The sequence below is a fragment of the Paenibacillus sp. IITD108 genome (genome assembly GCF_036541265.1).
Lineage (GTDB): Bacteria > Bacillota > Bacilli > Paenibacillales > Paenibacillaceae > Pristimantibacillus.
Window position 1 is genome coordinate 1 of the sequence record NZ_JAZHCT010000045.1, and the last position, 41,797, is coordinate 41,797.

General features: G+C 44.5%; 34 protein-coding genes. 27 read left to right on the forward strand and 7 right to left on the reverse strand.

Annotated elements, in window-relative coordinates:
* Nucleotides 1–279: 279 nt before the first annotated feature.
* The 3 genes from V1L65_RS25670 to mnmA all read right to left on the reverse strand — a co-directional run bounded on the left by V1L65_RS25670 (nt 280) and on the right by mnmA (nt 3,381).
* A complete protein-coding gene (locus tag V1L65_RS25670; RefSeq protein ID WP_331702142.1) occupies nt 280–1,365 on the reverse strand; it encodes a copper resistance D family protein in 1,086 nt (361 codons plus the stop codon).
* Nucleotides 1,365–1,955: a copper resistance protein CopC gene (locus V1L65_RS25675; protein WP_331702143.1), complete on the reverse strand. Its 591-nt coding sequence runs from the start codon at nt 1,953–1,955 to the stop codon at nt 1,365–1,367. Before V1L65_RS25675 ends, V1L65_RS25670 begins: the two co-directional genes overlap by 1 nt.
* A gap of 289 nt (nt 1,956–2,244) precedes the next feature.
* Nucleotides 2,245–3,381, reverse strand: a complete 1,137-nt coding sequence (gene mnmA, locus V1L65_RS25680; protein ID WP_331702144.1) for a tRNA 2-thiouridine(34) synthase MnmA — start codon at nt 3,379–3,381, stop codon at nt 2,245–2,247.
* Between the two features lie 154 nt (nt 3,382–3,535).
* On the opposite strand from mnmA, the gene cymR reads away from it, so the two are divergent.
* From cymR to V1L65_RS25705, 5 genes are all read left to right on the forward strand, one after another.
* Nucleotides 3,536–3,955: a cysteine metabolism transcriptional regulator CymR gene (gene cymR, locus V1L65_RS25685; RefSeq protein WP_331702145.1), complete on the forward strand. Its 420-nt coding sequence runs from the start codon at nt 3,536–3,538 to the stop codon at nt 3,953–3,955.
* A 24-nt stretch (nt 3,956–3,979) separates the two neighbouring features.
* Complete coding sequence (locus tag V1L65_RS25690) at nt 3,980–5,149, forward strand: cysteine desulfurase family protein (protein WP_331702146.1); 1,170 nt, start codon at nt 3,980–3,982, stop codon at nt 5,147–5,149.
* Between the two features lie 6 nt (nt 5,150–5,155).
* The gene (locus tag V1L65_RS25695) at nt 5,156–5,692 is read left to right on the forward strand and encodes a PRC-barrel domain-containing protein (RefSeq protein WP_331702147.1); all 537 of its coding nucleotides are present in this window, start codon (nt 5,156–5,158) and stop codon (nt 5,690–5,692) included.
* 13 nt (nt 5,693–5,705) lie between these two features.
* Entirely contained in the window at nt 5,706–5,897 is a 192-nt protein-coding gene (locus tag V1L65_RS25700) for a hypothetical protein (RefSeq protein ID WP_331702148.1), read from the forward strand.
* A gap of 148 nt (nt 5,898–6,045) precedes the next feature.
* Nucleotides 6,046–6,534 (forward strand): SMI1/KNR4 family protein, encoded by a 489-nt coding sequence (locus tag V1L65_RS25705; protein ID WP_331702149.1) that lies wholly within the window; start codon nt 6,046–6,048, stop codon nt 6,532–6,534.
* A gap of 140 nt (nt 6,535–6,674) precedes the next feature.
* Here the strand turns inward: V1L65_RS25705 and V1L65_RS25710 are convergent, their stop codons facing one another.
* A complete protein-coding gene (locus V1L65_RS25710; protein ID WP_331702150.1) occupies nt 6,675–8,108 on the reverse strand; it encodes an MBOAT family O-acyltransferase in 1,434 nt (477 codons plus the stop codon).
* Complete coding sequence (locus V1L65_RS25715; protein WP_331702151.1) at nt 8,098–9,207, reverse strand: hypothetical protein; 1,110 nt, start codon at nt 9,205–9,207, stop codon at nt 8,098–8,100. The genes V1L65_RS25710 and V1L65_RS25715 overlap by 11 nt, the downstream gene beginning before the upstream one ends.
* 235 nt (nt 9,208–9,442) lie before the next feature.
* Between V1L65_RS25715 and V1L65_RS25720 the strand changes: the two genes are divergently transcribed.
* From V1L65_RS25720 to V1L65_RS25775, 12 genes are all read left to right on the forward strand, one after another.
* The gene (locus V1L65_RS25720) at nt 9,443–10,513 is read left to right on the forward strand and encodes an AI-2E family transporter (protein WP_331702179.1); all 1,071 of its coding nucleotides are present in this window, start codon (nt 9,443–9,445) and stop codon (nt 10,511–10,513) included.
* 453 nt (nt 10,514–10,966) lie between these two features.
* On the forward strand, nt 10,967–13,603 hold the full coding sequence (gene alaS, locus V1L65_RS25725) for an alanine--tRNA ligase (RefSeq protein ID WP_331702152.1): 2,637 nt from the start codon (nt 10,967–10,969) through the stop codon (nt 13,601–13,603).
* A 108-nt stretch (nt 13,604–13,711) separates the two neighbouring features.
* Nucleotides 13,712–13,975: an IreB family regulatory phosphoprotein gene (locus V1L65_RS25730; RefSeq protein WP_331702153.1), complete on the forward strand. Its 264-nt coding sequence runs from the start codon at nt 13,712–13,714 to the stop codon at nt 13,973–13,975.
* 106 nt (nt 13,976–14,081) lie between these two features.
* Nucleotides 14,082–14,498 (forward strand): Holliday junction resolvase RuvX, encoded by a 417-nt coding sequence (gene ruvX, locus V1L65_RS25735; RefSeq protein WP_331702154.1) that lies wholly within the window; start codon nt 14,082–14,084, stop codon nt 14,496–14,498.
* An 8-nt stretch (nt 14,499–14,506) separates the two neighbouring features.
* The gene (locus V1L65_RS25740; RefSeq protein ID WP_331702155.1) at nt 14,507–14,803 is read left to right on the forward strand and encodes a DUF1292 domain-containing protein; all 297 of its coding nucleotides are present in this window, start codon (nt 14,507–14,509) and stop codon (nt 14,801–14,803) included.
* The gene (locus V1L65_RS25745) at nt 14,803–15,114 is read left to right on the forward strand and encodes a DUF1292 domain-containing protein (protein WP_331702156.1); all 312 of its coding nucleotides are present in this window, start codon (nt 14,803–14,805) and stop codon (nt 15,112–15,114) included. The genes V1L65_RS25740 and V1L65_RS25745 overlap by 1 nt, the downstream gene beginning before the upstream one ends.
* 230 nt (nt 15,115–15,344) lie before the next feature.
* Nucleotides 15,345–16,451 (forward strand): endolytic transglycosylase MltG, encoded by a 1,107-nt coding sequence (gene mltG / locus V1L65_RS25750; RefSeq protein WP_331702157.1) that lies wholly within the window; start codon nt 15,345–15,347, stop codon nt 16,449–16,451.
* A 108-nt stretch (nt 16,452–16,559) separates the two neighbouring features.
* A complete protein-coding gene (locus V1L65_RS25755; RefSeq protein ID WP_331702158.1) occupies nt 16,560–17,492 on the forward strand; it encodes a peptidase U32 family protein in 933 nt (310 codons plus the stop codon).
* Between the two features lie 39 nt (nt 17,493–17,531).
* Nucleotides 17,532–18,788 carry a peptidase U32 family protein gene (locus tag V1L65_RS25760; RefSeq protein ID WP_331702159.1) on the forward strand — a complete coding sequence of 419 codons (1,257 nt, stop codon included), beginning with the start codon at nt 17,532–17,534 and terminating at the stop codon, nt 18,786–18,788.
* Between the two features lie 183 nt (nt 18,789–18,971).
* Nucleotides 18,972–21,047 carry a methyl-accepting chemotaxis protein gene (locus V1L65_RS25765; RefSeq protein WP_331702160.1) on the forward strand — a complete coding sequence of 692 codons (2,076 nt, stop codon included), beginning with the start codon at nt 18,972–18,974 and terminating at the stop codon, nt 21,045–21,047.
* A gap of 54 nt (nt 21,048–21,101) precedes the next feature.
* Nucleotides 21,102–23,282, forward strand: coding sequence for a methyl-accepting chemotaxis protein (locus V1L65_RS25770; protein WP_331702161.1), 2,181 nt, complete (start codon nt 21,102–21,104; stop codon nt 23,280–23,282).
* Nucleotides 23,283–23,433: 151 nt separating this feature from the next.
* Nucleotides 23,434–25,248 carry a peptidoglycan D,D-transpeptidase FtsI family protein gene (locus V1L65_RS25775; protein WP_331702162.1) on the forward strand — a complete coding sequence of 605 codons (1,815 nt, stop codon included), beginning with the start codon at nt 23,434–23,436 and terminating at the stop codon, nt 25,246–25,248.
* 22 nt (nt 25,249–25,270) lie between these two features.
* Here V1L65_RS25775 and V1L65_RS25780 read toward each other — a convergent pair whose 3' ends face one another.
* Nucleotides 25,271–26,422 carry an AI-2E family transporter gene (locus tag V1L65_RS25780; protein ID WP_331702163.1) on the reverse strand — a complete coding sequence of 384 codons (1,152 nt, stop codon included), beginning with the start codon at nt 26,420–26,422 and terminating at the stop codon, nt 25,271–25,273.
* 311 nt (nt 26,423–26,733) lie between these two features.
* Here V1L65_RS25780 and V1L65_RS25785 point away from each other — a divergent pair, with 311 nt between their 5' ends.
* Nucleotides 26,734–28,143, forward strand: coding sequence for a polysaccharide deacetylase family protein (locus V1L65_RS25785; protein ID WP_331702164.1), 1,410 nt, complete (start codon nt 26,734–26,736; stop codon nt 28,141–28,143).
* A 170-nt stretch (nt 28,144–28,313) separates the two neighbouring features.
* Here the strand turns inward: V1L65_RS25785 and ilvD are convergent, their stop codons facing one another.
* Nucleotides 28,314–29,999, reverse strand: a complete 1,686-nt coding sequence (gene ilvD, locus V1L65_RS25790) for a dihydroxy-acid dehydratase (protein ID WP_331702166.1) — start codon at nt 29,997–29,999, stop codon at nt 28,314–28,316.
* Between the two features lie 1,051 nt (nt 30,000–31,050).
* Between ilvD and V1L65_RS25795 the strand changes: the two genes are divergently transcribed.
* The 9 genes from V1L65_RS25795 (at nt 31,051) to V1L65_RS25835 (ending at nt 41,780) form a co-directional block, all read left to right on the forward strand.
* Nucleotides 31,051–31,755, forward strand: a complete 705-nt coding sequence (locus V1L65_RS25795) for a response regulator transcription factor (protein WP_331702168.1) — start codon at nt 31,051–31,053, stop codon at nt 31,753–31,755.
* Nucleotides 31,745–32,842 carry a sensor histidine kinase gene (locus tag V1L65_RS25800; RefSeq protein ID WP_331702169.1) on the forward strand — a complete coding sequence of 366 codons (1,098 nt, stop codon included), beginning with the start codon at nt 31,745–31,747 and terminating at the stop codon, nt 32,840–32,842. The genes V1L65_RS25795 and V1L65_RS25800 overlap by 11 nt, the downstream gene beginning before the upstream one ends.
* Nucleotides 32,843–33,257: 415 nt before the next feature.
* The gene (locus V1L65_RS25805; protein WP_331702170.1) at nt 33,258–34,247 is read left to right on the forward strand and encodes a D-alanyl-D-alanine carboxypeptidase family protein; all 990 of its coding nucleotides are present in this window, start codon (nt 33,258–33,260) and stop codon (nt 34,245–34,247) included.
* Between the two features lie 308 nt (nt 34,248–34,555).
* Nucleotides 34,556–35,590 carry a BMP family lipoprotein gene (locus V1L65_RS25810; protein ID WP_331702171.1) on the forward strand — a complete coding sequence of 345 codons (1,035 nt, stop codon included), beginning with the start codon at nt 34,556–34,558 and terminating at the stop codon, nt 35,588–35,590.
* A 170-nt stretch (nt 35,591–35,760) separates the two neighbouring features.
* Nucleotides 35,761–37,260, forward strand: coding sequence for an ABC transporter ATP-binding protein (locus V1L65_RS25815; RefSeq protein ID WP_331702172.1), 1,500 nt, complete (start codon nt 35,761–35,763; stop codon nt 37,258–37,260).
* On the forward strand, nt 37,253–38,320 hold the full coding sequence (locus V1L65_RS25820) for an ABC transporter permease (protein ID WP_331702174.1): 1,068 nt from the start codon (nt 37,253–37,255) through the stop codon (nt 38,318–38,320). Before V1L65_RS25815 ends, V1L65_RS25820 begins: the two co-directional genes overlap by 8 nt.
* Nucleotides 38,304–39,227, forward strand: coding sequence for an ABC transporter permease (locus V1L65_RS25825; RefSeq protein ID WP_331702175.1), 924 nt, complete (start codon nt 38,304–38,306; stop codon nt 39,225–39,227). Before V1L65_RS25820 ends, V1L65_RS25825 begins: the two co-directional genes overlap by 17 nt.
* A 317-nt stretch (nt 39,228–39,544) precedes the next feature.
* A complete protein-coding gene (locus tag V1L65_RS25830) occupies nt 39,545–40,273 on the forward strand; it encodes a nucleoside phosphorylase (RefSeq protein WP_331702176.1) in 729 nt (242 codons plus the stop codon).
* Nucleotides 40,230–41,780 carry an MFS transporter gene (locus V1L65_RS25835; RefSeq protein WP_331702177.1) on the forward strand — a complete coding sequence of 517 codons (1,551 nt, stop codon included), beginning with the start codon at nt 40,230–40,232 and terminating at the stop codon, nt 41,778–41,780. The genes V1L65_RS25830 and V1L65_RS25835 overlap by 44 nt, the downstream gene beginning before the upstream one ends.
* Nucleotides 41,781–41,797: the final 17 nt, after the last annotated feature.

The window sequence follows — 41,797 nt, forward strand, 5'->3', positions numbered from 1 at the left end:
GGGTAAAATGTAATTGGGTCACTATACTTCCTCCACATGTTAATCGTCGTTGATAACATTGTACTATGAGGGACATGTAGTGACCTCTTTCTTTTTACACAATTATACGGACATAACTTAGTCCTCTGATAAGCGCTATTTCAATGAAAACAGCTCATCTTAACTTGTAACGAATTGTAGCCGCTCTATTTGTGAACAAACCACGTTTTAGGTACCATTTGCCCTCAATATGATCGTCTGGCTTAAAATCGTCTAGCCTCGTTAGATTAGTAAGCTCTCTCACGCTATAGCAAACATTAGACCAAAATAGCCGAACAAGGATGCCAGGAGTCCCATTAACACGGAAGGAATAAGGCGCTGATTGCGATACGTCCATATAACTCCTCCAGCCATTAGCAAGGCAGCAGCAAACATAAGCAAACTTTCCGTATCAAGTGTGAACTGCAGCTGCAAATCGGGGCTAAAGCTGCCCTGATAGAAGCTTTTGAACAGTGATGAAGGAGAGGTTGTCTGCAGCGTATCCTTTACATTATGCGGCGGTGCCTGCTCTCCCATAACAGCTGTTGCAAATAATACAAGAAGTGCTAGTAGAGATTCTGCACGCAGCCACCCTCTCGGCTGGAAGTTTTCGTGCTTCTTTATTACTGAGCGATAGATAAAGCCGTTGCTGAAGGCGAACAGCAGCAGTGGCAGTAAAAGCAAATGCTTGATAAGCATCATTTGCCCATAAGGAAGCATCCAAGAATTCAAATATTGCTCTGTGGTGAAGCACATCAGTAAAAAGCCTGCTGTCAAAGCTATGATTACACAAACGATAGCAACAGGCGAGAACCAGCGCAGAAAGGACTCCCAGTTATTTTGATCGCGGGAAAACCAGCTGATGACGAACAAAATGCCAATCCAGACGGAGACAGACATAAAGTGCAGGGAATGAACGACCAAGCCTTTGAATGTATAAAGGGATGAGGCGTGGCTGCCGAAACCAACCCATACAAATAGCAAGAAAGTGATAAAAAGGGCTATGTACGGCATATGTTTGTCATTTCTGAAAGCTTTCAGCTGCAAAATTAAAAATAACCCGCAGCAGCCTACAGCAGTCCAAAGCCATGCTTTACCTAAATTAAATTCCAAAATAATGACCTTTGCCATTTCGCCATACGACATTTCTATATCTTTTATTAATGAAACCGTCAGCTGGTGAATTGGCGCAAAGGATAGTATCGGTATCGCTGCGACGATAACAAGCAAAAGAGGATGCGGAACAACGACAGAAGGCCTTCTGTCCTCCGGCACAAGCCGGAGCAGTAAGGCCCCTGTCAATATAGCAAAGCAGATATATAGCAAACCTTCGCTTGCATAAAGCATTATTTTTTCCTCCGGGCTGCCAGTACAATCAGTCCAATGACGATAATTGCTGCAGCGATAACAATATAAATTGTGCTTTTGGACGATGAATCCTTGTCAGCGCTGCTGTCGTCTGGAGCAGCTGAGGGCTGTACGGAAGCAGTAGGCTCTGCTGAAGGCTCAGTTGTAGGCTCGACTGTCGGCTCGGGCGAAGCTTCTGTACCCGGCGTTGCTTCCGGTTCGTTTGAAGGCTCGCTTGCAGCTGTTTTAACTTCAAATGTGTATTGTCCGTCAACCGCATGCCCGTCAGCGCCGATAATCGTCCATTTTACGGTATATTCATCGTTGGCAAGCGTGTCTGGAACCGTTCCTGACAATACTGCGCCATCCACTTTAATATCGCTAATGTTCATTTGCTCATCGCTGGAATTGAATAGCTTGAAAGTGCTCAGCTTCTCTATTTTTGTATTGAATGTCATTTGAATCGACTGCGGAGAAGCTTCTACTACAGATTCCTTGTCGGGAATTGCGTTCTCCAGCTTGGAATGGGCAAGGGCGGTGCCAGGCAGCATTACTAATAAAGCCAGCACGAGCCATACTATTTTTTTCATTTTGTTTGACCTCCTAATGATGTTTCATTCATGCAGCTGCTTAAGCAGAACGGTTTTATTATAGCAAAGCGAGCCGGGCTTGAATGTAGCTATATGTGGTCATTTCGTAACGAACCTTTGAACGTTGTATGACAAATCCACCAACAAGGAAACTTCTAATGAGTCGACGAAACTTTGGCTAGGTACAATGTCTAGATAAAATAAAAGTACAGTATAAGGAAAAACTTCTACTGTACTTTATTTTTCGCATCGCAGACTCTTGCCGCGATTTCATATTTATAAGCAGTTATTAAACTTCGGCATGCAGCGCATCCCGGCTAATTGCGTTTACTTTATCGATTGTGCCGCCGCCAAGGCAAATTTCACCATTGTACAGCACTACAGCCTGTCCAGGCGTAATAGCTTTCTGCGGCTTGTCAAAGACAATATGCGCTGTGCCGTCTTCGCCAGGCATGACAGTTACCCCTTGATCAGGCTGGCGGTATCTGAATTTTGCAGTGCAGACGATGGGCTCCATTGACTGCAGCGGCTTGATCCAATTCATTCCGGAAGCCTCGAGGCTTTCCGAATAAAGGCTTTCATGCTGCTCGCCCTGCACAACATACAAAATGTTTTGCTCCAAATCCTTGCTGGCTACGAACCACGGCTCGCCATTGCCGCCCCCCGAGCCGCCGATGCCAAGGCCTTGCCGTTGACCTAGCGTGTAGTACATCAATCCGTCATGTCGGCCTTTTTTCTCGCCTGTGCGAATATCGATCATATCGCCTGGCTGAGCTGGCAGATAGCCGCTTAGGAAGGTTTTGAAATTGCGCTCGCCGATAAAGCAGACGCCCGTGCTGTCTTTTTTCTTAGCGGTATGAAGCCCGGCCTCCTCGGCAATGCGGCGGACTTCCGGCTTAGGCAAGTGGCCGATTGGGAACATGGCCTTAGCTAGCTGCTTTTGATTCAAAGCACATAAAAAGTACGTTTGATCCTTATTGGCATCTACACCGCGCAGCAGCGTTGCTTCTCCGTTCTCATCGCGCTCCACTCTGGCGTAGTGTCCTGTAGCCAAATAATCTGCGCCAAGCTCAGTAGCTTTTTTAAGGAAATCACCGAATTTAATTTCTCTGTTGCACATAACATCGGGGTTGGGAGTGCGTCCCTTGCGATATTCATCCAGGAAATAGGAGAACACTTTGTCATAGTATTGTATCTCAAAATTTACCGTATAATAGGGGATGCCGATTTGCTCGCACACGCGGCGAACATCTTCAGAGTCCGCTTCGGCTGTGCAATGGCCGAATTCGTCAGTATCATCCCAGTTTTTCATAAATATTCCAATCACATCGTAGCCTTGCTGTTTAAGCAGGAGGGCTGTGACTGAAGAATCAACGCCGCCGGACATGCCGACAACGACTCTTGTTGAAGCATTATCTTTATTCATCTCTTACACCACCTTGTCGATTAAAACATGTCCTATTGTATCATAATATGAAATAATTTTCATGAAGTAGTCAACCTTTTTGCACAACTTATGCTATGGATGTGTTAACATATATAAATAATGGGGATACAATGATTTAAAGAGAGGTGCTACCTTGAAAATATCAACGAAGGGCCGTTACGGCTTAACAATTATGATGGAACTGGCAGCGAAATATGGAGAAGGTCCGATTTCCTTGAAGAGCATTGCAGAAAAAAATCAATTGTCGGAGCATTATTTGGAGCAATTGGTCGCTCCGCTTAGAAATGCAGGCTTGGTAAAAAGTATTCGCGGTGCATACGGCGGCTATATTCTTGCGGCTGAACCGGCCGACATTACAGCGGGTCAAATTATCCGTATATTGGAGGGCCCGATTTCGCCGGTTGATTTCACTGAAGAGGATGATCCAGCCAAACGCCAGCTGTGGCTTCGTATTCGCGATAGTATCGCAGAGGTGCTTGACAGCACGACTTTAGAGAATATGATTACTTATCAAGATGAGGAAAAAGCTGATAATTATATGTTCTACATATAATACAGCCGCTTAGAGGATAAAGAAATGAGAAGGATTTATTTCGATCATGCTGCAACGACGCCAATGCATCCGGATGTTATAGATGCAATGGTTCGCGTCATGCAATCACAAGCAGGAAATAGCTCCAGTGTACACGCCTTCGGCCGCATGGCGAAGGCGTGTTTGAGTGATTCGCGCGATCAAGCTGCCAAGCTGCTTGGATGCAGCCCGTCAGAGCTGCTCTTTACTTCGGGCGGGACAGAAAGCGATAATACAGCGCTGATCGGCGCAGCCTTCGCACAGCGCAAGCTTGGCAAAAATCACCTGATTACGACTGAAGCTGAACATCATGCTGTTCTTCATACGATGAAATGGCTGGAGAAGGAGCATGGCTTTGCGGTGACCATATTGCCGGTCGATCAGGCCGCCCGCGTAGCTGCCGACACGGTGAAGCAAGCGCTGCGACCTGAGACAGGGCTCGTCAGCATTATGCACGGCAACAACGAAATCGGTTCGCTTCAGCCGATTAAACAGATTGGCGAAGTTGTACAGCAGGCAGGCGCGCTGTTTCATGTGGATGCCGTGCAGACGCTGAGCTCCGAGGAATATCATCTGCATGCGCTTCCTGTCGATTTAATGAGCTTTTCAGCTCATAAAATTAACGGGCCGCAAGGCGTAGGGGTTTTATATATCGCAAACGGGACTCCTTTCGAAGCGATTATTCATGGCGGGTCGCAGGAGCGCAAACGACGTGCGGGCACTGAAAATATCGCAGGTGCAGCCGGATTTGCCGCTGCGCTAAAAATTTGTGTGGAAAATAGAAAAAATAAGCAACTTTTCATGGACGAGCTGCGTAAAAGATGGATAGAGCTGCTGCGAGAGCATATTCAAATGATTCCGCTCGTCGTTCATGAAAGCAAAGGGCATCAGCTTCCGCAAATCGTTAATATTAGCTTTGTCGGAATTGATACAGAAACGATGCTGATGAATTTGGATATGGAAGGAATCGCTGCTGCAAGCGGTTCTGCCTGCACGTCAGGCTCCCTGGAAAGATCGCATGTGCTTCGCGCCATGCGTATTCCTGCAGAAGAAATGGATTCTGCTGTGAGATTTAGTTTTGGTTTGGGGAATACTTTGGAGGAGCTAGAATACGCAGCTCCAATCGTTGCCAAAATTGTGAGCCGCGTTCAAGAGATGAACTCGGGAGGACAATAATCCAAAGTGATAAAACTTCAACAACTTATCGGCTTGTCTGTTTTCGTCATGCATTCAGGCAAACGAATCGGCACAGTAAAGGATGCTTGGTTTGACGAGCATTGGCAGCTAAATGGCATTATCATAGACTTTGCGAGCTGGTTCGCTACTTCATTAAAGGTTGTGCCATGGTCTGAAGTGTTGTCTTGTGGTGAAGACGTCGTATTGATTAGCAGTGAAAAAGCGATTGTTCGCATGAAATCTAATCAAATTATGCGCGCGTTTTACACCGGCGTTACAAAATTAAAGGATTTGCCAGTCGTAACGGTGCAGGGCATGCAGCTTGGCCGAGTGTCCGATGTTTATTTTTATCCATTTCAGGGTACACAAATAGTAGGCTACGAGCTTACGGACGGTTTTGTTTCGGATTTGATGGAGGGACGCAGGTGGTTGAAGGCGCCGAGTGACAAGGAGCAAATTATGCTTGGCGAGGATGCTATTATCGTTCCTGCTGTCAGCGAAGCGGAATTGGAGCCAGTCGCAGCTTCCAATTTCACTAGGTAGGGAGAATGGTAGTATGAAATGTCCGAATTGCAATTCGAAAGATATCGGAAAAATCGGTTCTCATCAATTTTATTGCTGGGGCTGTTTTATTGAATTGACTGTTAATGGCGACAAAATGTCGGTATATCAGGTTGAAGAGGATGGGACGCTCAGCTCGCTGGACGATCTTTTCTTTGAAGATGAAATTGTGCAAGTACAACTATAAGCGGCTGGAAGCAGCTGCATAATGAAATAAGATGACAAACAGCTTCGAACGGGCAGTACAGGTGCAAAGAGCTTGAAGAACATTTCTTCAAGCTCTTTTTGAATGCTATGTTAAGCAATTATTATAGAAATTTATAAGAAGGTGAAATATGAAAAATAATATTGAAAAATTTATTAATTGGGCTAGAGAAGAAAAGTGGAATATAATCGAGCAATCTAAAACTGATTTAAATCTGGATAAAGAGATAGTGACTAGATATAAGGAATTTCCACCCGAGTACAAGCTATTTTTGAAAATGGTTAAACAATGCATAACGCCGAACGATAAAACTTGGTTTGTTTGTGAAAGCGAGTACAATAATGAGTCAGAGTTTAGATGGAATGAATTTGAATGGCTAAGTTTAGAAGCAGCAGAGAACGATGGAAATTGGAAATCGGATATTATAAAGTGGTGGGATAATTACTTGCCGATCGTAATGTCAGTAGATGGAGGATATTCCTTTTATGCAATGGATTTAACGTACGATGCAGGAGCAATTGTAAGAGGATATGAACCGGAGTTTGAAGAGGTAGAAAAAGTAGCTGACAATCTTGACGAATTTCTCCAGTTGATTATGTCTAACGCAATAATAATGTAGAACAATAAATCAATAATAGTGCCGAAAAGTGAATGGGGACAAATCCTGCTAATATACATCATTTTAATGAAAATTTGATTAGTATTTCAGCAGGAATGTCCCCATTAATAATTTTGATCGGATCATGTTCCGTCAATAAATTAGAATTGGAAGTAAATAAAGCTGCTTCCTTCGCTATGCACAAGATATGAAAGGATGACCGTAGCTAAAATCGCATACACAGCACCGCGTACAATTGCCGGGATCCTCCGCTGCCAGAAGCTTGCAACAGCACCGAAATACTTGACAGCTATCGCTTCAATAATATGAAGTGCATATAGACAAATGACTACGATGCAAAGATGTGACAGCTCCGGCGTCAGCTCTACGTGCTGAATTGTCAGCATGCGCTTAATTAACAGTAAAGCCTCGCTAAATGTGTTTGCTCTAAAAAACACCCATCCAATAACAGTCAGCTGAAAAAAAATGAAAACTGCGAATATGTGATAAATGCGGCTGCTCCAAATCGCTTCCAATTTGCATTTTTTAATAATAATTTTGTACATGCGATGTCCGGCAGACAGCACCCCGTGATAAACACCCCAAATAATAAATGTCCACGCTGCGCCGTGCCATAAGCCTGAAATTGCCATAGCGGCAATCAGATTGAAATAGATGCGCCAGTTAGCAACTCGCGAGCCGCCTAGCGGGATGAAAATGTAATCCCTGATCCACTGTGATAATGTAATATGCCATCTTCTCCAAAATTCATTGGCGTTAGCGCTCAAGTACGGCGTACGGAAGTTAAGGTCGAGCTGAAGCCCGAGCAGCAGTCCGATACCGACAGCCATCTCGCTGTAGGCAGAGAAATCAAAATAGATTTGAAAGGCGAATAAATAGGAAGCGAGCCAAGCCTCAACGCCGCTTAAGGAGCTGGCGCGGTCATAGTAGTCATTGACATACGGCGCAATGTATTCGACGATGACAAGCTTTTTGATTAGTCCTAAACAAATGTACGTGACGCCTAGCTTGAAGCGATTGCTTTCCGGTCTGATTTGTTTGATTGCTTCAAGCTGCGGCAAGAAATCATTGCCTCGCAAAATCGGTCCTGCAGCCGAGTGGGCAAACAAAGCGATAAATACCCAAAATTGCAGCAAGGAACGGCTTGGCTGCAGCTGCTTGCGGTAAACGTCGATCAAATAAGCAATAAGCTGAAAGGAATAAAAGGATATGCCGATCGGCAATAAAATGGATCGATCCGCTAAAATCGTTCCAGACAGGTCAAATTGAAAGCCAAGCAGTCTTTCCATATTTCCAATTAAAAAAATCGAATATTTAAAAAAGCTAAGATTGCCAAGTACTATCGTAAGTCCGCTTGCAAGCGCAAGCTTTCTCCATTTCGTTTGCAGGCCTTTCGAAATAAAATAGACGGATGAAACGACAATGAAAAATAATACAAAATATGAAAAGCCCGCATAAGCGTAAAATAAGGCGTTGGCGATTGCTAAAATATACATTCTTGCTTTTGGCAGGAGATAGAATAGCAGCGCTACAATAATTAGAAAAAACAAAAAAATAGGTGAATTAAAGAGCATTGCCCGTTCTCCTCTCCTGCCATAAGCCCCATACGATGTCTGCAAGCAGCTTGTTGCCGTCCTTGGTCAAATGAACATGATCCGTAAAATAATCAGATGGAATTTTATCCTGCAAATTAATAAAGTCAACGTTGTTGTCCTGCAAATATTTATTAATCGCCAGCAAATTTTGCTGATAGCCAGTAGTGCTGACTTCTTTTTTGGAAAGCTCGCTATTGCCGCCTGCTACAAATACAAGCATGTTTTTGCCTGCTTGATGCTTAATTATTTTGTTCATAAAATAAACGCCCCAGTTGCTTTCTTCCATAACAAACGGCTCCGGATTAAAAAAGCTTAAATATTCAGGCCTTTGCAATCGGTCATCCGTATATTTTTTTTCGTACCACGGCTTGGGATTGCCTAGCAGATCGCTGTCCTTTTTTTCCTGTTCCCAATAGCTCTCAATTATACCCTTGTATTTGTAGAGCGGAAAAATATTAAGCAGCTTATGCGTGTAAGTATCCTCGATATAGCTCCAGCCTGTTTTATAAACGTAATAATCTTTTATAAGCTGATCTTTGACATCAGCAAAAGACGGCGGATCAAGCTGCCGCAAGTGATCTCCGAGCCAAAAAACAGCTCTTGGCCCTTCGGAACGGTCGACAAAAGCAGAGTAAGTGAGTCCGATAATAAGATTGTCGGTTTTGATTCCCTTTTTCTCCAGCATCAACAGCAGCGTATAAATGTCGCCGGCCTGCATCGAAGGCATGGAAAGATTGAATACAACTTGCCTATGCTGCGGATTTTGCTGGCTTAAGTCATTCAAATATTTACCAAGTGAATGATCCGATCGTTCGTTGGTTCCCCAGGCCACGGAGTTGCCGGCCATAATAATGTAATCCTCCAGCTTGTCCTTTTGTATGGTATTGGCGATTTCCTCAACGACTACATCGAATGTAGTGCGATCATCAAGAAATATTGGATATTTGATACGGTAATGATAGACGGTGTCCAGATTGACATAGCCGCTAATTACACTCTGCATGCCAATAAAAAAGATAAGTGCGAAAAGTCCCGTTAAAGTGCCATTGTATTTTTTGAAAATCGTGCGAATCGACATAATGCCTCCCAATAAACTTCTAATATATATGGATACCTGCAGAACAGGGGACTATAGTTGTTAAGCAAAAAAATGGGTCAGCTTCGTATCACCTGTATGATTATATCAAAATCAGAATGAAAAGTGTTGGGGTTCAAGTATGGTATTTATAACTTGTACATATACTTAAATGCAATGCTTAATTGACACTGCTGACGCCTAAGACAATTGTGCCTTGCTGCTGGAGGTGGAAATGATGGAACGCTTTACGAATAATCGTTTGTTTCAATGGCTCATATACTTCATTTTATGCCTAATTGCCATTTACTTGCTGCTGCAGCTAAAGCCGATGCTGCTTAATATATATGTATTTCTGCGGGCTGTGCTAGGTCCTTTTATAATCGCTATGATAATCTCTTATGTGTTAAACCCGATCGTTACGATGCTGCATGAGCGCAATGTCCCCAGAACGATAGCTGTGCTGTTAATTTACGCTGTTTTTTGTGCGGCCCTGACCGTTATTCTCGTTAATGCCATACCGATGTTTATTAACCAGGTGCAGGAGCTGAACCGACATATGCCGGAGCTGTCGATGCGAGCGCAAAATTTAGTATCCGATATTAATAATACGTCGCTGCTGCCAGAAAGCTTTAGAGAGAGCTTAAATAAAATGCTTGTGCATTCGGAGAAAAAAATTAGCGAAACCTTAATGGACTTCGTCAATAATATAGGCGAGATGTTGAACGCCGTTTTTGTAGCCTTTATCATTCCGTTTCTCGCTTTCTACATATTGAAGGATTTCGATGTGTTTGAAAGGACTATTATTACCTATGTGCCGAAGTCGCATCGCAAAAATGCTGTCCGATTAATGAAGGATATCGATCATGCGCTCGGCAGCTATATTCGCGGTCAGTTTCTAGTTTGTGTAATTGTCGGCATGCTCGCTTATTTTGGCTATCTGATTATTGGCATGCCATATGCGTTGCTGCTGGCCAGTGTTGTAGCTATTACGAACATTATTCCTTACATGGGCCCGTTTTTCGGAGCTGCTCCTGCTATATTGATGGCTTCAACCGTCTCGTTCAAAATGGTCATTATGGTAGCTGTAGTGAATACCATTTGTCAAATATTAGAGGGCAATGTTATTTCTCCGCAGGTCGTGGGGCGGACGCTGCATATGCATCCTCTGTTTATTATATTCGCTTTGCTCGTCGGCGGCGAAATAGCAGGCATAGTAGGCATGATATTGGCAGTGCCGATCTTTGCCGCTTGCAAAGTTATTGTCCAGCATATGTTTGCTTATTACGTAAGGAGAAAGATCATTTGACAGCAGTAATCGCTTATGGCTATAATCTGAACAGGCATATATGAAAGCGTTGATGAAAATAAGTAAGCTACTGCCCATCAATCAGAGAGAAGGCTCCTTCGTTGTTTGTTTTGCGCGCGCAAGCAGAGCATTGTGCTAATGGCAAATAAACTGCGCTGGCTGAGAGAGCTTTAGGATGAAGAGTAGCCGAACGCTGTTTCGGAGCGTGAATAAACTTCACCGGCTGGACCCGTTATAGTCCGATAAGGCGATTGCGCTCGAGCTGCGCAATAACCAGGGTGGTACCGCGAATTCATTCGTCCCTGTCATTGACAGGGGCGTTTTTTAAAATTATAAGACTTTATAAGTTTTACTATAACTTGTGCTTATAATTCCCGAGAAACCGAGCGTTCCCAGAAAAGGGAGCAAGCGTTTCTTCTTAATTTTCAAGTTGTCAGGGAGGAAATTATTAAGATGAAAGCTAGTGAAATCCGTGCAAAATGGCTTGCTTTTTTTGAAAGTAAAAGTCATAAAATTGAACCGAGCGCTTCGCTTGTGCCTCACAATGATCCATCGCTGCTATGGATAAATGCAGGTATGGCACCGCTAAAGCCTTATTTTGACGGTCGTGTTATTCCTGAAAATCCGAGAATGACCAACTCTCAAAAATGTATCCGCACAAATGATATAGAGAATGTCGGCAAAACGCGCCGTCATCATACTTTTTTCGAAATGCTCGGCAACTTCTCAATCGGCGATTATTTTAAGAAGGAAGCGATTGAATGGGCGTGGGAATTTCTAACGGATCCGAAATGGATTGGCTTTGATCCGCAGCGCTTGTCCGTAACGGTATATGTTGAGGACGAGGAAGCTTACAACCACTGGCATAATGTAATTGGTTTGCCGGAGGAGCGTATTTATAAGTTAAAGGAAGATAATTTCTGGGATATCGGCGAGGGGCCATGCGGACCTTGTACAGAAATTTTTTATGACCGCGGCGACAAGTATGGAGATTTGGCTGATCCGGAGTGCTGGCCAGGCGGAGAAAATGAACGTTTCCTGGAAGTATGGAATTTGGTATTTTCTCAATTCAACCATAATAAGGACGGCAGCTATACGCCGCTTCCGAAAAAAAATATTGATACAGGCGCAGGCCTGGAGCGCTTCGCATCGATTTTGCAGGACGTTGATTCCAACTTTGATACCGACTTGTTCCTGCCTATTATTGAGCGTGTAGCTCATATGTCTAATGTCACTTATCGCAGCAGCGAGGAATCCGATATTGCGATGAAAGTAATTGCTGACCATATTCGCACAGTCGTATTCGCAGTAGGCGATGGCGTGATGCCATCCAACGAAGGCAGAGGCTATATTATCCGCCGCTTGCTGCGCCGTGCTGTAAGATACGGAAAAACATTAGGCTTGGATCGTCCGTTCCTGTATGAGCTGACAGCTGTTGTTGGCGATATTATGGGCGTATACTACCCGGAGGTAGTACAAAAGCGCGAGTTTATCGAGCGAGTTATCCGTACAGAGGAGGAGCGCTTCCACGAAACATTGTCCGATGGCCTTGTTCTATTATCTACGCTTGCGGAGGAAGCAAAGAAAAACGGCGCAGCTGTAATAGGCGGCGAAGATGCTTTCAGGCTGTATGATACGTACGGATTTCCGTTTGATTTAACGGAGGATTTTGCTGCTGAGCATGGTATGACTGTTGACCGTGAAGGATTTGATCTTGCGATGCAGGCACAGCGCGCCCGTGCCCGCGCAGCTCGTCAAGATACAGGAAGCATGAAGGTACAGGGCGGACCTTTATCGGATATTACGGATAAAAGTGAGTTTGTTGGCTATAATGACTTGGTAGCCAGCACTAAAGTTATTGCGATTGTTCTGGATGATGAGCTTGCTACTGAAGCGCATGAAGGCAATCAAATTGCTGTTATTCTGGACCGTACGCCTTTTTATGGCGAAAGCGGCGGACAGATTGGCGATAAAGGTACTATTACAGGCGAAGGCTTTGTATTAGAAGTGCAGGATGTCACGAAGGCTCCGCACGGTCAGCATGTGCATCACGCTGCGGTTGTAACGGGCACTGTACGTGCTGGCGATACAGCTGTAGCAGAGGTTTCCCGCGCCGTACGCGAGGATATCGTAAAGAATCATACAGCTACGCATTTGCTGCATAAGGCGCTCAAGCAAGTGCTCGGCGAACATGTGAATCAAGCCGGATCATTGGTGCAGGCTGAACGTTTGCGCTTTGACTTCTCTCATTTTGGAAGTATCACTGCAGAGGAACTGCAGCAAATTGAACGCCGTGTCAATGAGCAGATATGGCTCGGGACGAATGTTCAGATTGAAAGCAAATCGATCGATGATGCGAAGGCTATGGGCGCAATGGCGTTGTTTGGAGAAAAATATGGCGATATCGTGCGCGTCGTCCAAATTAGCGATTACAGTATTGAGCTTTGCGGCGGCTGCCATGTCGGTAATACTTCGCAGATCGGAATGTTCAAGCTGCTCGGCGAGAGCGGAATTGGCTCTGGCGTAAGAAGAATTGAAGCCGTTACTGGAAGACATGCATATAATTATTATGAAGAACAGCTAGCAGTGCTGAACCAAGCAGCAGCTCAGCTTAAATCAAGCGCAGCGGATGTGCCAAAACGCATCGATGCCATGCTTGCCGAAGTCAAAGAGCTTTCTCGCGACAATGAATCGCTGCAGGCGAAGCTAAGTCATATTGAAGCGGGCTCCCTAGAAGAAAAGGCAATACAGGCTGGCGCAGTTAAGGTGCTGTGCGCAGAAGTTAATGCCCCTACGATGGACGCGCTTAGAGGAATTGTCGATGAGCTGAAGGTCAAGCTAGAATCCAGCGTCATTGTGCTGGGCGCTGTGCAAGAGGATAAGGTTAATTTTGCTGCAGCCGTTTCGGCCGATCTCGTTAAACAAGGCTTCCATGCAGGCAAGATTATTAAAGAAGCTGCTGCGCATTGCGGCGGCGGTGGCGGCGGGCGTCCTGATATGGCACAGGCAGGCGGCAAGGATAAGTCTAAATTAAGTGAAGCATTGAAACTTGTAGAAGAACTAGTTGTTAAGCAAGCAAATGTGATATGATAGAGGTGCATATAATTCGCCGGTAAACGCTCCTGACCAAAAGACGGCGGAGCCGTTTATCCTTCTGTGATTTAAGTATGATATGCTTCGAAAAGCGAGGTGCTGTTAGTGAGTTCCATGGACCAAACCATGAAGTTTAACGTGAAGGCGGAGGGGGTGGAAGCTTCTTCGGAAGACATTCTGCTGTCTGTGTATGAGGCGCTTCTTGAGAAAGAATACAATCCAATCAACCAGATCGTAGGTTATTTGCTGTCCGGAGATCCCGCGTATATTCCGCGGCACAACAACGCCAGAAGTTTAATTCGCAAAAAAGAACGAGACGAATTAATCGAAGAGCTGGTTCGGTTTTATCTTAAATCCAAAAAGTCATAATGCCAGCATTAGACATGGTTGGGTTCAATTAACCGTGCTTCCCCGGGAGAGCAATATACAGCAGATACACAAGTGGTATTAAGGAATGCAAGGAGCCGCTCATTACATGAGAGTTATGGGAATAGATTACGGAGATCGCAATATTGGAATCGCAATTAGCGACGCCTTCCAGTGGACTGCTCAAGGACTTGAAGTCGTTGAGAAAAGAAGAGATAGCGGAGAAATTGACCGCATCGCACAGTTGGTACGAGAGCATGAAGTATCGGAGGTAGTGCTAGGACTGCCGAAGAATATGAATGGCTCAATCGGCCCGCGTGGAGAAATTTCCATCGCATTTGCTGAGCTGCTAAAGGAAAAGCTCGGCATACCCGTTCACCTTTGGGATGAACGGCTGACGACCGTAGCAGCAGAAAAACTATTGGTTGATGCTGACGTCAGTCGTAAAAAACGAAAAGCCGTCATTGATAAGATGGCAGCAACGATTATTTTGCAAAATTATCTCGATTCTAAAACGAAAAGGTGAGGGTAACGATGTCAAAGGACGACATGCAGCATGAAGAACCGGAAATCATTTATATTCCGGATGAAGAAGGCAACGAGGAAGAGTTTGAAGTCATTATGAAGTTTGAAGTGGACAACTCGGATGCAATGTATATGATGGTTGTTCCGCTAATCAGCGAGAATGAGGAAGAGGATGAAGTCTACGCTTTCCGTTATGAAGAGGATGGCGACGATCTGAAGCTGTATACGATTGAAGATGAAGAAGAATGGAATATGGTCGAAGAAACTTTCAACACGCTAATGGGTGATTGGGAGGATCAGGATTAATGTCAGATGCACAGTATGCTGCTCCGCATCTGCTTCATCGGTTGAGCGAGGCATTCGGCAAAGTTATCGAGCTTGTCGATGACAACGGCGAGGAATTTGCTTATTACATCAAGGCTGAATTTCAGCTTGGCGATGCAGTCTATGCAGCACTTCAAACAGAAGATATGCGCAAGGAAGACGAGATTGATCTGTTCCGCGTAATCGAAATCGGCGACGATCTGCAGCTTGAATCGATTGACGATGAAGATGAATGGGAGACAGCCTGCGAAGCTTATGATGATTTGCAGTTTGCAGATGAAGAAAGACCTTAAAGATTGTGATGAATTACGCTAAGGGGACTGCTCGCCTGTCCTCTTTGCACCAATAAATCATCGATAAACGCGCTTCTCCAAAGAACAGCGGAGCCGTTTATCCTTGAATAAGTGCGTATAAGTGAACCTTATAGGCCATCATAAATATACACGCGGAAAACAGCTTTTGCCCTTGTGCTCGGCGATAGCTGTTTTCGTTTGTTCATTTCCGTAAAAGAAGGTGTAAATGCTTGGAGAAGGATAGGAAAAAAAAGCGAGTTCGCAAAAGAAAACCAGGACCGAGAGTTTGGCTAATTAATTTATGGGTCGTTATCAGCCTGCTCAGCTTAATGGCGCTTACGGCAGGCGGCGCAGCATTTTATTTATGGAATAACTTGCGTCCAATGCCAGCCGGGCCTGCAACTGAAATTACAATTACAAAAGGGATGTCTGCAAAAGGCGTATCCAATGAGCTTGAGGAAAAAGGGATTATTAAAAATGCCACAATATTCAGCTATTATTTAAAATATAAAAAAGAAGGCTCACGCTTTCAGGCTGGCCAGTATGAGCTCACCCCCGGCATGGATACGACCCAAATTATAGCAAAGTTAAATTCTGGAGATACGATCAAAGCAGAGACTATACGCTTTACTATTCCGGAAGGTTATACGATTGAGCAAATCGCAGATAAGCTTTCAAATGAAAAATTGGTCGATAAAGACAAGTTTTTAAAGCTGCTTGAAGAGGACAAAACATGGGGCGAGGTAGAGTCAGTCTTGTCTTTACCAAAGAACGCCAAGCTTAAACATAAACTTGAAGGCTATTTGTTCCCGGAAACGTATGAGATGAAAATAGGCAGCACAGAAGAGGAAATCATTTTGCGCATGCTTGCCGAGATGGACCGCAAGCTGGGTACATTGCCTGATGGCTGGCAGGATACACTGGAGCAATCTGGCCTAACCTTCCATCAAATGCTCACTGTCGCTTCGCTTGTAGAGCGTGAGGTTGTTGTCGACTCGGAACGTCCGATCGTTGCGGGCGTCATTTTGAATCGCCTTGCCAAGCCGATGAGGCTGGAAATAGATGCGACGATTCAATATGCGCTGGATAAGCCTAAAGAACGCTTGCTGCATGCCGATCTGGAAATCGAAAGTCCATACAATACGTATCGCAACGACGGTTTGCCGCCAGGTCCGATCGCATCGCCAAGCCTTGCTTCTATATCGGCTGTGCTGAATCCGGAAAAAACGGATTATTTGTTCTATGTTACTAAGAAAGACGGTACCAATACGCATTATTTTGCTAAAACCTTTAGCGAACACCAAAAAAATATAGAAAAAAGCAACCAAGGCAAGTAATAATGGACAAGCTCGAGTGCAATCTTCAGATGATTGCAGCTCGAGTATTTTCTAAATATAGGAAAGTATAGGTTCTCACCTTATACTTGTTTAGATAGGAGGCTCAACATGACCTATAAACCAGAATTATTATGTACCGCAGCATCGCTTGATGAAATGAAAGTCCTAATAGAAGCTGGTGCGGATGCGTTTGTTGTAGGAGAAGCACGCTTCGGGATGAGACTGGCAGGCGAATTTTCAATCGGGCAAATGCAAGAGGCAGCTGAGCTGGCCAAGAAGCATCGTGTAAAAATATACGCCGCTTTGAATAATGTGATAGACAATGCAGCGCTTCCGCTGCTTGACGACTATATTCTAGCGCTGCAGCGTATGCAGATTGACGGCGTCGTATTCGGCGATCCAGCAGTGTTGATGGCTGTCCGCCGCATGGCTCCGGATCTTAAGCTGCACTGGAACGCAGAGATGACTTCTACGAATTATTCCACTGCTAATTATTGGGGAAAACGCGGCGCTTCAAGATTTGTACTGGCTAGAGAGCTGAATATGGAACAAATTGTAGAAATGAAGGATCATACGGATCTGGAAATTCAAGTACAAGTCCACGGCATGACTAATATTTATCATTCCAAGCGTCAGCTTGTGCAAAGCTATCTCGATCATCACAATAATTCAGACCGCCTGCCTAGCAAGGCAATGGAGCAGGGGCTGTATTTGACAGAATCCGAGCGTCCCGGGGAAACATACCCTATTTATGAGGATATAAACGGTACTCATATTATGAGCTCCGATGATATTTGCATGCTTGAAAATTTACATGAGCTGCTTGACGCAAAGATTGATAGTTTCAAAGTAGAAGGTATAATGAAATCTACAGCATATAATGAAGCGGTTGTGAAAGCATATCGTCAAGTAATCGATTTATATATTGCATCGCCGGAGGCGTACAAATTTCAAGAGGAATGGCTGGAGCCGATTAAAGCGCTGCAGGATGAGAAGCGTGAGCTAAGTTTTGGCTTTTTCTTCAAGGAACAGGTTTATTAAAAGCGTTTGATATAAGGCTAAGCAAAGGTGTGATCAATAATGGGTATTGCTACTACACAAACTACAAAATATTCAGGCAAGCGCAATCGCTTGGAGCGGCCAGAGCTGCTAGCGCCGGCAGGCAACCTGGAAAAGCTGAAATTTGCGGTTCACTATGGCGCTGATGCCGTCTATATCGGCGGTCAAAAATACGGTCTCCGCTCCAATGCAGACAATTTTAGTTTTGAGGAAATGAAGGAAGGCGTTGAATTCGCTGCGCGCTACGGTGCAAAAGTATTCGTTGCGACCAATATTTATGCGCATAATGAAGATATTGAAGGACTTGAGCAATATTTGCGCAGCTTGCAGGAAGCAGGAATTGCAGCAATTATCGCAGCTGATCCAACGATCATCGAAACCGCGCAGCGTGTTGCGCCTAAGCTTGAGGTGCATTTAAGCACACAGCAGTCGACAATGAACTGGCAAACTGTCCAGTTTTGGAAGGATGAAGGGCTGCCCCGCGTCGTGCTGGCTCGCGAAACCAGCTTTGAAGAGATCGAACAGATCAAGCAGCATGTTGATGTTGAGATTGAAGCTTTTATTCATGGAGCAATGTGCTCCTCCTATTCAGGCCGCTGCGTATTATCTAACCATTTTACAGACCGGGATTCGAACCGCGGCGGCTGCTGCCAGTCCTGCCGTTGGAAGTATGATTTGCATGATGAAGACGAAGCGTTATATGAAGAAGACAGCGAATTGTTTACGATGGGCTCCAAAGATTTATGCATGATTGAATATATTCCAGAGCTGATTGATGTCGGTATCGACAGCTTCAAAATTGAAGGGCGCATGAAGAGCATTCACTATGTAGCGACAGTTGTGAATGTATACCGGCAGGCGATTGACGCATACTTTGCAGATCCGCAAGGGTATGAAGTGAAGCAGGAATGGCTGGATGAAATTAATAAAGCTGCCAATCGGCCGCTAAATACAGGATTTTTCCTTGATACACCGGGCGCTGAGGATCATATTTATGATGCTGAAGAAAAAGCGGCCCCATATGATTTCGCCGGCATTGTATATGATTTTGATGAGCGGACAAGCTTTGCAACCTTGCAGCAGCGCAATCATTTCAAGCTTGGGCAAGAGGTGGAATTTGTAGGCCCGGGCGGCAGATTTTTTAAACAAACGATTACGGAAATGACGGACATGGACGGCAATCCGCTTGAGGTTGCCCGCCACCCACTGCAATACATTCGGGTTAGAACGCTTAAGCCGGTCGAGCCGATGGACATGATGCGTAAAAAGATGAAATAAGTCAAATGCTTCACAACACAAGAACCTCTGAGACTAAAGTCGGGGTTCTTTTTGTTTTAGGTATTACAAAAGTCGGAAGAGAATCCGATAAATATTATAGTTCATACATAATTTACTTAATTTTCGAAGGCGAGGTCTGTTAATGTGAGTGATGAACAAGTATTAAAGAAGGGGAAATTAAAGATGAATCGTTCATCAAGCGAAGGCGAGTCAGCTGGAAGCCTCATTTATTCAGTAGGAACGAGATTATTTATTATTATTTTTATAAGTATTGTCGTTTGCGTATTGATGGTTGGAATGCTGGCTTATTCCGAGGCCAAAGGCTTGGTAGAGCGCAAAGTGTCAGAATCGAGCATGCAGACGATCAAGCAAGTTGCCAGCAATATGGACGTTATTTTTAAAACATACGAAGATATAACACTTTCTATGTTTACAGATAAAGAGTTCCAAAAGCTGACGGAAAATATTATGAATCAAACGAATGACTACGAACGATTTACAACGGAAAATCAGCTGTCCAGCAAGCTGCAAAGCTTTATGATGACAGACTCGAGCATCCGCGGTATGATGCTAATTCCGCTGCATGAGAAGCTGCCAGTACTGATAGCCGGCAATTCGACTGTGCTGAAGGTTGATGAAATTAAAGCAGCTGAGTGGTACAATCAGATACTTGAATATAGTGGAAAAACGTTTTGGATTCCTACCCAGCTGGAAGGCTTGACGACTCAGCAAAAATCGCCTTCAATCGGGCTAGGGCGCGTGTTACGAAATACTGGATCCAACAATTCAACATTTGTAGTCATTATAGATTTATCCGTGGAGTCTGTAAGCAAGCGCTTCAGCGATGTGTACTTAGGTGAAAACAGTGAACTAATCGTAATGGATGAGCAAAACAATTACATAATTTCTAATAATGAAGAATTAATTAATCAACCAGCTCCAGTGACGCTGCCGACAGATGGCGATGAAGCGGAATATGGCTCTAAGAAGCTGCTCACGGCTTCAGATGAAGAGGTATTGACGGTTTATCAGAAGTTCAAAGCGATGGACTGGAAACTGACAGGAATCATTCCTGTTGAAGAGTTGGTTAAAGATGCGCAAATTATTAATCGAGTGACATGGATTACAATCGCTGTGGCGGCGTTAATCGCAATCACGGTTGGCATATTTGTTGTATTCACGATAGCACGGCCGCTCAATAAGCTTACCTCCCAGATGGCAAAGGGGGCCAAGGGAAATCTGACGGTCCGCTATGAAGAGAAAAAACGGAGGGACGAAATTGGTCAGCTGGGCGGCAGCTTTAATGAAATGATGACGCAAATAGCTGGACTTGCCAAGCAAACTACGCAATCTGCCGTTGAAGTGCTGGCAACTGCAGAGCAGCTGTCGGATGTATCCAAAAAAACAGCCTTGGCTGCACAGGAAATTGCAGTAGCGACAGAAGAAATTGCCAAAGGGGCAACGAGCCTCGCTCATGAAGCAGAACGCGGCAGTGACTTGACCGTTAATATTACAGACCAGATGAAAGCTGTAATATATGCAAATGAGCAAATGGTGCAATCAGCTGCAGAAGTGGAGCAGGCAAGTGAAAAAGGAACCTCCTATATGAGCACGCTCATTGAGAAGACAGGCCAGACCGAAGAAATGACTCGCTCTATGGTGGAAAAGGTTGAAACCTTGAAGGATAGCACAGGCTCTATCGTTGAAATACTTGAGCTGCTCAACAATATTACGAAGCAAACGAATATTTTGTCGCTGAATGCAACGATCGAGGCGGCGCGCGCCGGTAGTGCGGGCAAAGGCTTTATGGTAGTTGCAGATGAAATACGCAAGCTGGCGGATCAATCCCGTCATTCCATCGATGTTGTAGGGCAAATGATCGCCAAAATCGAGACAGAAATGGATGAAACCGTAGAAGTGCTAGTAACCGCCCATCCATTGTTCCAGGAGCAAATTGCCTCTGTAAAGGAAGCGAATCAAATATTCCTTGCCGTACGAGGTCAGATGAGTGAATTTGCACAAAGTTTAGATGTTGTTTCATCGTCGGTTATAGATCTTAACCAGTCGCAGGCTATAGTAGCGGAGGCTATGACGAACGTAAGCGCAGTGGCTGAGGAATCATCAGCTACCTCGGAGGAAGTCGCGTCGCTAAGCAGCGAGCAAATGAATATAAGCACAGGTCTCGTTCAGCTTTCGGAACAGCTTGATTCTGTTTCGCAAGGGCTTAAAGAAACTCTCTCCAAATTTAAAATACAATAACGGCGCTGAATATTATTTTTTACAAGATAACAATAAGAAAGCGGGGCTGTTTGAATGCCAGGCAATTCAAAACCTATAAAGCAAGCTGTGAAGGAAAAGAAGGAAACGATTAAAGAAAAGAAGCAAGAAATGAAGCAAAAGCATGAGGACAAAAAAAATATTTGGAAGCAGATTCAGCAGAGCAATCTGCTCAGCTTTAGAAAGTCAATTGGAACGAAACTGTTCGCATTATTTTTTGTTAGTATTGTCGCCTGTGTACTTACGGTAGGATTGATGGCATATTCAAAAGCTAAAAATGCTATAGAAACAAATGTTTCCGATGCAAGCCTGCAGACGGTTACCCAAGTAGCAAACAATATGGATGTTGTATTCCAGACCTTCAATGATCTTTCATTGCAGCTGATTTTGGATAAGGAAATTAATTCGCTATTGGATACGATTGGCTCAACGACAGATGATTTTGAAAGATTGCAATCGAATCGGACATTGTCAGAGAAGCTGAACGCCTATATTATGAGTAATCGTTCTATTCTGGGCGCAGCGCTGATTCCTGAAAAAAGCGGAACGGTTATTATTGCCGGCAACGGTTCTACAACATTGGCGGATCAAGCCAAAGAAAAAGCATGGTTTAAGCACACTGTTGAGGAAGCGGGCCGTGTTAACTGGATCGCATCGGATTCAGACGGCATTATCGCATCGAATGGCGAGCCCGCCATAGCACTAACCAGACTTGTGAAGGGGATTAATGGAACTGGGAATAAACAATATGTGCTTGTAATAGAAATTCCGGTAAAATTCATCATTGAGCATTATGAGGAAGTAAATCTAGGCGAACATAGCAAGCTAGCTATTGTCAATAGCGATGGTGTTTATATTACTAACTATGATTACAATATGATAGGCTTGCCGACGGATGTTACATTGCCGCTAATCGCTGAAGAAGATGTAAGGGACAGCGTTAAGCTGAATGATTCGGCTGGCGCGGAGCTGCTAACTATTTACAAATCGTTTGAAACGATCCCAAAATGGAAGCTGGTTGGAACTATCCCTGTTGAGAATCTGATTAAGGATGCGAATCAGATTCGCGATCTTACTTTGATTACAGTTTTAGTTGCTGCTGTATTAGCTATTCTGATCGGAGCTCTAGTTATTCGTATCATTGCAGTTCCTCTTATTCAATTATGCCAGTTGATGCAAAAAGGCTCCGATGGCGATTTGACTGTAAGAGCGTCGCAAAAGAAACGCGCGGATGAGATTGGCCAGCTGAGCAGCAGCTTCAATGTGATGATGAGTCAAATCGGTGCGCTTGCGGTTCAGACGACGCGCTCTGCGGAAGAGGTGCTGACTACTGCAGGGCAGCTTTCAGACTCTTCCAGAAAAACGGCAATCGCAGCTCAAGAAATTGCTGTTGCGACTGAAGAAATTGCTAATGGCGCTACCAGCCTTGCTGTAGAGGCTGAAAAAGGAAGCGATATGACTAGCAATATTAATGAGCAAATGCAGAATGTTATGAATGCGAATCAGGAAATGGTGCAGTCAGCTGTTGAAGTGGAGCAAGCGAGCGAGCAAGGCACCAGCTACATGAATACGTTAATTGAAAAGACTGGCATGACAGAAGAGATGACGCGTTCCATGGTTGAAAAGGTCGATTCGCTAAAAGAAAGTACAGGCTCTATCGTTCAAATACTGGATGTGCTTACTAGCATTATGCAGCAGACCAATATTCTATCGCTTAATGCGGCAATAGAGGCAGCGAGAGCAGGTACGGCTGGTCGTGGATTTATGGTTGTAGCGGATGAAATTCGCAAGTTGGCTGAACAATCACGGCAATCGATTGAAGTTGTTGGCCAAATTACAGAATCTATTCAAACGGAAATTGGCGAGACGGTAGAAGTGTTATCGAATGCTTATCCAATATTCCAGGAGCAGATCAGCTCAGTGAAGGAAGCCAATCAAATCTTCTTAACAGTACGAGGCCAGATGGGGCAGTTTGTTCAAAAGCTAGAAAATGTAACAAGCTCGATAGGCGAGCTGGATAACTCGCAAACGATACTTGCGGATGCGATGACAAGCGTAAGCGCGGTTGCTGAGCAATCCTCTGCAACGTCGGAGGAAGTAGCATCGCTTAGCAATGAGCAGCTTGGCATCAGTGACAATTTGGTAGCTTTGTCAGAAAAGCTTGATGCTGTATCGCGCGGGCTGAAAGAAACGCTAACTAAGTTTAAGATCGAATAGATTGCAAGAGTGATTATGCTCGGTAGAGAGCCATAATCACTCTTTTTCTTTATTACCGATCTAAACGATTGCGCCATGCCGTATGAAGGTCTGCACGGTAAGGGAATAATAATGCTATGACAACAACCGACAGGAAGGTAAAGACATTGTTATGAGCAAAAGACTGTGGAAAATCGGAATGGCTATAACTGTTTTGCTGGCTTTGTTTACAATTCGATTGGCCTGGCTGCAGCTAATCCCGTCGAGCTGGACGACGCTTGCGACGACCGCAGGCACGCCTGAGAAGCTGGCGAAGTGGAAGCGGACCTCCATTCATCAAAGGCAGCAAAGCATCGTTGTGAATAGTGGAAGAGGCAATTTTTATGACCGCTACGGAAATCCGATAACAGGGGAAAGCTATATGTCCCTGGCGCTGTTTCCTGCTGTTTTTCGACATTGGGAAGAGCAGCAGGAAACAAAATTGAACGAGCTGGCTACACTTCTGTCCATCAGCCGCTCAGATTTGCTGGAGTATTTAAAGAAGCAGCAGGATCCGGCTTATTGGCAGGACAGAAATGGAAGGCCAATAAAATTATCTGACAGAGAAGCAGAACGGATCGAACAGCTGCATATAGATGGAATAAGAGTATTGCCCTATCAAAATAGATATATTGCAGCTTTTGAAAATAAACATATTATCGGATTTACAAGCCAGCATCCAGAATGGCTGCTGCGCAATGAACAAAAAGCGGTCATGTCCGGCAAGCGCAGCTTGACCGACCAGGTAGGCGGCAGCGGCCTGGAGCGCTCCCTTGAGCCGCTTATTCATAGTGTTGGAGCGACGTATGCCTCCTATTATTTTGATGGGCGCAACTATCCGCTCCATGGGCTCGATTTGCGCATTAAACAGCCGCGCAATAGCTATTATCCGCTTGAAGTAATAACCACGATAGATTTGGGACTGCAAAACAAATTGGAAGAGTATGCGGATCAGATCGGGCTAGTTGAAGGCGCGATAGTTGTGCTTGATGCAAACAATGCGGATATTGCAGCGATGGTATCCAGACCGAAGCTGCCGCAACGATTTACAGCATCGGATGGCTCTCAGTGGACGAACTATGCGTTAAAGGCAGTTGCACCAGGATCGATCTACAAGCTTGTAACGGCTGCTGCAGCGCTTGAAGCGGGCATGGCGGATAAAGATGAGCTCTTTTATTGCAACGGTTCCTACGGCAAATATAAGCTTAGCTGCTGGAAGCGGGACGGACATGGCGCAATTACGTGGGAGGAAGGTCTCGCCCAATCCTGCAATATTGTATTTGCGACGCTTGCTGAGCGAGCGGGAAGCGAGCGGCTTGAACGTACGGCGAGTGCGCTGGGCATGCTTGGACAGGCTGGCTGGCAGAGCAAGCAGACGAAAGCGCTGCTGCCTGCAAAGCTGCGGCTGCTGCAGGAAGAGGAGCCGGGAAGAATATTTTTGCCAGAGGCGGCGCCTGTTGATGGCGGTGTGACTGCCCAAAGCGGAATCGGTCAGCGCGATGTGGCGATATCCCCGCTTCAAGCTGCCAATCTTGTCGTTACCTTGCTTCATAGCGGTACTGTGCTCGAGCCGCGGAGTGTAAAAGAGATACGCTATGCCAATCATCAGACGATGGTCAGGCTGCCTGTGCAGACTGCCTCCAGCACCTCCCGCATACGCCAAAGCACGTCAGCGGCTATTCTTAAAGGGATGGAGGCGGTAGTGGAGAGAGGGACGGGAAAAGCAATTCGCCCCGGTATATGGAGGCTGGCCGGCAAAACCGGTACCGCACAGGTAGAGAAGAAAGGTCAGGAGCGGGTACATCAATGGTTTATCGGTTATGGCCCGGTACAAAAGCCAAAATACGCTGCAGCTGTGCTATCCGCTAACCGCTCGACTGTCAGCTCCAATCAAGCAGCTGTTATATTTCGAGGCGTTATGGATATTGCTGCACAGCTGCAGCGTTGACAGATACCAACGGTATTACTTTCTAAACTTGGTCTTTTGGCAAGCCGGCTTGAACATCGTCCGCGGCCGGCTTGTTTTCATCATCGTCAAATTCATCAATAGGCGTTCGAATCCATTGATGCAGATAGCCTTGATCGTATAGTGATTTCAACAAAATAACTAGAACAGGCGATAGAATAACGCCGGCAACGCCGAACAAGGATAGCGAAATAATCATAAAGGCTAACATCGTAAAGGCGGATACACCTAAAGAATCGCCGGTAATTTTGGGTTCCAGCACTTGGCGGGTCAGGATAACGACCAGCAGCAGCACAGTAAGCCAAATGGCTAAAGAGGTTTGACCGACGATAAACAAATAGGTAATCCACGGAATAAACAGCGTGCTGACGCCAAGCAACGGCAAAATATCGAATATAGCCGCTACAAACGCCACTGTAAAGGCGTTTTTGACATTCAATATAATTAGTGCGATCAGAATGACCACAAATGTGACTGTAATCATTTTAAGCTGGGCTTTTATGTAGGAAGCGATGCCTTTGAATACATTTTCTTTAAGGAATGAAAATGCTGCTTTAAACGTTTTTGGCGTCTTTTCTTTAGCGATCCGGTTCCAGTCTTTAATTTCAATGCTAAGGAAATAGGCTAAAATGATACCCACAATAAGATTGAACAAAAAGGCAGTGAAGGATGAAAAATAGCCTAACAGCGCGAGTAATCCTGTTTTTAGCCATTTGATTATATTTTCGGACATGCCTTGCAGAAGCTCACTCGATTTTTTTACAACATCCACATCTTCAGGCAGCTTGCCGATTTGAATTTGCAGCTCTTCAGCAATAATAGCAATATTAGTTGCTAATATATCCTGATATTCAGGAAATTTATTGACCAGCTCCGTGCCTTGCTTTGTTATCATATAAGCGATGCCGGAGAAGGCTGCCAGAATGAGAAGGGTAAAGATGACGATAGAAATGCCTGTCGCAATAGATTTTTTTATTCCCCATTTATTAAGTAATTTTGCCAAAGGTTCAATAACGAGAAAAATAACGAAAGCGAAAAATATTGGGGTGGCTATGTGGTATACATAACTGAAAGCAAACATAATTAAATAGACGGTTAGTGCAATTAAAGCGATATCAAAAGCGGTTCTCCAATATTTTTTATAAAAAGGAAGCATTCATTACTCTCTCCTTTAGAATCATATAATAGCTAGTACGGACAAAAGTGCAATTAGATTCATTAAGTTTGTACTATAAAAAATTAAGTTTAGTACCTATTTATTGACTGAATATGCTACAATTAAAGTTATCGCTGTTAAATTATTTGGATGAACTGATTCGTGTTTTGTTGCTAATCCATTGAACAAGAGGGATTTATAAACAGTACGATGGATCCTGCATTCGTACATGTTCAGATGAAGCTTGGCAGTTTTTGGATTGCTTTGCTTGTTATCATGTACAATATCATAAACGGTGGGGAAAATAAACTATGGAAAATTTGCTGTTGTGGGGATTCTATGTGATGACCTTCTACGCTTTTCTTCCGGGGCTTGTCAGTCGTACATTCGGATTTCGCGTTTTTAAAAAAGGAGATGCCCATAAAGAAATTGCGCTGACCTTTGATGACGGGCCTGACCCGGTTTATACAAAAAAGTTGTTGGACTTATTAGCGCGCTATGATGCGAAGGCAACTTTTTTTGTAGTAGGTGCTCACGCTGAAAAAGAACCAGAGCTGCTTAAGCGTATGGTTGAAGAGGGCCATGTGATCGGTGTCCACAATTATGTGCACAAATCCAACTGGCTTATGCGTCCCAAAACGGTGAAGCGCCAAATTGATCGTACAAACGATGTCATTGAGGCTGCCACTGGCAAAAGATCAATTTACTACCGTCCGCCTTGGGGCATTGTAAACTTGTTCGATTATTCCAATCTGGGACATATGCAAATTATTTTGTGGTCGGCGTTATTCGGCGATTGGCGTATACGCGTGGGAGCAAAAGGCATGGAGAAGCGGCTTATGAAAAAGCTCCGTCCCGGTGAAGTGCTGCTGCTCCATGATTGCGGACGGACGCTTGGCGCAGATATCGATGCTCCGGCTAATATGCTTGCTGCGCTTGAAGTTTATTTGGAGGCAGCCAAGCAAAAAGGCTATTCCTTTGTCGGCATTGATCAAATGATCAAATTGACTGACGCTAATCGTTTGCTTAGGCTTTCTCCGATCAAGCGTCTGCTAATTTCATTGTGGCTCGGTTGGGAAAAGCTGTTCCACGCGATGTTCCGCTTAAAGCAAGTCGGCGATCGCGAGACCCCGACTTTTTACTACCGCATTACTCCTTATACCGGTCAAAAGGTCGAGCTGGCCGAAGGTGGTCAGGTAGAGAAAGGCGATCAGATCGCTGAGCTTCATTTTGACAATAAGATGCTGTCCAGTATTGCCGTTACCTCCAAAACACCACTTGCGGCAGGACTGCGAATGCTTCGAGAAATCGAATATGCCTTGCCGCAGCTGGCTGATCAACTGGCTGCCGATCCGGAAGCCAAAAATATTAAAGCGGTATATGGCGTTACGATGATACACCGAGGGGCAGACCGGCTAGGATTTCAGGTTATACCGATGCCTGATGGGATGTTTGCACGAGCGTCCAGCATTTATTTGAATTTATTAATGAAGGTGCTAACCAATCCCAAGCTGCAAAATAAACGGAAATCATCGAATTTGACCAATAAGAAGCTTACGCCGCGTATATTGCTAATGCCGACGCAAGTCGTTAAAAAATATGCGACATCCAGTCTGAATCGAGTGCAAGAGGAAGCAGAGCGGATAGGCGGTGCTGTTGAGCGGAGCTTTCAGCAGGCAGCTGACGAAACAGCTGCTTTAGGTACGAAAACCGTTATGTAATGTTCTTATACTTATTAAGCCATAAAAAACCAGCAACGCATTTGACTGAAGCAGTCAGCGTATTGCTGGTTTTTTGCTGTAATAAAAACGGTTGTTATACGCTCAGCGCATGTTAAAAGAAAACCTGTACGCCCTAATTAAAGGACGTACAGGTTTAGAAAAAGTAAATACTACATTTTCATTACGCCGCCTGTGCTGGCAGATGTAACAAGATGAGCATAACGGGCCAAGTAGCCGCGTTTGATTTTGAGTTCGAAGCCAGGCCATGCAGCGCGGCGTTTCTCAAATTCTTCATCGCTTATCAGCAAATCCATCGTACGGTTGTTCATATCAATTTCGACGATATCGCCATCTTGAACGAAAGCGATCGGGCCGCCTTCAGCAGCTTCAGGCGAAACGTGACCGATACTAATGCCGCGGGATGCGCCGGAGAAGCGGCCATCTGTAATAAGTGCTACTTTGGCGCCAAGTCCCATACCAACAATTTGTGAGGTTGGAGCGAGCATCTCAGGCATGCCTGGGCCGCCGCGCGGTCCTTCATAGCGAATAATAACAACATGTCCTTCTTTAATTTTGCCATTAGCGATGCCTGCCAGGCAGTCATCTTGTGAATCGAAGCAAATCGCAGGACCTTTATGGTAGCCGCCTACCGATTTGTCAACGGCGCCAGTTTTAATAATTGCTCCGTTTGGTGCAAGGTTGCCGAACAGAACAGCTAGTCCGCCGCGCTCTGTATGCGGGTTATTAATTGTATGAATAACGTCCGTATCTTGGATCTCACAGCCAGCTGCATTCTCGCGCAGCGTTTTGCCGGTTACAGTAATACAGTCGCCATGCAGCGCGCCTTCTTTTTTGAACAATTCATTCAAAATCGCGCTAACGCCGCCTGCATTATGAACGTCTTCGATATGGTAGTCGGATGCAGGAGCGATTTTAGCCAGATGCGGTACGCGTTCAGCAACTTCATTAATACGCTCGATCGGATAATCAATACCAGCTTCATGAGCAATAGCGAGCGTATGAAGAACGGTATTTGTTGAACCGCCCATAGCCATATCCAATGCAAAAGCGTTGTCGATTGCTTCTTTAGTAACGATATCGCGAGGCTTGATATCAAGCTTAATAATTTCCATCAGCTGGCGAGCAGCCTGCTTAACGAATTCTTTACGCTCTGGCGATACAGCAAGAATTGTACCGTTGCCCGGAAGCGCAAGTCCTAGTCCTTCTGCCAAACAGTTCATGGAGTTGGCTGTAAACATGCCTGAGCAGGAGCCGCAAGTAGGGCAGCCATATTGCTCCAGCTCCATTAGCTGACTATCATCGATTTTGCCGGCCTGGTGAGCGCCGACGCCTTCGAATACACTGGATAGAGAAATGGAACGGCCATCGGAAGTTTTTCCGGCTTTCATCGGGCCGCCGCTGACAAGCATAGTTGGAATGTTAACGCGCAAAGCGCCAAGAATCATACCTGGCGTAATTTTGTCACAGTTAGGGATACATACCATGCCATCAAACCAGTGAGCATTAACTACTGTCTCGACAGAGTCGGCGATAATTTCGCGGCTTGCAAGGGAATAGCGCATGCCGATATGTCCCATCGCAATGCCATCGTCAACGCCAATTGTGTTGAATTCAAACGGCACGCCGCCTGCTTCGCGAATCGCTTCTTTTACAAGCTTTCCGAATTCCTGAAGATGAACGTGGCCAGGAATAATGTCAATATAGGAGTTACAAACCGCGATAAACGGCTTGTCAAAATCTTCTTCCTTGACGCCGGCAGCACGCAGCAAGCTGCGGTGAGGCGCGCGGTCGAAGCCTTTTTTAATCATGTCAGAGCGCATTCTTTTTGATGCCATCGGTAGAACCTCCTCATTATAAAGAACAACGAAATAAATTTCGCGATTCCGTGTCTATAAAAAATTATCAATACAGTCCAGTTTATCATATTGGCCAAGTATTGGCTACACTTTGAGCTTGGGGGAGGAGGCGTGGCGAAGGCAGCTATTTATGCACAAAAGCGTTTAATTTGCTCGAGAACAAAAATTGCTTATCATATGGCTCGGGGCATATCCTATTTTAGAATGGAGAAATGGCCAAGCGCTGGTGGAAGCTAAATACAATTTGTGCTTCTAGATTCGTCTTTGTTATCAAATAAACGATTCTACATGTACAACATCAGACTGTGTAAAACCTTTTGCATCGTGAAATGTATATGAAATATCATATACAATTAACCGTTTTGAGGTGGCACCGACCGATTCTGTATGAATTTTCATATACAATTGTGTTATTTGGGGCATTTCAGCGAAATGTATATGAAATATCATATACAATTAGCCGTTTTGAGGTGACATTGACCGATTCTGTATGATTTTTCATATACAATTGTGTTATTTGGGGCATTTCAGCGAAATGTATATGAAATATCATATACAATTAACCGTTTTGAGGTGGCACCGACCGATTCTGTATGAATTTTCATATACAATTAGCCATTTTGAGGTGGCACCGTCGCGCATAGTGTTGATGAGTTTCGTACAATAGAAAAATTTCTGTTTTCGTTGAAAATAGCGCCTTTTCAGATTCGTTAGAAATATACTTTTCCAAAAGCTGATTTCATGTACCTAGTAGTGCCGTTTTCGATGTTTTTCAAAGTACACATGCAGGATTCATCCTAGCTAGCACTGGATTTTGGTCAATGACATCATAAAACAGCTGCCGAAATTAAGCTGCGAAAGTTGATATTATAAAATGTATTGTTTTAAAAAAATATTAACAAATGCTTAAATATTATAAATGTTGCTGTATTTTCATGACGTAGGGGAGGCAGTTCATGTATAGTAAGCAGAGAAGCATCAATGATAGTAAATAGTTGCTGAACATATTATAAGCGGAGGCGAGTTACGCTTGGATAGACGTATTCTAATTGTAGATGATGAAAAAGAAATCGCGGATTTAATTGAAATATATTTGCGCAATGAAGGCTTTTTAACAGAGAAGGCATATGACGGAGAGCAGGCTCTTGAATTGTTTGCAGAGCAGGACTTTCAACTGGTCATTCTTGATATTATGATGCCTAAGCTTGATGGGCTGGAGGTTTGCAGAACGTTGCGCCGTGACCAGCATGTACCCATCTTGATGCTTAGCGCCAAGACGCAGGATATGGATAAAATATTAGGATTAATGACAGGGGCCGATGATTATATGACTAAGCCCTTCAATCCGCTAGAGCTTCTGGCACGCGTTCGTTCCTTGCTCCGGCGCTCTTACCAGTACAGTGCTGTAAAGGAGTCAGGATCGCCAGAACGCAACGAGCAGGAGTTGCGGCTAGGGCAGCTGCGTATCGATAAGTTGAGCCATTCGGCGGAAGTGAACGGGGTTCCTCTGCATTTGACTTCTACCGAATTTGGCATTTTGCATCTGCTTGCCAGCCAGCCGGGCCGAGTGTTCAGTGCAGAGGATATTTTTCAGCAGGTTTGGAAAGAGAAATATTTTGATTCCAATAATACGGTAATGGTCCATATAAGCAAGCTTAGAGATAAGCTGGAGAAGGAGCTTGGAGAAAAGCTGATCGTTACAGTATGGGGAGTGGGATATAAAATTGAAGGATAATTTAATGTTCCGTTTAATTTTTCGCAGCTTGGTTAACGTAGTGATAAGCGGAGTATTGGCTTTTGCCACATTAATGTTTCTAATTTTTACGGGTGAAGTAGCAGGCCGCAATTTTCGGACGATTCGCAGTATCGGGTCCTCGCTTTTAAACATGTTCGGCGATACTGTGTTTTTTGGCTTGACTGGCATTTGCCTGTTTATTTTTTATTTCGTCGTTTTGCAGTGGTTTTTATTCAACTATTTGAATGTCGTGAATGAGACCGTCAAAAAAATTGCGAACGGACAGCTGCAGCTTAATCATCAGATTCCAATGCGGCATAACAATCCTTTCAGCAATTTGGCGCAAAATGTAAATCAGCTGTCGTCTCGTTTGGAAAATGCGCTCGAGGAGGAAAGACGGGCTGAGCAAACTAAAAATGAGCTTATTACGAACGTTTCACATGATCTGCGAACGCCACTCACATCCGTTATCGGCTATTTGGGACTTATCGAGCAAGATCGCTACCGCGATGAAATAGAGCTTCGCTATTATGTGCAAATCGCGTACGAAAAATCGCAGCGCCTGCATGTGCTCATCGATGATCTGTTTGAATACACGAGAATGAGACATGATTCCGTAACCTTGCATAAAGAACAGGTCAATATCGTTGAGCTTTTAGGCCAATTGCTGGCACAATATCATTTGTCTCTGCAGGAGGCGGGAATGAATAGCCATATGACCAGCTCCAAGCCTGTTATTATGCTGGAGGCTGATCCAGCTATGCTGGCCAGAGTGTTTGAGAATTTAATTGCCAACGCGATGCATTACGGAAAGGATGGCCGCAGGCTCGAGCTGCACACGGAGCTTGTTGGAAGAGAAGTCGCAGTTGATGTCATTAATTATGGCGAGCCGATTTCCTCATTGGATTTGCCGCATCTATTTGACCGGTTTTATCGCGTTGATAAGTCGAGAACACAGTGGAAGGGCGGTTCAGGCTTAGGCCTTGCGATATGTAAAAGCATCGTTGAAAAGCATGGCGGACGTATAGAAGTGACGAGCACAATGGAGCGGACCGTTTTTAGAATCTATTTGCCAGTGAAATATTGAAAATAGGGCTAACCAGAATCAAATGTTTGGACTGCATTAACGCTGCCATTCCGGATTTTAGATATTCCTAAAGTAGTTGATGTAAAAAAATGATGCAAAAGTTCAGAATACGTTAATCTTATAATGAGTCGTACTAAAATCCCTGAATGTTGTCCGCAACTCCATTCCAAACGAGGATTTTGGCTATGGCTCCTTTTTTGCGATCCTAGCTTTTCACAACTATGCGGACTGATCTATCATGTTCGGATGTTTTTGAATGAGTAGCGCCGGCCCGCCAATTTATGCTTTGTAAAAGTTGAAAGCACACGTTAATTATTAAGAAACGTTAAGCTTTTTTTATGATTCAGTTACAACCTCCTTAAACTTCGCTTTGTATAGTGGACTATATAAGAAGTGAAACGATGGAGGAATGAATATGTTCAAGCAGTCAGAACGTCTTTTTAATACCAACATATCTCGGGCCGGAAGTGGCAGAAAAAAGAAAAATGCTTTTCCTATTATTGCCCTAATTGCTTTTGCTGCTTTAATCTATGCATTATCCAGTTCGGTTAAAAGCGGTGCTGCCAATGGGGGCCAGCCATTATTGGGGGCTAAAGCGGCAATATTGCTTGATGCGGCTACTGGTGAAGTTCTGTATGAGGTCAATGCGGATGAGGCGATGCCGCCAGCAAGCATGTCCAAAATGATGACCGAACTTATTGTGCTGGAGCAGATTAACGGGAAGCATATTTCGTGGAAGGATAAAGTAACAATAAGCCGTTACTCAGCTGAAGTGCCCGGCTCACAAATGGGGGCGCTAGAAGGGGAAAGCTACACGGTTAGAGAGCTTTTTGATGCTGTAGTGATTCATTCTGCCAATGATGCGGCTGTCGCTCTAGCCGAGCATATTAGCGGCTCAGAGGAGAAATTTGCAGCTCTAATGAACGACAGAGCAAGCAAGCTTCAATTGTCTGCAAATACTTATTTTGCAAATGCTACAGGGTTGAACAATGCCGACTTAATCGCATTCCATGAGGCTTCCAGCAGCAGTAATACGATGATGACAGCATCCGATGCTGCGAAGCTGGCCGGTTATTTAATTAAAAAATATCCTGAGGTGCTGGAAATATCAAGCCGAAGCAGCTTGAAGCTTGAGGGGCTAAGCAAAGTATTGCCTGCTACTAATCAAATGTTGAAAGGCGGGAGCTTCTATTATCCTGGCAATGACGGCTTCAAAACAGGATACACGCCTGAAGCGGGCTATTGCTTTACGGGCACAGCTATACAGGATGGACGCAGATTGATCTCAGTAGTTATGGGGGTCGGCAGCTCTGACCAGAGATTTGAAGATACGGCTAAATTATTCAAGTTTGGTTATAATAACAAGCAAGCTGCTATCCCATTACTTACAAAATGGTTCAACTAATATAATGCAGACGCGGATGCGTTATGGATATGCGGATTCCGGTTCATTAATCTGAACATCAATAGCAGCTCAAAAGGCTGCTATTTTACTGTAAAAAAGGAAACACTGACCAAAGTAAGGGTATTCAATGTTACAAAATTGTGAATAAAGAGCTTTTTGCGCCAGATTAACTTCACCATTCATTCAATGATGGCGAAAAATGTTGTAAAATGTTGAAGGTGCTTGATATGAATAGGTTGACAAAAGCCCACAAAACAACTAGGATTAAAGGGAATTAAGTTTTTGGACAGGAACAGGGGGAGACATAATTGAAAAAACAGATCGCATTATTATTGACACTAGTATTAATGGTAGGCTTGCTTGCAGCCTGCGGCGGTTCTGACAAAGAAAAAAATAATAACGGCAACGACAAAGGTGCTGACGGCGGCTCAGACAAAAAACAGCGCATCGCACTTGTATTGCCGGAAAAAATCGGCGTTAACCCTTTCTTTGAGCTAATGGATCAAGGCTTGAAAAAAGCGGGTGAAGAGTTCGGTGTAGAAGTTAAAACAACAGAAGCATCCGACCCGGCGGCGTTTGAGCAAAATCTTCGATCTGCAGTTGCTGACAACTATGACTTGATCATTACAGCTACATTCCAAGCGGAGGATGCTCTAAACAAAGTAGCAGCCGAAAATCCAAACAGACCTTTTGCTATTGTGGATACTAAGGTTGACCTGCCTAACGTGCGCAGCGTAGCGTTCCGTGAGCATGAAGCAGCTTTCCTGCTTGGCGCTGTTGCAGGACTTGTTACTAAAACAAACAAGGTCGGCGCAGTTGTAGCGATGGATGTGCCGATTATGACTCGTTATACTAAAGGCTTTGAGCAAGGTTTGAAACAAACAAACCCTAATGCTGAATTTATTATCAACTATGTAAACAGCTTTAATGATGCAGCGAAAGGCAAAGAGCTAGCTCTTGATCAGCATGCTAAAGGCGCTGACTTTATTGCAGGCATTGCAGCAATTGGTGATTTCGGCGTTTGGGAAGCTGCTAAAGAGCAAGGCTTCTATTCTTCTGGACAAGACGTAGACCGTACAGTAGAAGATCCTGAGCATGTTATTGTGTCGCAGCTAAAAGGTGCGGATACTGTAACTTATGAGACAGTAAAATCTTTTGTAAACAATACGTTTGAATTTGGCGAAGTGGATTACGGTCTTAAAGAGGATGGCGTTGGCTTGACTTATGTAACAAGAGACAGCGTTACTCCGCTTAGCCCGGCGATCGGCCAAGAAAATATCGACAAAGTAAAAGCTCTTGCACAAGACGTTATTTCTGGTAAAATCGAAGTAATGTCGAAATAATGTCGAAATGAATACAAATTGCCTATGAGCGGTCAGCTTATAAGCGCACAGTGTTCAAGAAGAAGCTGCACACTTATTTACTTGGGATAGTTTCTTCATACTCGTTAAGTAATGATTGACGCCGGCTGCGATATTTAGCAGCCGGCTTGCTTATTGAAAGGAGCGTCTACATGCTGCTGCAGATGAATCGAATCACGAAGCTGTATGGTGCAGTTACAGCGAACAACGATGTAAACTTCTCTTTGAAAAAAGGGGAAATACATGCGCTTATCGGCGAGAACGGCGCAGGGAAGACAACTCTAATGCGCATTTTGTATGGCATGGAAACCCCGACTAGCGGTGAGATCGTAGTCAATGGAAAAGAAGTGTATTTTCATAATCCTACAGATGCAATAGCGCACAAGATAGGCATGGTGCATCAGCACTTTATGCTTTTTCCTGCTTTTACGGTTGCTGAAAATATCGTAATTGGAAAAGAGCCCAAAAACAGATTTGGCTTTGACCGCAAGGCGGCAGCCAAAGAAGTCGAAAAACTTAGCAAACAATACGGCATGCCGATCGATCCATGGAAAATAGTCGGGGAATGCTCGCTGGGCATGCAGCAGCGTGTAGAAATACTTAAGGTTTTATATCAAGGCGCCGAGACTATTATATTGGACGAGCCTACGGGCGTGCTCACTCCTATTGAAGTAAAAGAGCTGCTTGCAGCCATTCGAGAGCTCGCCAAGCAAGGCAAGAGCTTTATTCTTATTAGCCACAAGCTGCAGGAGGTAATGGGTGTAGCGGACCGCATTACTGTTATGCGCGATGGCGTTGTGACTGGAACGGTGAAGGCTTCGGAGACAAGTGAAGAGCAATTGTCAAGAATGATGGTCGGGCGCAATCTTGTGCCTCTCGTAAGGGAAGAAAAACCACAAGGAAGTGTGGTGCTTTCTGTTGATCATTTGCAGCTAAACGGTCATAAGGGAAAACCGATCTTAAGTGATATTTCCTTTCATGTAAACGAAAATGAAATTGTCGGCATCGCTGGCATATCGGGCAATGGCCAATCGGAGCTGCTGCAGGTGATAGCGGGATTAAGCAAAGCGGATAGCGGAAGTATTAAGCTGCTTGGCAAGGAGCTTTCAGGGAAGCCGGTTGCTGAAATTCGGGGGCAAGGGCTCGCTCATATACCGGAGGACCGTTATCAATGGGGCGTTTCGAAAGACGCGACTGTGCTCGAAAATGGCCTCATGGGCCACACCAAGACACATACGCGCGCAGGAATTTTGACAGGCTCGACCATAAAAGAGATGATCGGCAAGTGGGTTGACCATTTCAAAATTAAAACGGAATCGCTGTCTACAAAAGCGCAAAATTTATCCGGCGGCAATTTGCAAAAGCTCATCATTGCCAGAGAGCTTGCGCATGGCACTCCTTTTCTAATTGCAGCTGAGCCGACTAGAGGCGTCGATGTGGGGGCAATGGAAATTATTCATGGCGAGCTTCTGAAAAGACGCGGGGAGGGCGGCGCGATACTGCTCGTTTCCTCGGAATTGACAGAAATCATGAAGCTGTCTGACCGCATACTTGTTATGTTTGAAGGGGAAATTGTCGGCGAAATAGCTGCGGAAGCAGCGACGGAAGAACAAATCAGCTTATTAATGGCAGGAGGTAAAGCGGTTGGATAAGCTACGAAATTTCGGAAAATCTTTATGGCAGCCGCTGCTTGCCATTATAATAGGGCTTCTTGTCGGCGCGATCGCGATATTAGTCGTTGACGGATCGATTATAGAAACCTATGCGCAAATGTGGAAAGGTGCTTTCGGCAGCTTCTATTACTTTACGAATACATTAAGCAGGGCTACGCCAATTATTCTAATAGCGCTAGGTGTTTCACTGGCTTTTCGGGCAGGATTTTTCAACCTTGGCTCAGAAGGACAGCTTGTATTTGGAGGCTTATGCGCAGCGATAGCGGCTATTTATTTTCCAGGCCCAGGCTGGGTCAAAATTGTTATGGCTTTGCTGGCAGGTATTGTAGCGGGCGGGCTATGGTCAGCCTTTGCAGGTTTTCTGGACGCGAAGTTCCGCATGAATTTGTTAATCACGACTTTATTATTGAATTATATAGCTACTTTATTTACCCAATATATCGTCGCTTATCCACTGATGGACCGTTCCGGCTCAGCGGCAATGCATCAGACGGTAAAAATTGATTCTAGCGCGATGCTGCCTAAGCTATTCGCAGGAATGAGCGTGCATGCCGGGTTTATCATCGCGATTGCAGCTGCTATTTTGCTATTTTTGTATATGAAATACACAAGCTCAGGCTATCGTTTGAGAATGCTTGGCGGCAATCCGCTGTTTGCCGGTTATGGCGGCGTTAACCGCAACCGCTTGATGCTGCTTGGCATGTTTGCCAGCGGAGGTTTTGCAGGACTTGCAGGCGCAGTTGAGGTGCTTGGCACGCAATATCGTTATCTGGATGGCGCACTCACCTCGCCAGGCTATGCATGGTCCGGCATTATGGCGACCTTGCTGGCCAGATCGCATCCAATCGGGGCAGTGTTTGCCGCATTATTCCTTGCTGCGCTGCAAACTGGCGGAATGGGGATGGAGCGCAATACAAATGTGCCGCTCGAGGTTTCCGACATTATTCAAGCCGTATTGATCTTGTTTATATCCGCACAAATTACGCTGTCGTTTATTAAAAGAAAGAAAGCGAGGTCAGAAAATGGATCAGCTGTTTAATATCTCGCTTTTTGCTTCCATACTTCGCGTAGTTGCTCCCATTTTACTTGCCGCTTTGGGCGGTGCGATATGTGCGCGAGTTGGCTTGTTCAATGTTGGCTTGGAAGGCATGATGTTAACCGGTGCTTTTACAGCTATCGTCGGCAATTACTATACTGGCAATATTATAGTAGCGGTGCTGTGTGCTATCGTAAGCACAATGATCGTTTCGCTTTTATTCGGCTATATGAGCATTCATCTAAAAGCAAATGTTATTATAGTCGGCATTTCGATCAACTTTTTGGCCCTCGGCTTGACCACCTTTGGCCTCCGGGCAATTTTTCACACGAAAGGCGCATACTTCGATAAAAATATGGTAGGGCTGCCTAAGTGGAATATCCCTCTTATCGATCAAATTCCATGGGTTGGCAAGGTGCTGTCCGGACATTCACCGCTTGTTTATTTATCCATCGTGCTTGTTTTTGCATTGCATTGGTTTTTATTCAAAACAGTAACAGGCTTCAGGTTAATAGCGGCAGGCGAGAATGCGACCGCATCGAGAAGTCTTGGTCTTCGCGTAGCCAAGCTGCAATACTTAGCAGTTCTGATGTGCGGAGTATTGTGCGGTCTAGCAGGAGCGCAGCTGTCGCTCGGCAATGTCACGATGTTCAGCGAAGGCATGACAGAAGGGCGCGGATTTATTGCGTTAGTTGCTACAATGCTGGGACAATCCAGTCCGTTTGGCGTTGCGGGCGCCAGCCTGTTGTTCGGTTTTATGGAATCATTAAACTTCCGCCTGCAAGGCTTTTCAGTGCCTACCCAAATTTCAGCAATGCTGCCGTATGTGATGACGCTTATTGCTATGCTGGTGTTTAAAGATAAGAGCTATTTGCAGGAAGCAAGAAAATCGAATGACAGCTCAAGATAATAATTCATAATAAGTAAGTGTTCAAAAAGTCTGGTTTTCAGAATAATAGCGTATGCTTCCGATGCTGCGTTTTTTTCAAAAACGCTGTAGAAGGTTGTATGAAGCTAGAAATTGGAGGCGCGGAGCGTACTTAAAGGTACGTGGAAATTTCGGGAAATACCGGGCCCCGCGAAAGTAATCGGAATTTACATCGAAGCTTATCTTCACTTTTGTGGGTATCTTAAAGATTCGATGTCGAGATGCTTCCTGAACTACTTCGTTATCAAAATCGGACTTTTTGAACTACCTCTATAAGATGATTAAGGGAGATGAAGGATATGTTTTTATCAATACTTGAAGTTGAATCAGAATTGCTGCCGGAAATTGCGCTCGTATGCGGTGATCCTCGCCGCGCTGCTGTTATCGCGCAGAAGCTTGACAATGCCAAGGAATTAGCTTTTGCTCGCGAATATCGTACGTTCGTAGGCGAATATAATGGGGTTCAAATAGCTGTTGTCAGCCATGGCGTTGGCTCACCTGGCGCAGTCATTTGCTTTGAGGAATTGATTAAAGGCGGAGTAAAAACGATTATTCGCGTTGGAACAGCCGGTTCTTATTCCGCTGATCATCCTGCAGGGAGCCTTGTTGTAAGCACAGCAACTGTGCGTGCTGAAGGCCTAACGCATCAGCTTGTTCCAGACGGCTTCCCGGCTGTCGCTGACGGCGATGTTGTACAAGCGCTGTACGAATCAGCAACGGAGCTTGGCGGCATCGTTAAAAAAGGAATTACGATTACGCTGGATGTATTTTTTAAAGGAGTAATTGAATTCCCTCATAAGCTTTATAAGCAGGCAGGTGTCCTTGCAGTAGAAATGGAAATTGCAGCTTTATATGTAGTTGCTGTATTGCGCGGAATTCGTGCAGGTGCAATTGTGGCCATCGATGGTTATGCCGATTCCGATTTGGCAGCAGAATACAATCCCCATACTGACGTTGTCGCTCAAGCTGTGGAACGCGAAATTAATGCTGCACTTAATGCAGCAGTTAAGCTGGCTTCAACAAAATAAAAATACTAATATTGAAAAGCTTCAAGCACTGTGCAAGCAGCAGCTTGAAGTTTTTTTATTAATGGCAAAAGGCAGATTTCACATCTTATATTCTAGCAAAATTGCATATGCCAAATTGAGCAGCTTGCTGACAAAATTCACATCAAATAAAGTACAACATGTGGTACACTATATCCAATTGAATATTTTTGGACTACATAGAGACGAGAGCTTGGAGCAACGGGGGATGCTGAAGATGGGACTCGGTATAAAGCTGGCTAATCGGTGGACAACGATCAATCCTTTCAAAGGAGGCGCCGTTCCGCCAGAACGAAGACTTGGAAAGGACGCAGTTACAGCTTTAATTATCCATTGCTGCTTTCAGTTTGGAGCATCAATGTCTGGGTTGTTCTTGAACTTGTATTTATGGAGGCTAACGCAGGATTTAGTTGTAAATGGGCTGTATAATATTATTTTGTACTGTATTACGCCTTTTGCATTTGCGGCAGGAGGATATATCGCCAAAAAAACGGATCGGATGGTCACCTATCGATTAGGCATCATGATGATCGCTTTATTTTATTTGATGGTGATTATTGCTAGAGAGCAGGTAGTAAATTACTATATTTGGTTTGCTATATGCAATGGCATCGCGTCTGGTTTTTATTGGACCGGGTATTTGATCTTGCAGTACGATGTGTCTACCGATTCCAATCGGATTCGTTTTTTGGCCATCAATATGGTTGCGTTTAATTCGGCCGGACTGGTCGGGCCGGCTTTGGCTGGCTATGTCATACAGCGCAGTGCTGGCCTTGAAGGATATATTATTATTTTTACGATCGCTTTTATTATGTTTGTTTTAGCAGCAGTAATCAGCTTCCGCATACCAGCGATTATTTCTCATCATAAAGCCTATTATTTAAAATTTGTCGGCATCGTAATGCGTAAAAATCGCAGATGGGTGAAGGGCTTGTTTGGCTTTTTGGTCATCGGGTTATTTCAAGGCATTATGCTCTTTTTACCTAATATATTACTTTTCAAGGCTGTTGGCAGAGAGGACTGGGTAGGCTATCTGGGCGTGTTTTTTGCTGGAGTAACCGTAGTGACGGGCTATGTGATTTCCAAGAAAGCTTCCAAGGAGAATGTCAGCAAATATATTGTCCTATCCACTACAGGCGTTGTGCTCGGAGCCGGCTTGCTCTTATTTGAAGTGAAATTGTGGTCGGTCGTTATTTTTATGATTTTATTTTCGATTTGTAACCCGTTAATCGTGAATACTTTATCTTCTTATTATTATCGTATAATGGGCTATCTTCCGCTAAGGGGACAGCTTCGGGTAGAATCAGTTGTAATGCGCGAGGTGTTTATTAATGTCGGCAGAGTGATATCCATCTCAGCGCTGCTTATTTTTGCAGGAAATCTGGAATCCTTTTTGCTCCCGTTAATTTTGTTTTTAACCGCTGTTATGCAGTACGCGCTTCTGTTTCTAGTAACAGATTCGGAGGAGTCAGAGCCGATGCGAGGCTAAAAAGGAAGAAGCAAAAG

What these genes read in the sequence shown, in the direction of transcription:
- V1L65_RS25705 (WP_331702149.1), top strand. Translation starts at nt 6,046, where the DNA reads ATGAAAAATAATATTGAAAAATTTATTAATTGGGCTAGAGAAGAAAAG.
- alaS (WP_331702152.1), top strand. Translation starts at nt 10,967, where the DNA reads ATGAAAGCTAGTGAAATCCGTGCAAAATGGCTTGCTTTTTTTGAAAGT.
- ruvX (WP_331702154.1), top strand. Translation starts at nt 14,082, where the DNA reads ATGAGAGTTATGGGAATAGATTACGGAGATCGCAATATTGGAATCGCA.
- V1L65_RS25710 (WP_331702150.1), bottom strand. Translation starts at nt 8,108, where the DNA reads ATGCTCTTTAATTCACCTATTTTTTTGTTTTTTCTAATTATTGTAGCG.
- V1L65_RS25760 (WP_331702159.1), top strand. Translation starts at nt 17,532, where the DNA reads ATGGGTATTGCTACTACACAAACTACAAAATATTCAGGCAAGCGCAAT.
- V1L65_RS25670 (WP_331702142.1), bottom strand. Translation starts at nt 1,365, where the DNA reads ATGCTTTATGCAAGCGAAGGTTTGCTATATATCTGCTTTGCTATATTG.
- V1L65_RS25775 (WP_331702162.1), top strand. Translation starts at nt 23,434, where the DNA reads ATGAGCAAAAGACTGTGGAAAATCGGAATGGCTATAACTGTTTTGCTG.
- V1L65_RS25720 (WP_331702179.1), top strand. Translation starts at nt 9,443, where the DNA reads ATGGAACGCTTTACGAATAATCGTTTGTTTCAATGGCTCATATACTTC.
- V1L65_RS25755 (WP_331702158.1), top strand. Translation starts at nt 16,560, where the DNA reads ATGACCTATAAACCAGAATTATTATGTACCGCAGCATCGCTTGATGAA.
- V1L65_RS25700 (WP_331702148.1), top strand. Translation starts at nt 5,706, where the DNA reads ATGAAATGTCCGAATTGCAATTCGAAAGATATCGGAAAAATCGGTTCT.
- V1L65_RS25715 (WP_331702151.1), bottom strand. Translation starts at nt 9,207, where the DNA reads ATGTCGATTCGCACGATTTTCAAAAAATACAATGGCACTTTAACGGGA.
- V1L65_RS25675 (WP_331702143.1), bottom strand. Translation starts at nt 1,955, where the DNA reads ATGAAAAAAATAGTATGGCTCGTGCTGGCTTTATTAGTAATGCTGCCT.
- mnmA (WP_331702144.1), bottom strand. Translation starts at nt 3,381, where the DNA reads ATGAATAAAGATAATGCTTCAACAAGAGTCGTTGTCGGCATGTCCGGC.
- V1L65_RS25745 (WP_331702156.1), top strand. Translation starts at nt 14,803, where the DNA reads ATGTCAGATGCACAGTATGCTGCTCCGCATCTGCTTCATCGGTTGAGC.
- V1L65_RS25785 (WP_331702164.1), top strand. Translation starts at nt 26,734, where the DNA reads ATGGAAAATTTGCTGTTGTGGGGATTCTATGTGATGACCTTCTACGCT.
- V1L65_RS25765 (WP_331702160.1), top strand. Translation starts at nt 18,972, where the DNA reads ATGAATCGTTCATCAAGCGAAGGCGAGTCAGCTGGAAGCCTCATTTAT.
- V1L65_RS25770 (WP_331702161.1), top strand. Translation starts at nt 21,102, where the DNA reads ATGCCAGGCAATTCAAAACCTATAAAGCAAGCTGTGAAGGAAAAGAAG.
- V1L65_RS25740 (WP_331702155.1), top strand. Translation starts at nt 14,507, where the DNA reads ATGTCAAAGGACGACATGCAGCATGAAGAACCGGAAATCATTTATATT.
- V1L65_RS25835 (WP_331702177.1), top strand. Translation starts at nt 40,230, where the DNA reads ATGCTGCACTTAATGCAGCAGTTAAGCTGGCTTCAACAAAATAAAAAT.
- ilvD (WP_331702166.1), bottom strand. Translation starts at nt 29,999, where the DNA reads ATGGCATCAAAAAGAATGCGCTCTGACATGATTAAAAAAGGCTTCGAC.
- V1L65_RS25690 (WP_331702146.1), top strand. Translation starts at nt 3,980, where the DNA reads ATGAGAAGGATTTATTTCGATCATGCTGCAACGACGCCAATGCATCCG.
- V1L65_RS25780 (WP_331702163.1), bottom strand. Translation starts at nt 26,422, where the DNA reads ATGCTTCCTTTTTATAAAAAATATTGGAGAACCGCTTTTGATATCGCT.
- V1L65_RS25825 (WP_331702175.1), top strand. Translation starts at nt 38,304, where the DNA reads ATGGATCAGCTGTTTAATATCTCGCTTTTTGCTTCCATACTTCGCGTA.
- V1L65_RS25830 (WP_331702176.1), top strand. Translation starts at nt 39,545, where the DNA reads ATGTTTTTATCAATACTTGAAGTTGAATCAGAATTGCTGCCGGAAATT.
- V1L65_RS25805 (WP_331702170.1), top strand. Translation starts at nt 33,258, where the DNA reads ATGTTCAAGCAGTCAGAACGTCTTTTTAATACCAACATATCTCGGGCC.
- V1L65_RS25815 (WP_331702172.1), top strand. Translation starts at nt 35,761, where the DNA reads ATGCTGCTGCAGATGAATCGAATCACGAAGCTGTATGGTGCAGTTACA.